Source organism: Pseudomonas sp. 2822-17 (assembly GCF_002742485.1).
In the GTDB taxonomy this organism is placed as follows: Bacteria; Pseudomonadota; Gammaproteobacteria; order Pseudomonadales; family Pseudomonadaceae; genus Aquipseudomonas; species Aquipseudomonas cyclaminis.
This window is the reverse complement of record NZ_LJRZ01000295.1, coordinates 56,855-113,908: the sequence shown is the minus strand read 5'-3', so window position 1 is coordinate 113,908 and position 57,054 is coordinate 56,855. Positions and strand designations below refer to the sequence as shown.

The window sequence follows — 57,054 nt, the reverse complement described above, 5'->3', positions numbered from 1 at the left end:
TGCCACGACCAGCGGGTTTGGGTGCCGGTCGTCCTGCGCTGTGCGACTTTTGTGCAAAAGCCAGCGCGTAACATAGCCGGTTAATATGGCACTTCAGTGGCCAGTTGTTGCCTGATGTGTGTCGTTGCAAGTCGATTGTCCGGGAAAACCGCGTTAGGCAAACCGCCTGCACCGTTCTTATTCATTTCCCGGCCTGCACCAGGATCACGGCATTCGGACGAAGCTATCACGACTATCAAAGTATCGAGCTGGGGTTTATGAGTGTGCCTCATGAGCCCTTGCCGATTTACCCGTCTAGTCCATATTCGCCAGCGCGCTTACTGTTCTGCCAACGTTAAATGTCGGGAGATCGAAATGCACAAGCGCGCGCTCGGAACCAGTTCACTTGAAGTCTGCGCCTTGGGTTTAGGCTGCATGGGCTTGAGCCATGGCTACGGCCCCGCTACGGACACCCAACAAGCTATCTCATTGATGGCGGCAAATCCCCATGGAACCGGCGGATCTGGCCGCGCACAACTGCATTAATCTGCGTCTCCCGACTCATGGGAGCCTCATGCAGTGGGATTTCGAGAAGAACGGTCACGAACTCAAGGCACGCGTAGAAGGGCAATGGACATTCAACAGCAGCGTGCCAATGTTGCGTGCGGCTGTGGCGGGATGTGGTTTGGCGTTTCTTCCAGAAGACATGGTGGCCAACGAACTTGCGGAGGGCAGTCTCGTGCGGGTTCTGGAAGATTGGTGCCAGCCGTTCGCGGGCTACCATCTTTACTATCCGAATCGACGTGAGCATTCATCCGCATTTGGCGTTGTGGTTGACGCATTAGTTTATAAACAATGAGCGATGGGCAGGGGGGGCCTATTGTTGCAGCGCAAGCTTCGGCTCAAAGCCCTGCGTGCGCAACGCCTTGAGTTATGCAGTCTGAGTCAGCATCACGAAATCGCGGACGATGTATTGCGGGAGGCGTTGGCGGAGCTTGATATGAGTGAGGCGAACCTGGGATTGAGAAAGTAGCGTCTTCGCCCTTATCGGGTCTGGGGTAGGTTTTTTTCGCCCAGGCAATGTCCCCCGCACTGAGTGTCGAGCCTCCTGAGTGGTACACGTTGCTAGTGGTCAAGCCGGGGTCGATGGCGTAATGCATGATCGAGTCTGGATCGTAGGGCAAAAAATCGTAGGACTCGCTGCGCGGTAGCGGTAGAAAGTTGGTTTGCTGATCGGGTTGTGGGTAGTTCAGGTCAAGAACAGCGTGATCCCATTGGACATTGGCATCGGGATGTTGATGCGCGTGGTGTGCGCCCAGCATGTGCCCGAACTCATGCAGCACGGTTTGGTTGAATGACGGTAACGTATGATCTCTCGGCAGGCTCATCGTTGGGGCGCCATACAAAGCACGTTGAGCGTCGTTACCTATCCGTGAGGAGCCGCCCGCGTCGCCTACCATGTTCTGCGTAATTTTAGCGTCGCCCTCGTCGCCCGATACGAACTCGAATGTGAGGTTGATATGGGTTGACCACTCGTTGGCGGCGTTTTTGACTGCCCGCACATAGGGGTCATCCATCGGGTAATCGTACATCGCGATCTTGATAGTGCTGTTTTGCGGCCAGTATTTAGCGGGCTCACCCACGTTGCGTCGACTTCTGGAAAGGCGTTCGGGTTGATCGACGCCATCGTTCGAGCGATCAGTGGGGGGAGGGGAGCAGGGGGTAAAAACGGTGGCTGAGATCATGGCTTTTTCCCGTTGGAGTCAGTGACGAATCTGTTGACTGATTTGTCCTGAACGCAGGGGAAGTTCCAGCATGGAGTGTATGTAATGTTTAACTTGGCCCGTGATATCTGTCGGATACCACGGGCCATAGCGTTTATTTTCGGCGGTTAATGAACGCCCGGATCCGCTCAGCCGCTTCCACACACTCCGCCAACGGCGCAACCAGCGCCAGGCGCACACGGCCGGCCCCAGGGTTGAAGCCATCGACTTCCCGCGACAGGTACGAGCCCGGCACCACGGTCACGTGCTCTTGCACGAACAAATCCCGGCAGAACGCGGCATCGTCGCCATTCACATTCGGCCACAGGTAGAAACCACCATCGGGGTGTTGCACATCGAGCACCGGCTTGAGAATCGCCAGCACAGCGTTGAATTTCTCGCGATACAAGTCACGATTGGCCAGCACGTGGGCTTCGTCCTGCCAGGCCGCAATGCTGGCCAGTTGCGTTTGTACCGGCATCGCGCAGCCATGGTAGGTGCGGTACAGCAGGAAGGCCTTGAGGATGTCCGCGTCGCCGGCCACAAAACCGGAGCGCAGGCCCGGCAGGTTGGAGCGCTTGGACAGGCTGTGGAACACCACGCAGCGCTTGAAGTCCTGGCGGCCCAGTTCGACACAGGCGCTCAGCAGCCCCGGCGGCGGGGTTTGTTCGTCGAAGTACAGCTCGCTATAGCACTCGTCGGCGGCGATGACGAAGTCGTATTCGTCGGCCAGGGCGATCAGTTTTTTCAGGGTCTCGACCGGGATCAGCGCGCCGGTCGGGTTACCGGGGGAGCACAGGAACAGGATCTGGCAGCGTTTCCAGATATCCGGCGTCACAGCGTCGAAGTCCGGGTTGAAGCCGTTCTCATCCAGGCATGGCAGGTAATGCGGCTTGGCCCCGGCCAGGAACGCGGCGCCTTCGTAGATTTGGTAGAACGGGTTCGGGCTGACGACCAGGGCATCGTCGCCACGGTTGACCACTGTCTGGGTGAAGGCGAACAGCGCCTCGCGGGTGCCGTTGACCGGCAGGATATTGCGCGCCGGGTCGAGCCAGCCCTTGGGCACGTTGAAGCGACGTTCACACCAGGCGCCGATGGCCTCGCGCAGCGCCGGGATGCCCAGGGTAGTAGGGTACACCGCCATCTGGTCGAGGTTGCTGCTCAGTGCCTCGGCCACGAAGGTCGGGGATTTGTGCTTGGGCTCGCCGATGGACAGCGCAATCGGGCGCTTGTCCGGGTTCGGCGTGACGCTGCCCAGCAGTGCGCGCAGTTTCTCGAACGGGTAGGGTTGCAGCTGGTTCAGGGCGTTGTTCATGGGAATCTCGTGCAAGGCGTTAAAAACTGGAATGAGGTTTAGATCGTCAGGCGCGTCAGCTCGACGCCGGGTTCCTGAGTCACGCTCAACTGCTGCACGATGGCTTCCTGCAATCGCAGGCACAGCTCAGGATCGGACAGTGGCTGGTTGTCGGCGTCGGTAATAAAGAACACGTCTTCCACGCGCTCGCCGAGGGTCGCAATCTTGGCGTTCTGCAATGACAGGTCGAACTCCAGGAAGATCCCGCCGATACGTGCCAGCAGGCCCGGGCGGTCCGGCGCGCTGAGTTCCAGCACGGTGACCGGGCGCTGCGCGTCGTTGGAGATGGTCACCTGGGGCGCAAATGCAAAGTGCTTGAGCTGGCGCGGCACCCGGCGCTGGATGATGGTCGGGTAGTCGTCCGGGTTGCGCAGGGCCTCGGTGAGGCCTTCGCGGATCTTTTTCACCCGTGCCGGGTTGTCGCCGATGGACTCGCCTTCGGTGTCGAGCACGATATAAGTGTCGAGGGTGAACTGGCTGCTGGAAGTGATCACCCGGGCATCGTGGATGTTCAGGTTGAGCTGGTCCATGGCCGCCACGGTCACGGCGAAGAAGTCGTGCTGGTCGGGCGCATAGATGAAAATCTGCGTGCCGCCTTCGAATTCGCGCTGGGTGGTTTCCTTGATCAGTACCAGCGGGCCGCCATCGGCGGGCTGCTGCAGGATCGCGTCAGTGTGCCAGGCTACATCGCCGGCAGTGTGGCGCAGGAAGTAATCATCACCCAATTGCGACCACAGCTGCTCGACGTCGTCCGGGTCGTTGCCGCCGCGCACCAGGATATCCAGCGCCGCGCTTTGGGTGCGGCGGATCTGCTCTTCGCGGTCCACCGGGTTTTCCAGGCCACGGCGCAGCGCACGCTTGGTCTCGGTGTACAGCTGGCGCAACAGGCTGGCGCGCCACGAGTTCCACAGCGTCGGGTTGGTGGCGTTGATGTCGGAGACGGTCAGCACGTACAGGTAGTCGAGGCGGGTTTCATCGCCGACCGCCTGTGCGAAGTCATGGATCACCTGCGGGTCGGACAAGTCCTTGCGCTGGGCCGTGGTCGACATGACCAGATGGTTCTGCACCAACCAGACGATCAGGCGGCTGTCCCATTGCGGCAGTTGGTGGCGCTGGCAGAAGGCCTCCGCGTCGACCGCGCCGACTTCGGAGTGGTCGCCATGCCGGCCCTTGCCGATGTCGTGGTACAGGCCGGCCAGGTAGATCAGTTCCGGCTTGGGCAGCCTGGCCATGAGCTTACTGGCCAGCGGGAATTTCTCCGACACCTGGGTGTACTGCAGCTTACGCAGGTGCTTGATCAGGTTCAGGGTGTGCGCATCCACCGTATAGATGTGGAACAGGTCGTGCTGCATCTGCCCGACGATAAAACCGAACTCCGGCAGATAGCGCCCGAGAATGCCGTAGCGGTTCATGCGACGCAGATTGCGATGGATACCGATCTTGCACTTGAACAGCTCGATAAACAGGCTGGTGTTGCGGATGTCATTGCGGAAATCATCGTCGATCAGGTGACGGTTTTCCCGTAGCAGGCGGATGGTGTCGGCGCGCACACCTTTAATTTCCGGCTGCTGGGCCATCAATACGAAGATTTCCAGCATGGCGAACGGGGTGCGGCGGAACACGTTGTCGTTGCGTGCCTCGATATAGCCGTCGTGCAGTTGGAAGCGCGAATTGATTGGCTGCGGCGGTGCTTCGTCTTCGGGGGCGAGGATCACTTCTTCGAAGTGCTGGATGATCAGGTCGCTGAGCTGGGCAATGCTCATGACCACCCGGTAGTACTGCTGCATGAAGCTTTCAATGCTGGTCTTGGCGTCTTCGCCTTCAAAGCCCAGCAGGGTGGCGATGGAGCGTTGATGGTCGAACAGCAGGCGGTCTTCGGAGCGGCCGGCGAGCATGTGCAGGGCGTAGCGCACTTTCCAGATGAATTCCTGGGATGAGGCCAACAGGGCGTTTTCGCTTTCTACCAGAAAGCCTTCGCCAGCCAGGGCGCGCAGGTTCAGGGTGCCGTACTGGCGACGGGCTACCCACAAAATCGTCTGGATGTCGCGCAGCCCGCCCGGCGAGCCTTTGACGTTGGGTTCCAGGTTGTATTCGGTGTCGTTGTACTTGTGGTGCCGGGTCTTCTGCTCGGCGCGCTTGGCCAGGAAGAACTCCTTGCTCGGCCACATATGCGCGGTGCTGGTGACTTCCAGCATGCGCTGGCGCAGGCGCTCGGGGCCGGCGATGGTGCGGCTTTCCATCAGGTTGGTGATTACGGTGAGGTCGGCGCGGGCCTCTTCGGCGCATTCGTCCACCGAGCGCACGCTCTGGCCGACTTCAAGGCCGATGTCCCACAGTAGCGTCAGAAAACGCTCGATGGAATCGCGAAAGGTCTCATGGTCGGCGCTGTCCAGCAGGATCAGCAGGTCGATGTCGGAGTAGGGGTGCAGTTCGCCACGGCCATAGCCGCCGACGGCCACCAGGGCGATGTCGGCGTCTTCACTCCAGTTGAACTGTTCCCAGGCCTTTTGCAGGATGTTGTCGACGAACCAGGCGCGGTCCTCGATCAGTCGGCGGATGTCCCGGCCGCTGCGAAAGCGCTCATCGAGCACCTCGCGGGCCTGGCGGATCGCTTTCTTGAAAGCGGCGATGGGGCTTGCCTTCAGGGCCAGTTCGGCCTGGAACTGGCCACGGTCGAAGAGTTCGGGATCCACCTGGGGCATCGATCGGCTTTCCTTTCTATCTATAGTCAGTCACAACACGCTGTGGGAAAACCTGGGCAACCTTCAAGCCGAAATGCGAGGGATCGTGTCGTCGGCGCGCAGGGTGAAGATCTCGTAGCCGGTTTCGGTGACCAGCAGGGTGTGTTCCCACTGGGCCGAGAGCTTGCGGTCCTTGGTGATGGCGGTCCAGCCGTCGCCCAGCACCTTGGTGTCGGCCTTGCCCTGGTTGATCATCGGCTCGATGGTAAAGGTCATGCCTGCCTTGAGCTCCATGCCGGTGCCGGCGCGCCCGTAGTGCAGGATCTGCGGTTCTTCATGGAATACGGTGCCGATGCCGTGGCCACAGAAATCACGTACCACCGAGAAACCGTTCTTTTCAGCGTGTTTCTGGATCACTTCACCGATATCGCCCAGGCGGCAGCCGGGCTTGACGATTTCGATTGCCTTGTACATGCATTCCTGGGTGACCTGGGACAGGCGCTCGGCCCAGACCGGCACGTTGCCGACGTGGAACATGCGGCTGGTGTCGCCGAAGTAGCGGTCCTTGATCACGGTGACGTCGATGTTAAGGGTGTCGCCGTCTTTCAGGGGTTTGTCGCACGGGATGCCGTGGCAGACCACGTGGTTGATCGAGGTGCAGATCGACTTGGGGAAGCCCTTGTAGTTCAGCGGCGCAGGAATGGCGCCCTGCACATTGACGATATAGTCATGGCAGATCTGGTTCAGGGTGTCGGTGGTGACGCCTGGCTTGACGTGTTCGGCAATCATTTCCAGTACGTCGGCAGCCAGTTTGCCGGCAATGCGCATGCCGGCGATGTCTTCGGCGGTTTTCAAACTAACAGTCATACAGGCTCTCTCTAGCGCGGCGCGCTGAAATCAATACGGTTTACGGGCGCGCGACAAAAGGTTACAGAATTCGCACAAGCCCCAAAAAACGCGATTCTAACAGACGCGGGCGGCAAATCATGAGCCCCTGACGATCGCTTCTATCTATGAGGTGGGGCTATATCCGCTCTATTCAAAGGGTTGCGTATCACTCGCGCACGCCAAATGTGATTGCGGGTTCCGTTTTCGCCCTTCGTGTGGTATAAAATGCGCCGCTTTCCGGGGATGCCCCGAAGAGCTTAAATCCACACACGTGTCGACACGATGACCTGGGTGCCGGAGGCCTTGATGCCGCTGGTTGGTCATTGGGATACGTGGAGGCCAAACCCGACTTATTAAGGAACTATCATGTCCCAAGTCAACATGCGCGATATGCTGAAGGCCGGTGTGCACTTCGGTCACCAGACCCGTTACTGGAACCCGAAAATGGGTAAATACATTTTCGGCGCGCGTAACAAGATCCACATCATCAACCTTGAAAAAACCCTGCCAATGTTCAACGAAGCTCTGACTTTCGTAGAGCGCCTGGCCCAGGGCAAAAACAAGATTCTGTTCGTCGGCACCAAGCGTTCCGCTGGCAAGATCGTTGCTGAAGAAGCAGCACGTTGCGGTTCGCCGTACGTCGATCACCGCTGGTTGGGCGGCATGCTGACCAACTTCAAAACCATCCGTGCTTCCATCAAGCGTCTGCGTGACCTTGAAGTGCAAGCCGAAGACGGTACTTTCGCCAAGCTGACCAAGAAAGAAGCGCTGATGCGCTCCCGTGACCTGGAAAAGCTCGATCGTTCCCTGGGTGGTATCAAGGACATGGGCGGTCTGCCTGACGCACTGTTCGTTATCGACGTTGATCACGAGCGCATCGCGATCACCGAAGCCAACAAGCTGGGCATCCCTGTTATCGGCGTAGTCGATACCAACAGCAGCCCGGAAGGCGTTGACTACATCATCCCAGGCAACGATGACGCAATCCGCGCTATCCAGCTGTACATGGGTTCGATGGCTGACGCTGTAATCCGTGGTCGTAACCACGTTGCTGGTGGTACCGAGCAGTTCGTTGAAGAAGCTCCGGTAGCCGCAGCTGAGTAATTGACGCCCTGGCGTTGACTCAGTAAGCAAAAAGGGGGCTTGGCCCCCTTTTTGCCACCTCGAAAACCATTTGTGAACGGCGCAGCTACATCATCTGTAACGTGCAGCGGCCTACAAGGGTGGTTCGGGAAGAATTGATCCCCCGTTCGATCGGGTGGAATGGTTGAAAACCTATCCAAGAGGAATTTGAAAATGGCAGCAATTACTGCAGCGTTGGTTAAAGAACTGCGTGAGCGTACCGGCGAAGGCATGATGGATTGCAAGAAAGCCCTGGAAAAGGCTGACGGCGACATCGAAAAAGCCATTGATGACATGCGTGCTTCCGGCGCCATCAAGGCTGCCAAGAAAGCAGGCAACGTAGCTGCTGAAGGCGCTATCGCTCTGAAAGAAGACGGCAAATCTGCCGTTCTGCTGGAAGTGAACTCGCAGACCGACTTCCTGGCTCTGCAGGACGACTTCAAGGCATTTGTTGCTGCCAGCGTTGAAAAAGCGTTCGCCGACAAACTGACTGACGTCGCTCCGCTGATCGAGGCTCAAGAAGCTGCTCGCCTGGTACTGGTCGGCAAGGTTGGCGAAAACGTCAACATCCGTCGCCTGGTACGCGTTGAAGGTGATGTTGTTGGCGGTTACCTGCACGGCAACAAGATCGGTGTTGCAGTTGTCCTGAAAGGCGGCAACGTTGAACTGGCCAAAGACATCGCTATGCACGTAGCGGCCAGCAACCCTGAGTTCCTGCTGCCTTCGGAAGTTTCTGCCGAAGCCATCGAGCGCGAAAAAGCTGTGTTCCTGCAGCTGAACGAAGAAAAAATCAAAGGCAAGCCAGAAAACATTGTTGAGAACATGGTCAAAGGCCGTATCAGCAAGTTCCTGGCTGAAGCAAGCCTGGTTGAGCAGGCGTTCGTCAAGAACCCTGAAATCAAGGTTGGCGAACTGGCTAAGAAAGCCGGTGCTGAAATCGTTTCCTTCACTTACTTCAAAGTAGGCGAAGGCATCGAGAAGCCGGTCGACAACTTCGCTGAAGAAGTTGCTGCCCAGCTGGCTGCCGCCAAGCAATAAGACAGTTTTCAACTGTCGCCCGAAAGAGGCTGCCCGCTCACGCGCGCAGCCTCTTTTCAAATGGGCAGGCCGAATTTATTTGGCTTACCCTCGGAACTGGCTTACAAAGCCGTGTTCCGATGGCGCTGTGACAGCGTCCAGCTAGAGTGAACGCAAGCCGTAAACGGCTCGCCAAGAATTTTTAAAAATACGCCGCAGGAGAGATTCGCAATGGCTCAGCAGGGCAGTGGTTATCAGGCTCGCTATAAACGCATTCTACTCAAGCTCAGCGGCGAGGCCCTGATGGGCTCGGAAGAGTTCGGGATTGATCCCAAGGTGCTCGACCGCATGGCGCTGGAAGTCGGCCAATTGGTCGGCATCGGCGTACAAGTCGGCCTGGTGATCGGTGGCGGTAACCTGTTCCGTGGCGCGGCACTGAGTGCGGCCGGTATGGATCGGGTCACTGGCGACCACATGGGCATGCTGGCCACTGTGATGAACGCCCTGGCGATGCGTGATGCCCTGGAGCGTGCCAATATCTCGGCTATCGTGATGTCGGCTATTTCCATGGTAGGCGTGACCGATCACTATGATCGCCGCAAAGCCATGCGCCATTTGAACTCAAAAGAAGTGGTGATCTTCGCCGCCGGTACCGGTAACCCGTTCTTTACCACTGATTCCGCGGCGTGCTTGCGTGCCATTGAAATCGATGCTGATGTGGTGCTGAAGGCGACCAAGGTAGATGGTGTGTACACCGCAGACCCATTCAAAGACCCGCATGCCGAGAAGTTCGATCATCTGACCTACGATGAAGTGCTGGATCGCAAGCTGGGTGTGATGGATCTGACGGCTATTTGCCTGTGCCGCGACCACAAGATGCCGCTGCGCGTATTTAATATGAACAAGCCCGGCGCCCTGCTGAATATCGTACACGGCGGCGCAGAAGGGACTCTGATCGAGGAAGGCCAACAATGATCAACGAAATCAAGAAAGACGCTCAAGAGCGTATGCAGAAATCCCTGGAATCCCTGGCCCATGCATTTGGCCAGATTCGTACCGGCAAGGCGCACCCGAGCATCCTGGGTAGCGTGATGGTGCCTTACTATGGTTCTGACACCCCGCTGAGCGGTGTGGCCAACGTGACCGTGAAGGATTCGCGTACCCTGCAAGTTGTTGCCTTCGAGCGCAACATGCTCGGTGCTGTCGACAAGGCAATCCAGAGCGCGGGCCTGAACCTCAACCCGACCAACCTGGGTGAGTTGCTGTTGATCTCCATGCCAGCTCTGACTGAGGAAACTCGCAAGGGCTTCACCAAGCAGGCGCGTAGCGCAGCTGAAGATGCACGCGTTGCTGTGCGTAACATCCGTCGCGATGCTTTGGGTGACCTGAAGAAGTTGGTCAAGGACAAGGAAATCAGCGAAGACGAAGAGCGTCGCGCCGTTGCCGATATCGATAAGCTGACCAAGGACGCCGAGGCCCAGATCACCAAGGCTACCGACGATAAAGAAAAGGACCTGATGGCCGTATAAGGGGTCAGGACGCCTTCATGGAAAAGACCAAGCAGACTGTACCCTCTGTGGTGCCGCGCCATGTCGCGATCATCATGGATGGGAATAATCGCTGGGCGAAGAAACGCTTTATGCCCGGTGTCGCCGGGCATAAAGCGGGTGTTGATGCGGTGCGGGCTGTGATTGAGGTGTGTGCCGAGGCCAAGGTCGAGGTGTTGACCTTGTTCGCCTTTTCCAGTGAAAACTGGCAGCGGCCTGCCGAAGAGGTCAGCGCCTTGATGGATCTGTTCTTCAAGGCGTTGCGTCGTGAGGCCAAGCGTCTTAACGACAACAATATCAGCCTGCGCATCATCGGTGATCGCTCGCGCTTCCACCCGGAACTGCAGGCGGCCATGCGCGAAGCCGAGGCCATCACGGCTGGCGCCAACCGTTTTGTGTTGCAGATCGCAGCCAATTACGGCGGCCAGTGGGATATCGCCCAAGCTGCGCAGCGGCTGGCTCGCGAAGTGCAGGCCGGTCATCTGCGGCCGGACGACATCACGCCTGAGCTGTTGCAAACCTGCCTGGTGACCGGCGACCTGCCGTTGCCAGACTTGTGCATCCGTACCGGCGGCGAGCATCGCATCAGCAACTTCCTCTTGTGGCAGTTGGCCTACACCGAGCTGTACTTCTCCGACCTGTTCTGGCCGGACTTCAAACACGATGCCATGCGCACCGCGCTGGCCGATTTCGCTTCCCGCCAACGTCGCTTCGGTAAAACGAGCGAGCAGGTCGAAGCTGGAGCCCGGGTTTAAATGCTTAAACAACGAATCATCACAGCACTGATCCTGTTGCCGATCGCCTTGTGTGGGTTTTTCCTGCTCGACGGTTCCGGTTTTGCCCTGTTTATTGGCCTGGTTGTAACCCTTGGTGCCTGGGAATGGGCGCGATTGGCAGGGTTCAACGCACAGTTGCCCCGCGTGGCGTATGCCGCAGTGGTGGCGGTGTTGCTGTTTCTCATGCATACCCTGTCGAGCATCATCGTCCCTTGGGTGCTGGGCGCTGCGGTGCTGTGGTGGGCGCTTGCGACCTATCTGGTGCTGACGTTCCCGCGCAGCAGTGGGCATTGGTCCAGTGTGGCCAGCAAGTTGGTGATTGGCTTGTTGATTCTGTTGCCTGCCTGGCAAGGGTTGGTGGAGATCAAGAATGCGCCGATGGGCAATTGGCTGATCATGGCGGTGATGGTGCTGGTCTGGGGCGCGGATATCGGCGCCTACTTCTCGGGTCGGGCATTCGGCAAGCGCAAGCTGGCGCCGGCGGTCAGTCCGGGCAAGAGTTGGGAAGGGGTGTACGGCGGTCTGGCATTGACCCTGCTGATCACCTTGGTGGTCGGCGTTGTACGGGATTGGTCGGTCACGGACATCTTCCTCGCCCTGCTGGGCACGGCCATCGTCGTCTTTATTTCGGTTGTGGGCGATCTCACCGAAAGCATGTTCAAGCGCCAGGCCGGGATCAAGGACAGCAGTAACCTGCTGCCGGGCCACGGCGGGGTGCTGGACCGTATCGACAGCCTTACCGCTGCCATCCCGATCTTTGCCGTGCTGTTGTGGATGACTGCTTCGTGAGCCGTCTGCAACAAGTGACCGTGCTCGGTGCAACTGGCTCGGTAGGGTTGAGCACCCTTGACGTGATCGCACGTCACCCTGACCGCTATCAAGTGTTTGCCCTGACCGGATTCACCCGCCTGAGCGAATTGCTGGCGTTGTGTGTACGCCACGTGCCGCGTTTTGCGGTAGTGCCTGAAGCGGCAGCGGCGCGCAGTCTGCAGGATGACTTGCGGGCTGCCGGGCTGGCCACTCAGGTGCTGGTGGGCGAGGAGGGGTTGTGCCAGGTCTCGGCCGATGCGCAAGTCGATACAGTGGTTGCCGCTATCGTCGGTGCCGCGGGCTTGCGCCCAACCTTGGCTGCCGTTGATGCGGGCAAAAAAATCCTGCTGGCCAATAAAGAAGCGCTGGTGATGTCCGGTGCACTCTTTATGCAGGCGGTGCGTAAAAGCGGTGCCGTGCTGCTGCCTCTGGACAGTGAGCACAACGCAATCTTCCAGTGCATGCCCGGTGACTATGCCCGTGGCTTGAGCCAGGTTGGCGTGCGTCGGATTCTGCTCACGGCCTCCGGTGGTCCTTTTCGACAAACTCCGCTGGCAGACCTGGAGCAGGTGTCTCCGGATCAGGCGTGCGCTCATCCGAACTGGTCCATGGGGCGCAAGATCTCCGTGGATTCGGCCAGCATGATGAACAAGGGTCTGGAGTTGATCGAGGCCTGCTGGTTGTTCGACGCACGGCCGGACCAGGTTGAGGTGGTCATCCACCCGCAAAGCGTGATTCATTCGCTGGTCGACTACGTGGACGGTTCGGTATTGGCCCAGTTGGGTAATCCCGATATGCGCACGCCGATCGCCAACGCCCTGGCCTGGCCGGAGCGGATTGATTCCGGTGTGGCGCCTCTGGACCTGTTTGCAGTCGCTCGCCTGGACTTTGAAGCACCGGACGAGCAGCGCTTTCCTTGTCTGCGCTTGGCGCGACACGCGGCAGAGGCGGGTAACAGTGCGCCGGCGATGCTCAATGCAGCTAACGAGGTGGCCGTGGCGGCGTTTCTCGAACGGCGCATCCGCTTTCCGCAGATCGCGAGTATTATCGAGGACGTCCTGAGTCTTGAGCCTGTGGTGGCTGTGAATGACCTTGGGGCAGTATTTGAGGCGGACTCCAAGGCGCGGACCTTGGCCGAGCAATGGTTGAGCCGCAACACGCGTTAGTCTGTGGGCGCGTTTGAGCCTTCAGGCACTGGATTGGAATGCGGAGAAATTAGATGAGTGCGCTTTACATGATTGTCGGCACCCTGGTTGCTCTGGGTGTGCTGGTCACCTTCCACGAATTCGGCCACTTCTGGGTGGCGCGTCGTTGCGGCGTCAAGGTACTGCGTTTTTCCGTCGGTTTCGGCATGCCGCTGGTTCGCTGGCACGACCGTCATGGTACGGAGTTCGTGATTGCGGCCATCCCGTTGGGTGGCTACGTCAAGATGCTCGATGAGCGCGAAGGCGAAGTGCCGGCTGACCAATTGGATCAATCCTTCAATCGCAAGACCGTTCGTCAGCGTATCGCTATCGTTGCTGCTGGCCCGATCGCCAACTTCCTGTTGGCAATGTTCTTCTTCTGGGTCTTGGCCATGCTCGGCAGCGAGCAGGTGCGTCCAGTCATCGGCGCGGTCGAGGCAGACAGTATCGCGGCCAAGGCAGGTCTGGTTGCCGGCCAGGAAATTGTTTCTATAGATGGCGAGCCGACCACCGGGTGGGGCGCGGTCAATCTGCAACTGGTGCGCCGCTTGGGTGAAAGCGGCACCGTCAATGTCGTGGTGCGTGAGCAGGATTCCAATGCTGAAACCCCGCGTTCGTTGGCCTTGGACCAGTGGCTCAAAGGCGCTGATGAGCCTGATCCGATCAAATCCCTGGGTATCCGTCCGTGGCGTCCTGCGCTGCCTCCGGTGCTTGCCGAGCTGGATCCGAAGGGCCCGGCCCAGGCCGCAGGCCTGAAAACCGGTGATCGCCTGCTGGCCCTCGATGGCCAGGCGCTGGGGGAATGGCAACAAGTGGTCGATCTGGTACGTGTACGCCCTGATACCAAAATTGTGCTGAAAGTTGAGCGCGATGGTGCTCAAATCGACGTCCCCGTGACCCTGGCGGTACGTGGCGAAGCCAAGGCGGCCGGGGGTTACCTGGGTGCTGGCGTCAAGAGCCCCGAGTGGCCGCCATCGATGGTGCGTGAGGTCAGTTTCGGGCCGTTGGCGGCAATTGGCGAGGGTGCAAAACGCACCTGGACCATGAGTGTGCTGACCCTCGAATCCCTCAAGAAAATGTTGTTCGGCGAGCTCTCGGTAAAAAACTTGAGTGGACCGATAACCATTGCTAAAGTGGCGGGCGCTTCTGCCCAGTCGGGTGTCGCGGATTTCCTGAATTTCCTGGCTTATCTGAGTATTAGCCTGGGTGTTCTGAATTTGCTGCCCATTCCTGTATTGGATGGGGGGCATCTGTTGTTTTATCTGGTCGAGTGGGTGCGTGGTCGCCCCTTGTCGGATCGGGTGCAGGGTTGGGGGATACAGATCGGTATCAGTTTGGTGGTCGGGGTGATGTTGTTAGCCCTTGTCAACGATCTGGGTCGACTGTAACGCTTCGCTGAATTGCGAATCTGCCGCATTTTGCGGCAGTTTGTTTATTGCCAGTTGGAATAAGAAAGGACTTCATGAAACGTCTGCTGCTAACTGCGGTTCTCACCGTATTGATGATCGCCGAAGTTCACGCCGAGTCCTTCACCATCTCCGATATTCGCGTCAACGGCCTCCAGCGGGTTTCCGCGGGTAGCGTCTTTGGTGCGTTACCGTTGAACGTCGGTGAACAGGCTGATGACCGTCGCCTGGTGGAATCCACTCGTGCGCTGTTCAAAACCGGTTTCTTTCAAGACATCCAGCTGGGGCGCGAAGGTAACGTCCTGGTCATCACTGTTGTCGAGCGACCTTCCGTCGCCAGTATCGAGATCGAGGGTAACAAGGCGATCTCTACTGAAGACCTCATGAAGGGCCTCAAGCAATCCGGCCTGGCCGAGGGCGAGATCTTCCAGCGTGCCACCCTTGAAGGTGTACGTAACGAACTGCAGCGTCAGTACGTTGCCCAGGGTCGCTACTCCGCGACCGTGGAAACGGAAGTGGTCCCGCAGCCTCGTAACCGTGTCGGCCTGAAGGTCAATATCAACGAAGGCACCGTGGCGGCCATTCAGCACATCAACGTGGTGGGCAACACCAAGTTTGCTGATGAAGACCTGATCGACCTGTTCGAGCTCAAGACCACCAACTGGCTGTCGTTCTTCAAGAACGATGACAAGTACGCCCGTGAGAAACTCTCCGGTGACCTGGAGCGTCTGCGTTCGTACTACCTGGACCGTGGCTATATCAACATGGATATCGCTTCGACCCAGGTGTCCATCACCCCGGACAAGAAGCACGTCTACATCACCGTCAACGTCAACGAAGGCGAGAAGTACAAGGTTCGTGACGTCAAGCTGAGCGGCGACTTGAAAGTGCCTGAAGACCAGGTCAAGGCCCTGCTGCTGGTTCAGAAAGACCAAGTGTTCTCGCGCAAGCTGATGACCACCACGTCCGAACTGATCACCCGTCGCCTGGGTAACGAAGGCTATACCTTCGCCAACGTCAACGGCGTACCGACCCCGCACGATGATGACCACACTGTGGACATCACCTTCGTGGTTGACCCAGGCAAGCGTGCCTACGTGAACCGCATCAACTTCCGTGGCAACACCAAGTCTGCGGACGAAGTGCTGCGCCGTGAAATGCGCCAGATGGAAGGTGGCTGGGCGTCGACGTACCTGATCGACCAGTCCAAGACCCGTCTTGAACGCCTGGGCTTCTTCAAGGAAGTCAACGTCGAAACCCCGGCTGTACCGGGCGTGGATGACCAGGTTGACGTGAATTACGCCGTAGAGGAACAAGCGTCGGGTTCCATCACCGCCAGCGTCGGTTTTGCGCAGAGCGCGGGCCTGATCCTGGGTGGGTCCATCACCCAGAACAACTTCCTCGGTACCGGTAACCGTGTCTCCATCGGCCTGACCCGCAGCGAATACCAGAGCCGCTATAACTTCGGTTATACCGACCCCTACTGGACTGCTGACGGTGTGAGCCTGGGCTACAACGCCTTCTACCGCACCACCGACTACAAAGACCTCGATGTTGACGTTGCAAGCTATGCGATCGACAGCCTCGGCGCGGGTGTCAACGTTGGCTACCCGATCAGCGAAACCTCGCGTCTGACCTTCGGCCTGACCGCGCAGCAGGATGAGATCAAGACCGGTGTCTACACCGTGGACGAAATCTTCGACTTCACCCGTCGTGAAGGTGACAAGTTCCTGAACTTCAAGGCGTCTGCCGGCTGGTCCGAGTCGACCCTGAACAAAGGTGTACTGGCGACCCGTGGTCACTCCCAGAGCCTGACCTTGGAAACCACCACGCCGGGCAGCGACCTGTCGTTCTTCAAACTCGACTACCGTGGCCAGTTGTTCCAGCCGCTGAGCGATAACTACACCATGCGCCTGCACACTGAGCTGGGTTATGGCGATGGTTATGGTTCGACCAACGGCTTGCCGTTCTATGAGAACTACTACGCCGGTGGTTTCAACTCGGTACGTGGCTTCAAGGACAGCACCTTGGGCCCGCGTGGTACGCCGAGCCGTGGTGCAGGTGTGACCGGTAACTCGGGCACTGTCGTCGACTCGGACGATGACCCGCTGCCATTCGGTGGTAACGTGTTGATCCAGGGTGGTGCGGAAATTCTGTTCCCGCTGCCGTTCGTCAAAGATCAGCGATCCCTGCGTACTTCGGTCTTCTGGGACGTGGGTAACGTGTTCGACTCCAAGTGTGAGCAGATCACCAACCCAAGCGGCGTGAAGTCCAAGACTCAATGCAACGACGTGAGCCTCAGCAACCTGGCGAGCTCCGTGGGTGTTGGCGTGACATGGGTGACTGCGCTTGGCCCGTTGAGCTTTGCTCTGGCCATGCCGATCAAGAAACCGGATAACGCTGAAACCCAGATTTTCCAATTCTCCCTCGGCCAGACGTTCTAAGCGTCTGACCCAAGATAACGACAACGGATTCTGTAGGAGTACATCGTGCGTAAGTTGACTCAATTGGTTCTGCTGGCCACCGTGCTGGTAACCACCCCGGCCTTCGCCGAAATGAAAATCGCCGTCCTGAACTATCAGATGGCATTGCTGGAGTCCGACGCGGCCAAGAAATACGCCGTGGATGCCGAGAAGAAATTCGGTCCGCAACTGACCAAGCTCAAGACACTGGAAAGCAGCGCCAAGGGCATCCAGGATCGTCTGGTAGCCGGTGGCGATAAAATGCAGCAAGGCGAGCGCGAGCGCCTGGAGCTTGAATTCAAGCAAAAGGCCCGCGACTACCAGTTCCAATCCAAGGAACTGAACGAAGCCAAGGCTGTTGCCGACCGTGAAATGCTCAAGCAGCTCAAGCCGAAACTCGACAGTGCTGTGGAAGAAGTCATCAAGAAAGGTGCCTTTGACCTGGTGTTCGAGCGTGGCGCAGTGATCGACGTCAAGCCTCAATACGACATCACCCGTCAGGTGATCGAGCGCATGAACCAGCTGAAGTAAGCCATGACCGCGACTATCAAGCTCGGCGAGTTGGCCGAGTTCCTGGGGGCCACCTTGCGTGGCTCCCAGGAGAAGGAAATCACTGGGCTAGCCACCTTGCAGGAGGCTGGCCCAGCTCAGTTGAGCTTCCTCGCAAACCCTCAATACCGTAAATACCTCGTCGACAGCCAAGCCGCAGCCGTATTGCTCAAGGCTGCTGACGCCGAAGGGTTTGCCGGGGATGCGCTGGTGGTAGCTGATCCGTACCTGGCCTATGCGCAGGTGTCGCACCTGTTCGATCCGAAACCCAAGGCAGCCAGCGGTATTCACCCGTCGGCGGTGATCGCCGATGATGCCCAGGTTGATCCTGGCGCGAGCGTTGGCGCCTTTGCGGTGATCGAGAGTGGTGCGCGCATTGCGGCCGGTGTAACCGTTGGTGCGCATTGCTTTATTGGTGCGCGCTGTGAAATCGGAGCCGATGGCTGGCTGGCACCCCGCGTGACCCTGTACCACGATGTGCGTATCGGTGAGCGTGTGGTCATTCAGTCAGGTGCTGTGATCGGCGGGGAGGGCTTCGGTTTTGCCAACTCCAAAGGTATCTGGAACAAGATTGCCCAGGTCGGCGGCGTTTTGATCGGCGACGACGTGGAAATCGGTGTCAACACAGCTGTCGATCGCGGGGCCTTGGCCGATACCGTGATCGGCAACGGTGTGAAGCTCGACAACCAGATCCAGATTGCCCACAACGTGCAGATTGGCGATCACACCGCCATGGCGGCGTGCGTGGGTATTTCCGGCAGCACCAGGATCGGTAAGCATTGCATGCTTGCCGGTGGCGTCGGGCTGGTGGGGCATATCGATATTTGCGACAACGTTTTCATCACCGGCATGACCATGGTGACCCACTCGATTACCGAGCCGGGGGCCTATTCATCCGGTACCGCCATGCAGCCTGCGGCTGAATGGCGCAAGAGTGCAGCACGGTTGAGGCAGCTCGACGACATGGCTCGACGTCTCAAACAGCTGGAAAAGCGTGTTGGGGACGTGACCCCTGGCGGTAATGCTTCATCAGAAGGCTGATACCATTTCCATATCAAGTGTGCACAGCCGCTAGACTTGCCTCCTTGATTTGCTAGCGGGGCGTGCGTTTAGTCGCCCGCCCCCAATCTTTATTACAGGCTTCCCCCCGAAATGATGGACATCAACGAGATTCGCGAATACCTGCCTCACCGTTACCCGTTCCTGCTGGTGGACCGCGTAGTGGACCTCAATGTTGAGGAAAAGCGCATTCGTGCCTACAAGAATGTCAGCATCAACGAACCGTTCTTCAATGGTCACTTTCCCGCGCATCCCATCATGCCGGGCGTGTTGATCATCGAAGCGATGGCCCAGGCTGCCGGTATCCTTGGTTTCAAAATGCTTGACCTCAAGCCTGCCGACGGCACGCTTTACTATTTCGTGGGCTCCGACAAGTTGCGTTTCCGCAATCCTGTCACCCCGGGTGACCAGTTGATCCTGGAAGCCAAGTTCATCAGCTGCAAGCGCCAGATCTGGAAGTTCGAATGCCAGGCCTCGGTGGACGGCAAGCCGGTGTGCTCTGCCGAGATCATCTGTGCGGAACGCAAACTATGAGTTTGATTGACCCTCGCGCAATCATCGATCCGTCGGCCGTTCTGGCCGCCGACGTTGAGGTCGGCCCTTGGTCGATCATCGGCGCAGGTGTGGAAATCGGCGAGGGGACTGTCATCGGGCCGCACGTGATCCTCAAAGGTCCGACCCGCATTGGCAAACACAATCGCATCTACCAGTTTTCCTCGGTAGGCGAAGACACCCCGGACATGAAGTACAAGGGTGAAGAGACACGCTTGGTAATCGGTGATCACAACATCATCCGTGAAGGCGTGACCATTCACCGTGGCACCGTGCAGGATCGTGCTGAGACCACTCTGGGTGATCACAACCTGGTCATGGCTTATGCCCATATCGGCCACGACAGCGTGATCGGCAACCACTGCATCCTGGTCAACAATACGGCGTTGGCTGGCCATGTGCACGTTGACGACTGGGCGATCCTGTCTGGTTTCACCCTGGTGCATCAGTATTGCCATATCGGCGCCCACAGTTTTTCTGGCATGGGCACCGCCATTGGCAAGGATGTCCCTGCGTTCGTCACGGTGTTCGGCAACCCCGCCGAAGCCCGCAGCATGAACTTCGAAGGCATGCGCCGTCGTGGCTTCAGCGAAGAGGCCATCCATGCCCTGCGCCGTGCCTACAAGGTGGTTTACCGCCAGGGGCTGACGGTTGACCAGGCGTTGGCCCAACTGACCGAGCCGGCAGCGTTGTTCCCGGAAGTCGCGGTGTTCCGTGATTCGATCCAGGCATCGACCCGCGGCATCACCCGCTGATCATGGCCAATCTGCGTATTGCGCTGGTGGCCGGAGAAGCTTCCGGCGATATTCTCGGCGCAGGTCTGATGCGGGCCCTCAAGGTCCAGCATCCGGCGGTGGAGTTTATTGGCGTCGGTGGTCCGCTGATGCAGGCTGAAGGCCTTGTGTCCTACTTTCCCATGGAGCGCCTGTCGGTCATGGGGTTGGTGGAAGTGCTGGGTCGCCTGCGTGAGCTGTTGGCGCGCCGCAAGCTGCTGATTCAGACCCTGATCGAAGAAAAGCCCGACGTCTTCATCGGAATCGACGCGCCGGACTTCACCCTCAATATCGAACTCAAGTTGCGTCAGGCCGGGATCAAGACCGTGCATTACGTCAGCCCCTCCGTGTGGGCATGGCGACAGAAACGTGTGCTGAAGATCCGTGAAGGCTGTGACCTGATGTTGACCCTGCTGCCGTTCGAGGCCAGGTTCTACGAAGAACAGGGCGTGCCGGTGCGGTTTGTCGGGCATACCCTGGCGGACGACATCCCGTTACAGGCGGACCGTGCAGCGGCCCGCGCGCAGTTGGGCTTGCCCGATGGCCCGCTTGTCGCGTTGATGCCGGGCAGTCGGGGTGGCGAAGTCGGCCGGCTGGCCAGCGTGTTCTTCGATGCCGCCGAACGCCTGCAAGCCTTGAAGCCGGGTGTGCGTTTCGTATTGCCCTGTGCCAGCCCGCAGCGCCGTGCGCAGATCGAAACGCTGCTGGAAGGTCGCAACCTGCCGTTGACCCTGCTCGATGGCCAATCGCACCTGGCCCTGGCGGCCTGCGATGCGGTGCTGATTGCCTCAGGCACGGCCACCCTGGAGGCCTTGCTCTACAAGCGTCCGATGGTCGTGGCGTATCGCCTGGCGGCGCTGACGTTCTGGATTCTCAAGCGCATGGTCAAAAGTCCCTACATCTCTTTGCCCAACTTGCTGGCCCAACGCCTGTTGGTGCCGGAGTTGTTGCAGGACGATGCAACGCCCGAGGCCTTGGCACAGACACTGCTGCCATTGATCGATGGCGGCGAAGAACAGACCCGAGGGTTTGATGAGATTCATCGCACCCTGCGCCGTGACGCATCGAACCAGGCGGCGGATGCCGTATTGACCTTGATCGGCCACAAACAGGAAGCTTTATGAGTACGCAAATGGGCCTGGATTTCAGCCTCGTTGCCCAGGCCGACGAACTGGTGGCCGGTGTTGACGAAGTAGGGCGCGGCCCCCTGTGCGGCGCTGTGGTCACGGCAGCGGTGATTCTTGACCCGAACCGTCCGATCCTCGGCCTGAATGATTCGAAGAAGCTCACCGAAGCGCGCCGCGAAAAGCTCTACGACGAGATCTGTGAGAAAGCCCTGAGCTGGCATATTGCCCGGGCCGAAGTCGAGGAAATCGACGAGTTGAACATCCTTCACGCCACCATGCTCGCCATGCAGCGTGCCGTTGAAGGCCTGCACATCACGCCCAAGCTCGCGATGATCGACGGCAACCGCTGCCCTAAACTCGCGATGGCGGCCGAGGCGGTGGTCAAGGGTGACAGCAAGGTCCCGGCCATCGCCGCGGCTTCGATCCTGGCCAAGGTCAGCCGTGACCGGGAAATGGCGGCGTTCGAGTTGATCTACCCTGGCTACGGCATCGGTGGGCATAAGGGCTATCCGACGCCCGTTCATCTGGAAGCCCTGGCCCGGCTCGGCCCCACGCCGATCCACCGCCGCTCGTTTGCCCCGGTACGCCTGGCTTACGAGGCGCGGGAGAGTCTCAGCGAGGTGTAGTCGCGAGGCTGATGTTTTTGCCAAGGCCCGGTACAATCCGGGCCTTGTTGTTTCCACGTATAAGACAGGATCACTATGCCGGCTTCATTCGTTCACCTGCGCCTGCACACTGAGTACTCCCTGGTCGACGGCCTGGTACGGATCAAACCCCTGGTCAAAACCCTGGTGGGCATGAACATGCCAGCGGTGGCGGTGACCGATCAGAACAACATGTGCTCCCTGGTCAAGTTCTACAAGAACGCGATGGGCGCCGGCATCAAGCCCATCTGCGGCGCCGACCTGTGGTTGTCCAATAAAGATCCGGATAATGCGCTGAGCCGCATCAGCCTGCTGGCGATGAACGGCGTCGGTTATCGCAACCTCACGGAACTGATCTCCCGCGGCTTTATCGATGGCCAGCGCAACGGTTCGATCATTATCGAGCGTGAATGGGTCGCCGAGGCCAACGAAGGCCTGATCATGCTGTCGGCCGCTAAAGAGGGTGAGATTGGCCTTGCGCTGCTGGGCGGCAACCCCCAGGAAGCCGAAGTGCTGGCCAAGGAGTGGATGCAGGTCTTCCCCGACCGTTTCTACCTGGAAGTGCAGCGCACCAATCGCCCCAATGATGAAGAGCACCTGCACGCCGCGGTAGCCCTGGCCGATAAGCTGGGCGCGCCACTGGTTGCTACCAACGATGTGCGCTTTATCAAGAAGGAAGATTTCGAAGCCCACGAAACGCGGGTGTGTATCGGCGAAGGCCGGGCCCTGGATGACCCGCGTCGCTCGAAAAACTACAGCGAAGAGCAATACCTCAAAAGCGCCGACGAGATGGCCGAGCTGTTCAGCGATCTGCCCGAGGCCCTGGAAAACTCCGTCGAGATTGCCAAGCGCTGCAACATTGAAGTGAAGCTGGGCAAGCACTTCCTGCCCAACTTTCCGATCCCCGATGGCATGACCATCGATGAGTATTTCCGCAAGGTGTCGTTCGATGGCCTGGAAGAGCGGCTCACCGTGCTGCTGCCCAAGGACACCACCGAGGACTATGAAGCCAAGCGCCAGGTGTATGTCGACCGGCTCAATTTCGAGCTGGATATCATCATCCAGATGGGGTTCCCCGGTTACTTCCTGATCGTAATGGACTTTATCCAGTGGGCTAAAAGCAACGGCGTGCCCGTCGGCCCTGGCCGTGGGTCGGGCGCCGGCTCGCTGGTGGCCTATGTACAGAAGATCACCGACCTCGACCCCCTGGAATATGACCTGCTGTTCGAACGGTTCCTCAACCCGGAACGGGTTTCCATGCCCGACTTCGACGTCGACTTCTGCATGGACGGTCGTGACCGTGTGATCGAATACGTGGCCGAGAAATATGGCCGCAATGCCGTCAGCCAGATCATTACCTTCGGTTCCATGGCCGCCAAAGCGGTTATCCGCGACGTGGCGCGAGTGCAGGGCAAGTCCTACGGCCTGGCCGACCGCCTGTCGAAGATGATCCCGTTCGAAGTCGGCATGACCCTGGAAAAGGCCTACGAGCAGGAAGAAATCCTGCGTGACTTCATCAAGATCGATGAAGAAGCCGCTGAAATCTGGGACATGGCCCGCAAGCTCGAAGGCGTGGTGCGTAACGTTGGTAAACACGCGGGTGGCGTGGTAATTGCGCCGACCAAGCTCACTGACTTTTCGCCGATCTATTGCGACGAAGAGGGCGGCGGCCTGGTTACCCAGTTCGACAAGGACGACGTGGAGGCGGCTGGCCTGGTGAAGTTCGACTTCCTCGGCCTGCGGACGCTGACCATCATCGACTGGGCGCTCAAGACCATCAACCGCGAGCGCGCCAAGGTCGACGAAGAGCCGCTGGATATTGCGTTCATCCCACTGGACGACAAGCCGACGTACCAGTTGCTGCAAAAAGCTGAAACGACCGCAGTGTTCCAGCTTGAGTCGCGGGGCATGAAAGAGCTGATCAAAAAGCTCAAGCCCGACTGCCTGGAAGACTTGATCGCACTGGTGGCCCTGTTCCGTCCGGGCCCACTGCAATCGGGCATGGTTGACGACTTCATCAACCGTAAGCACGGCCGCGCCGAATTGGCGTACCCGCACTCCGACTATCAGTACGAAGGCCTCAAGCCCGTACTGGCGCCGACCTACGGCATCATCCTGTACCAGGAACAGGTGATGCAGATCGCCCAGGTCATGGCGGGCTACACCCTTGGCGGCGCGGACATGCTGCGTCGAGCCATGGGTAAAAAGAAACCCGAGGAAATGGCCAAGCAGCGCGGCGGTTTCATTGAAGGTTGCGCCACCAACAATATCGATGCCGACCTGGCCGGTAACATTTTCGACCTGGTGGAAAAATTCGCCGGTTATGGCTTCAACAAATCCCACTCCGCCGCCTACGGCCTGGTGTCGTACCAGACCGCGTGGCTGAAAGCCCACTACCCGGCGCCGTTCATGGCGGCGGTACTCTCGGCGGATATGCACAACACCGACAAGGTCGTGACCTTGATCGAGGAAGTGCGCACCATGAAGCTGCGCCTCGATGCTCCGGACGTGAACGCCTCGGAGTTCAAGTTCACGGTTAACGACGAGGGCCGCATCATTTATGGCCTGGGCGCGATCAAGGGCGTGGGCGAAGGCCCGGTGGAGGCGATCACCGAAGCGCGTCAGGACGGGCCGTTCAAGGACCTGTTCGACTTCTGCGCACGGGTTGACCTCAAGCGCATCAACAAGCGAACCCTTGATGGCTTGATCCGCAGCGGCGCGCTGGACCGTCTTGGCCCGTACTTCCACGACGAGCCGAAAGCCTACCAGGCGAATATCGACCGCAACCGCGCGGTGCTGCTGACCGCCATGGAGGAAGCGATCAAGGCTGCCGAACAGACTGCCCGCACCCATGACAGCGGCCATGCCGACCTGTTTGGCGGGTTGTTCGTCGAAGAAGACGCGGACGTGTACGGCAACCACCGCAAGGCCAAGGAATTGACCCTCAAGGAACGTCTCAAGGGTGAAAAAGACACCTTGGGCCTGTACCTCACCGGTCACCCGATTGACGAATACGAAGGCGAGATCCGCCGTTTCGCCCGCCAGCGCATCATCGACCTGAAACCGGCGCGGGACACCCAAACCGTCGCGGGCATGATCATCGCCCTGCGGGTGATGAAAAATAAGAAGGGCGACAAGATGGGTTTCATCACCCTCGACGACCGTTCGGGGCGCATCGAGGCGTCGCTGTTTGCCGACGCCTTCCATTCGGCGCAATCGCTGCTGCAGACCGATGCCATGGTGGTGGTGGAGGGGGAGGTCAGCAACGATGACTTCTCCGGTGGCCTGCGCCTGCGTATCAAGCGGGTAATGAGCATGGAAGATGCACGTACCAACCTGGCTGAAAGCCTGCGTTTGAAGGTCCAGACCGAGGCGCTCAAGGGCGATCAGCTACGCTGGTTGGGCGACCTGCTCAAGCGCCACCGTGGCGCATGCCCGGTGACCATGGAGTACACCGGCAATGACGCCAAGGCCATGTTGCAGTTCGGCGAGACCTGGCGAATTGATCCTGCTGATGGCTTGATTCAAGCTTTGCGTGACCAGTTCGGCCGAGACAACGTCTTCCTCCAATACCGCTGACGGTCAGCACGTCTGACCTCGGCTGAACATTTAATCTCGACCTGAACGCGCCTCTCCCTTAAGGTAGGGCGCGAACAGACAACCGGCTGGCCAGGCACGCCCTGGCCGTCGACCCAAGACGGACGCTTATGAACCCGAATTTTCTTGATTTCGAACAGCCGATCGCTGACCTGCAAGCCAAGATCGAAGAGCTGCGCCTGGTCGGCAATGACAATTCGCTGAATATCGGCGATGAGATCGCCCGCCTGCAAGACAAGAGCAGCACCCTTACCGAAGACATCTTCGGCAAGCTGACCAGCTGGCAGATCGCGCGCCTGGCCCGCCACCCGCGCCGTCCATACACCCTGGACTACATTCAGCACATCTTCACCGAGTTCGACGAGCTGCATGGCGACCGCCACTTCTCCGACGACGCGGCCATCGTGGGCGGTATCGCTCGCCTGGACGACCAGCCGGTGATGGTGATCGGTCACCAGAAAGGCCGTGAAGTGCGCGAGAAAGTCCGCCGCAACTTTGGCATGCCGCGTCCGGAAGGCTACCGCAAGGCATGCCGCCTGATGGAAATGGCCGAGCGTTTCAAAATGCCGATCCTGACCTTCATTGACACGCCGGGTGCCTACCCAGGTATCGACGCTGAAGAGCGCAACCAGAGCGAAGCGATTGCCTGGAACCTGCGTGTCATGTCCCGCCTGAAGACCCCGATCATCGCCACCGTGATTGGTGAAGGTGGTTCCGGCGGTGCACTGGCCATTGGCGTGTGCGACCAACTGAACATGTTGCAGTATTCGACCTACGCGGTGATCTCCCCCGAAGGTTGTGCCTCGATCCTGTGGAAAACCGCGGAAAAGGCGCCGGACGCTGCTGAAGCCATGGGCATCACCGCCGATCGCCTCAAAGGCCTTGGCATCGTGGACAAAGTGATCGCCGAGCCACTGGGCGGCGCCCACCGCGACCCGGCCGCTGCCGCTGCGACCATCCGTGCCGAGTTGGGCTCGCAACTGGCGATGCTCAAGAAGCTGGATAACGAAGCACTGCTGGCCCGTCGTTACGAGCGCCTGATGAGCTACGGTCTCTAAAGTCGCAGCAAGACCAAGTGTGGGAGGGGGCTTGCCCCGATAGCTGGGTGTCAGTCAACCAATCGGGTGGCTGACCCACTGTTATCGGGGGCAAACCCCCTCCCACATTTGCTTTGTGTATGCTGGGTTATCGCATTACAGATCGATGGCGGTACTTTCCATGAAGCCCTGCTTAACCGCCAGACTACGGCACGCCTTGGCCCCCTGGCGCAACGCCCCCGCCTTGCATGTCGCTTTCTCCGGCGGTCTTGATTCCACTGTCCTGCTCCACCTCCTCGCCAGCACCGAACACCTCCCGCCGCTCAGCGCCGTTCATGTCCACCATGGCCTGCAGGCTGCTGCTGATGCCTGGCCAAGTCATTGCCAGTCAGTTTGTGACAGCCTGGGCGTGCCCTTGCGCGTCATGCACGTACAGGTCCAGCCAGGCGCGAGTCTTGAGCGTGCCGCCCGTGAGGCGCGTTACCAGGCGTTGGCCGAGGTGGTCGGGGCAGGGGAGGTCTTGCTCACGGGCCAGCATCGCGACGATCAGGCTGAGACTCTGCTGTTTCGCCTCTTGCGCGGGGCCGGGGTGCGCGGGTTGGCAGCGATACCGGTGCAGCGTCCATTGGCGGGGGGGCATCTGCTGCGCCCGTTACTGGATGCCTCCCGTGCGGAACTGGAGGCTTACGCCCACGAGCATCAATTGGAGTGGATCGAGGATCCATCCAATGCCGATCCACGGTTCTCCCGTAATTACCTGCGCCACCGAGTGTTCCCTGTCCTCACGGAACGCTGGCCCCAGGCTGTCTCAAGCCTGGCCCGTACCGCCGAGCACCTGAGCGACGCGCAGGGACTGCTTGATGAGCTGGCCCGCATGGACTTGCAGTTCGCGGATCGACCTTCGCCGTTGCCCTGGCTTCAGTTGCCATCCCTGGATTTGGCAGCACTGCGCAAGCTTTCCGATGCCCGCCAGCGCAACGCCCTGCGTCACTGGCTGGCTCCGCTCACCCGGTTGCCCGACAGTGATCACTGGGCCAGTTGGTATTCCTTACGTGATGCCAAGGCCGACGCACAGCCGCTATGGCGCTTGGCTGACGGCGAGTTGCACCGCTGTGGCGAGCGCATCTGGTGGTTGCCTGCGATCTGGTCGGAATTTTCCGACGCAACGGTGAGCTGGCCCGATCCGCAAAACCCACTAGAGTTACCCGGCAATGGCCTGCTGAGCATTATCGGCGAGGCGCCCGAAGGCCCGCTGGAGGTGCGTTATCGCCAGGGCGGTGAAATCGTCGAGGTGCCCGGCCGAGGTCGGCGTGACTTGAAGCGCCTGCTTAACGAAAGTGGCGTGCCGGGTTTCGTCCGTGGCAGATTGCCGCTGCTGTATCGGGGCGAGCAATTGCTGGGCGTGCCCAGCCTCATTGGGCATTGGGCGGCACCCAGTCGAGGCTGGCAATTACATTGGATGCCACAGACCTGCGATCAAGGTTTGAGCTGATAGCGCCTTTCCGGTAGACTACGCTCCCTTCTTGATACAACTTCTGTGGATTCGCCTGAATCGCAGCAGTTGCCGATTACCAAGCAGTCTTTGCTGGGCGATTCCAAAAAATGTGTAGCGATCAACGTACTGGCAGTTTCACTGCTGGTCTGTCACAACGCGGCGGTTTTTTTGAAAGGTGCACTGTGATTAATGCAGGTGATCGGGGGCTTCGGCCTCTCTTCGCTTTCCCCGGCGGCTCGGACCGCTTTAACGCAGACTTCTAGGGTTTTTCATGACGCGCTACATATTCGTCACGGGCGGTGTTGTTTCTTCATTGGGGAAAGGCATTGCCTCCGCTTCATTGGCGGCCATCCTGGAGGCGCGGGGGCTTAAAGTCACCATGCTCAAGCTGGACCCGTACATCAACGTCGACCCGGGCACCATGAGCCCGTTCCAGCACGGTGAAGTGTTCGTCACACACGACGGCGCCGAGACTGACCTGGACCTGGGCCACTACGAGCGGTTCATCCGCACGACCATGACCCAGAACAACAACTTCACCACCGGCCGTGTCTACGAGCACGTGCTGCGCAAGGAGCGCCGTGGTGACTACCTGGGTGCAACCATCCAGGTGATCCCGCACATCACCGACGAAATCAAGCGCCGCATCATCAAGGGTGCAGGCGATGCCGACGTGGCGATGGTCGAGATCGGTGGCACCGTGGGTGACATCGAATCCCAACCGTTCCTCGAAGCCATCCGCCAGTTGCGTTTCGAAGTCGGCGCCAAGCGCGCGATGCTGATGCACCTGACCTTGGTGCCTTACATCGCCACCGCCGGCGAAACCAAGACCAAGCCAACCCAGCACTCGGTCAAGGAACTGCGTTCCATCGGCCTGCAGCCGGACGTGCTGGTGTGCCGTTCCGATCACCCGATCGATATTTCCTCGCGTCGCAAGATCGCGCAGTTCACCAACGTCGAAGAACGTGCGGTGATTGCCCTGGAAGACGCCGACACCATCTACAAGATCCCGGGCATCCTGCACTCGCAAGGCCTGGACGATTTTGTGGTCGAGCGTTTCGGCCTGCAGTGCAATGGCGCGGACCTGTCCGAATGGGAAGCCGTGGTCGACGCCAAGCTCAATCCTGAGCATGAAGTCACCATCGCCATGGTCGGCAAGTACATGGAGCTGCTGGACGCGTACAAATCGCTGATCGAAGCGATGAGCCACGCCGGTATCAGCAACCGTACCAAGGTCAACCTGCGCTACATCGACTCCGAAGACATCGAGAACCAGGGCACTGCGCTGCTCGAAGGTGTTGACGCGATTCTTGTTCCCGGCGGTTTCGGCCTGCGTGGCGTGGAAGGCAAGATCACCGCCGTGCAGTACGCTCGTGAGAACAAGGTGCCGTACCTGGGTATCTGCCTGGGTATGCAAGTGGCCGTTATCGAGTTCGCCCGTAACGTGCTGGGCTGGAAAGACGCCAACTCCACCGAGTTCGACAGCAAGAGCGGTCACCCGGTCGTGGGCCTGATCACCGAGTGGGAAGACGCCACTGGCGCTGTTGAAACCCGTACCGAAAGCTCCGACCTGGGCGGCACCATGCGCCTTGGCGCGCAGGATTGCCTGCTGGAGCCGGGCTCGCTGGTTCACGATTGCTACGGCAAGGACGTGATCGTCGAGCGTCACCGTCACCGCTACGAGGTGAACAACAACCTGCTGCCACAGATCAAGGAAGCCGGCCTGAAAATCTCCGGTCGCTCCGGTGATGGCGCGCTGGTTGAAGTGGTCGAGGCACCGGATCATCCATGGTTCGTCGCTTGCCAGTTCCACCCAGAGTTCACCTCGACTCCACGCGACGGTCACCCGTTGTTCAGCGGTTTCGTCAAAGCTGCACTGACGCAACATCAGAAGAAGGCGTAAACCTGATGGCCCAGAAGATCATTCGCGTAGGCGACATCGAGATTGCCAACGACAAGCCCATGGTGCTGTTCGGCGGCATGAACGTGCTGGAAAGCCGTGACATGGCGATGCAGGTCTGTGAAGAGTACGTAAAGGTTACCCAGAAACTGGGTATCCCTTACGTGTTCAAGGCCAGCTTCGACAAGGCCAACCGTTCGTCCGTGACCTCCTATCGCGGCCCAGGCCTTGAAGAAGGCATGCGGATCTTCCAGGACATCAAGCAAGCCTTCGGTGTGCCGATCATCACCGACGTCCACGAGCCTGAACAGGCCGCCGTGGTCGCCGAAGTATGCGACATCATCCAGTTGCCGGCCTTCCTGTCGCGCCAGACCGATCTGGTCGTCGCGATGGCCAAGACCGGCGCAGTGATCAATATCAAGAAAGCCCAGTTCCTCGCGCCCCAGGAGATGAAACACATCCTGAACAAGTGCGTGGAAGCGGGTAACGACCAGTTGATCCTCTGCGAGCGCGGTTCGAGCTTCGGCTACAACAACCTCGTGGTGGACATGCTCGGTTTCGGCATCATGAAACAGTTCGAATACCCGGTGTTCTTCGACGTGACCCACGCGCTGCAAATGCCCGGTGGTCGCGCCGACTCCGCCGGTGGGCGTCGTGCCCAGGTACTGGACCTGGCCAAGGCCGGCATCAGCCAGTCCCTGGCTGGCCTGTTCCTGGAAGCCCACCCGGATCCGGACAACGCCAAATGCGACGGTCCATGTGCCTTGCGCCTGGACAAGCTGGAGCCATTCCTGGCCCAGCTCAAGCAGTTGGACGAACTGGTCAAGAGTTTTCCGACGGTAGAGACCGCGTAAGCGTCGTTTCTCCGGTAGACTTTCCCACGTTTTCTGTTCAGGCCCTCGGGCCTGAGCCTTGTCGCCTGCAAGCCTGCCCCGTTGTTCCACCCTTGCGGTCGGTCAAAAGTTTCCCTTCAGCTGCGTCGTTTTCGTCAACTTTGGAGTGTTTACAACAATGGCAAAAATCGTCGACATCAAAGGTCGTGAAGTTCTCGACTCCCGTGGCAACCCCACCGTCGAAGCCGACGTGCTTCTCGATAACGGCATCATCGGCAGCGCCTGCGCGCCGTCCGGTGCTTCCACCGGTTCGCGCGAAGCGCTGGAACTGCGTGATGGCGACAAGAGCCGTTACCTGGGCAAGGGTGTACTCAAGGCTGTAGCCAACATCAACGGCCCGATCCGTGACCTGTTGCTGGGCAAGGATCCGCTGGACCAGAAAGCCCTGGACCACGCGATGATCAAGCTCGACGGCACCGAAAACAAAGGTAGCCTGGGCGCCAACGCCATCCTCGCCGTGTCCCTGGCCGCTGCCAAGGCTGCTGCTCAGGACCAGGACCTGCCGCTGTACGCTCACATCGCCAACCTGAACGGTACGCCGGGTGTCTATTCGATGCCGGTGCCGATGATGAACATCATCAACGGTGGCGAGCACGCTGATAACAACGTCGACATCCAGGAATTCATGGTGCAGCCGGTTGGCGCCAAGACCTTCTCCGAAGGCCTGCGCATGGGCACCGAGATCTTCCATCACCTGAAAGCTGTCCTGAAGGCCCGTGGCCTGAGCACTGCCGTAGGCGACGAAGGTGGTTTCGCACCCAACCTGGCGTCCAACGAAGATGCACTGAAAGTAATCTCCGAAGCCGTGGCCAACGCTGGCTACACGCTGGGCACCGACGTGACCCTGGCCCTGGACTGCGCCGCCAGCGAATTCTATGAAGACGGCAAATACAACCTGTCCGGCGAAGGCCAGGTGTTCAACTCCGAAGGTTTCGCTGAGTACCTGAAGGGCCTGACCCAGCGCTATCCGATCATCTCGATCGAAGACGGCCTGGACGAGTCCGATTGGGACGGCTGGAAAATCCTCACCGACAAGATCGGCGAGAAAGTCCAACTGGTGGGCGACGACCTGTTCGTGACCAACACCAAGATCCTGAAGGAAGGCATCGATAAAAAGATCGCCAACTCGATCCTGATCAAGTTCAACCAGATCGGCACCCTGACCGAAACCCTGGAAGCCATCCAGATGGCCAAGGCTGCGGGCTACACCGCCGTAATCTCCCATCGCTCCGGCGAAACCGAAGATTCGACCATTGCCGACCTGGCCGTGGGTACCTCGGCGGGCCAGATCAAGACCGGTTCCCTGTGCCGTTCCGATCGCGTTTCCAAGTACAACCAATTGCTGCGTATCGAAGAGCAACTGGCGGGCAAAGCCAAGTACAACGGTCGCGGTGAGTTTCGCGGCTGATCTGTAAATGCTAAAAAGTCGGCGGATTGCGTCGGAAAGTTCACGGAAGTGAACATTTCGACGCTAATCTGATGGCTATCAAGCACAAGCCTGGTTCTTCCAGGCTTCGTGCTATCAGTTGCTTCAAAAGTTAGGCATGGCTGTCTTTTTTCACTGGATACCCGATATTCGATGCGCAGTCCCAATTGGTTGTTCCTCGTCTTGCTCTTGTTGCTGGCTGGCCTGCAGTACCGCCTGTGGGTGGGTAATGGCAGCTTTGCGCAGGTAAAAGACCTGACTGAGCAAATTGCGGCACAGCACGCCGAAAACGAGATCTTGCTGGAGCGCAACCGCGTCCTGGATGCTGAAGTGCTTGAGCTGAAAAAAGGCACGGAGACCGTTGAAGAGCGGGCTCGTCATGAACTGGGCATGGTCAAGGAGGGCGAAACCCTCTACCAGTTGGCCCAATGAGTAACAGTTTGCCGGCCTTCTGGGCCGTGATTCCTGCCGCGGGCGTCGGTGCCCGTATGGCTGCGGACCGTCCCAAGCAATATTTGCAACTGGGCGGGCGCACTATTCTTGAACACAGCCTTGGCTGTTTTCTCGACCACCCGGCGCTCAAGGGCCTGGTGGTCAGTCTTGCTTGTGATGACCCCTATTGGCCAAACCTGGCATGTGCCACTGACCCGCGTATCCAGCGTGCGGACGGTGGCGCCGAGCGCTCGGGTTCTGTGCTTAACGCGTTGCTGCAGCTCAATGCCCTGGGCGCCAGCGATGAGGATTGGGTGTTGGTGCATGATGCTGCCCGGCCTAATCTGAGTCGTGAGGACCTCGACAATTTATTGAGCGAACTGGCTGACGATCCCGTCGGCGGCCTTTTGGCTGTGCCGGCGCGCGATACCCTGAAGCGTGCCGACAAGCAGGGTCGGGTGGTGGAAACCGTGGATCGCAGTCTCATCTGGCAAGCCTACACGCCGCAGATGTTTCGCCTCGGCGCCTTGCACCGCGCATTGGCTGACAGCCTGGTGGCCGATGCGCTTATCACCGACGAAGCCTCGGCCATGGAGTGGTCCGGTCAGGCGCCGCGCCTGATAGAAGGGCGTACGGACAATATCAAGGTGACCCGGCCGGAGGATCTTGAGTGGTTGCGGTTGCGGTGGGCGAATCGGCGGTAATCAGCGGAACCGCTATAGGGGGCTTGCCCCCCGATGAGGCCCGCCCAAGCAACATCCAATCAACGACTGTACTCCGGCCTCCCGGCCAACCCCTCCTTCAAGAAATCCACCAGCTTCCTGACCTTCGGCGACAAATGCCGCTGTTGCGGATATAGCGCCCACACCGCCGTATTCGGCGGCTGGTGCGCCTCAAGCAGCGACACCAGCGCGCCGCTGTGCAAGTGCTCCAGCACGTAATAGTCCGGCAACTGACACAACCCAACCCCCTGCAACGCCGCGTCCAGCACCGCCTGCCCACTGTTGCAGCGCCAGTTTCCCTGCACCCGCTGGGAGAATTCGCGCCCGTCCTGGGCCAGTTGCCAAATATCCGAACTGCCGATCAGGCAGTTGTGCCGGCTCAATTCCGACAAGCTATGTGGCCGACCGTACCGTGCCAAGTAGGACGGCGAGGCGCACAAGTACATGCGGCGCGGCGCGAGGCGGCTGGCGACCATTCGCGAATCCTGCAGGCGCCCCAGGCGAATCGCCAGGTCCAGGCCCTCATGCACGAGATCCAACTGGCGGTTGCTCAATTCGATATCCACCCGCAACTGAGGGTAAAGCCCCATGAATCGCGTCACCAACGGCACAATAAAACGTTCGCCGTAAGCCACGGCGCAGGTCATGCGCAGCATGCCTTTGGGTTCGCTGGCGAGGTCGCCTACCGCACGCAGGGCTTCTTCGCGACCGTCCTGCAAGCGTTGGCAGTGTTGCAGGAAAGTCTGGCCGGCTTCGGTCAGCGTCACCTTGCGCGTACTGCGATACAACAATCGTGTTTGCAGTCGCTCTTCCAGACGGGCCACCTGCCGGCTGATATGGGATGAGGACACGCCCAGGCGCTCGGCCGCCGCCGTGAATTGGCTGCACTCGGCCACGGCGACAAATTCATCGATGCCTTCCCAGCGGTTTTCCAACATGGTGATTGTCCCTGTACAGCAATAAAGTTTTGCTTTTGCCTGGATTATTAATCAGTGGGGCATGTTTTACACTCGCCGTCTCAGTTTTAAACTCCCTGGAGAAACACCGGATGATCAAGTCCCGCGCCGCCGTCGCCTTCGAAGCCAAGAAACCCCTTGAGATTGTTGAGGTGGATGTCGCCATGCCCAAGGCTGGCGAAGTCCTGTTGCGCGTGGTGGCTTCCGGCGTATGCCACACCGACGCCTACACCCTGTCGGGCGCCGACCCGGAAGGTATCTTCCCGTCGATCCTCGGCCACGAAGGCGGTGCGGTGGTTGAAGCCATCGGCGAGGGCGTTACCTCGGTCGCCGTTGGTGACCATGTGATCCCGCTGTACACCCCGGAATGCGGCAAGTGCAAATTCTGCCTGTCGGGCAAGACCAACCTGTGCCAGGCCATCCGTTCTACCCAGGGCAAAGGCTTGATGCCGGATGGCACCACGCGCTTTTCCTACAAGGGCCAGCCGATTTTCCACTACATGGGCACCTCGACCTTCTCCGAGTACACCGTGTTGCCGGAAATCTCCGTGGCCAAGATTGCTAAAGACGCGCCGCTGGAAAAAGTCTGCCTGCTTGGTTGCGGCGTCACCACAGGCATCGGTGCGGTGCTCAACACTGCCAAGGTCAAACCGGGCGATACCGTGGCTATCTTCGGGCTGGGCGGCATCGGCCTGTCAGCGGTGATCGGCGCGGTCAAGGCCAAGGCCGGTCGCATCATTGCCATCGACATCAACCCGGCCAAGTTCGAAATTGCCAAGCAATTGGGCGCAACCGACTGCATCAACCCGAAAGACTACGACCGCCCGATCCAGGACGTGATTGTTGATTTGACCGACGGCGGCGTGGACTTTTCCTTCGAATGCATCGGCAACGTGCAACTGATGCGTGCCGCACTTGAGTGCTGCCATAAAGGCTGGGGCGAGTCGGTGATCATCGGTGTAGCCGGTGCTGGCCAGGAAATCGCTACCCGTCCGTTCCAGTTGGTGACCGGTCGCGTCTGGCGTGGTTCGGCGTTCGGTGGTGTGCGCGGTCGTACTGAATTGCCAAGCTACGTGGAAATGGCCCAGACCGGCGAGATCCCGCTGGACACCTTCATCACCCACACCATGGGCCTGGAAGACATCAACAAAGCGTTTGACCTGATGCATGAAGGCAAAAGCATTCGTACCGTCATCCACTTCTGAGGTCGGCCATGAGTCTGGAAAACCTGTCCTGCCAGAAGAGCTTCGGCGGCTGGCATAAACGCTACAAGCATCATTCCGACGTGCTCGATTGCGACATGACCTTCGCCGTTTACCTGCCGCCGCAAGCGGAGCAGGGCGGCAAGCTGCCGGTGCTGTATTGGCTGTCCGGGTTGACCTGCACCGACGAGAACTTCATGCAGAAGGCTGGCGCACAGCGCATGGCCGCCGAGCTGGGGTTGATCATCGTTGCGCCGGACACCAGCCCTCGCGGTCCCGGTGTGCCGGGTGATCCGGATAACGCCTGGGACTTCGGTCTGGGGGCCGGTTTCTATCTGAATGCCACGCAGGAACCGTGGGCCAGGCATTATCGGATGCATGACTACGTGGTGCAGGAATTGCCGGCGTTGGTTGAAGCGCATTTCCCTGCTTCGGATAAACGCGGTATCAGCGGCCACTCCATGGGCGGACACGGTGCGCTGGTGTGCGCGCTGCGCAACCCGGGGCGTTACCAGTCGGTGTCGGCGTTCTCGCCGATCAACAACCCGATGGATTGCCCGTGGGGCCAGAAAGCCTTCTCCCGTTACCTGGGCGAAGAGCGCTCGAAGTGGCGTGAATGGGATGCCTGCGTATTGATCAGCGAAGCCTCGCAAAAGCTGCCCTTGCTGGTGGACCAGGGCGATCGCGACGATTTCCTCGCGGTGCAGCTCAAGCCTGAAGCCCTGCGGCAAGCAGCCAAGGCGGCCAAGCATCCGCTGGAACTGCGCCTGCAACCTGGCTATGACCATAGCTATTTCTTCATCGCCAGCTTCATCGAAGACCATTTGCGACACCATGGTCGTGCTTTGCTCGGTTAATGTGAGGCAAAAGTAGGTAGAATCACGCCCTGAATTAAATCGGGGCGTTTTTTTATGCGTATTGGCCACGGCTACGATGTGCACCGTTTCGCTGAAGGCGATTTCATCACCCTGGGCGGCGTGCGCATTGCGCACCACCATGGGCTGCTGGCTCATTCCGACGGCGACGTGGTGTTGCATGCCTTGAGCGATGCCTTGCTCGGCGCTGCGGCGTTGGGTGATATCGGCAAGCACTTTCCGGACACCGACCCCACCTTCAAGGGCGCGGACAGCCGGGTATTGCTGCGCCACGTGGTCGGCCTGATCCACGCCAAGGGCTGGAAGGTCGGTAACGTCGACAACACCATCGTCGCCCAGGCACCGAAGATGGCGCCCCATATCGAATCGATGCGCGCACTGATTGCCGCAGACCTGCAAATTGAATTGGATCAAGTCAACGTGAAAGCCACCACCACCGAAAAGCTCGGGTTTACCGGTCGTGAAGAGGGCATTGCGGTGCACTCCGTCGCCTTGTTGCTGCGCGCATGAATGATCTGGAATTGCTGGGCCCGCGTGCCTACGGCGAGGCTTTGGGCAGTGCGGTCCTGAAGGCCACGGCTGAAGATTTCCAGGTCGACGAAGTGCTGGATATCCCGCTGACCGGCGAGGGCGAGCACTTGTGGCTGTGGGTGGAAAAACGTGGCCTCAATACTGAGGAAGCTGCGCGCCGTATCGCCAAGGCTGCCGGCGTGCCGTTGCGCACCGTCAGCTATGCCGGGCTCAAGGACCGCCAGGCGCTGACCCGCCAGTGGTTCAGCGTGCAACTGCCGGGCAAGGCCGACCCCGACATGAGCGCTGCAGAAAACGACACCCTCAAGATTCTCAAAACCGCCCGCCACAAGCGCAAACTGCAACGCGGCGCGCACGCGGCCAACGGGTTCACCTTGCGCCTGACCCAGCTGGCCGGCGATACCGCCGCCATCGATGCGCGTTTGCAGCTGATTGCGCAGCACGGCATTCCCAATTATTTCGGCACCCAGCGTTTTGGCCACAACGGTGGCAATGTGGTCGACGCCCGTGAGTGGGCCGCGCGCAAGGCCCTGCCAGAGCAGCGCAACGTGCGTTCGCGGTTGTTGTCTACGGCGCGCAGTTTCCTGTTCAACAAGGTCCTGGCAGCACGGGTCGCCGACGGTTCCTGGCAGCGTGCGCAAGTGGGTGATCTGCTGGCGTTTACTGACAGTCGCAGTTTTTTCCCGGCGGGAGAGGCTGAGTGCAGTGACCCGCGCCTGGCGATCCTTGATCTGCACCCCACTGGCCCGCAGTGGGGCGAAGGCGATTCGCCCGCGACCGGTGCCACCCATGAACTGGAGCAGGCGATCGCCGCCAGTGAAGCCGACCTGCGCGATTGGCTGGTGAATGCCGGCATGAGCCAGGAACGTCGCATTCTGCGACTGCCCATTGGCGGGTTGACGTGGCATTATCCCGGGCCTGACATTCTGCAATTGGAATTCGTCCTGCCGGCCGGATGCTTCGCCACTGTCTTGGTGCGCGAGCTTGTTGATCTGGTGCCGGTGGGGCAGACGGACAGCCCATGCGTATTCTGATATCAAACGATGACGGTGCCACCGCACCCGGCCTTGCCGCGCTCTATGCTGCGCTGCAGGATTACGCCGAGTGCGTGGTGGTTGCCCCCGACCAGGACAAGAGTGGTGCCAGCAGTTCGCTGACGCTCGACCGTCCCCTGCACCCGCAGGTTCTGGCCAATGGCTTTATCAGCGTCAACGGTACGCCCACCGACTGCGTGCACCTGGCCATCAACAGCCTGTTGGATCAAGAGCCGGACCTTGTGGTGTCGGGCATCAACCTCGGCGCCAACCTGGGCGACGACGTGCTGTATTCCGGCACCGTGGCGGCAGCGCTCGAAGGGCGCTTCCTGGGCCGTACCTCGTTCGCTTTTTCGTTTGCCTCGCGGCAACTGGACAACCTGCCCACCGCCGCCTATTTCGCACGCAAGCTGGTGGAGGCGCATGCCTCCCTGGACCTGCCGCCGCGTACAGTGCTCAACGTCAATATTCCCAATTTGCCCCTCGACCATATCCGTGGCATCCAACTGACGCGCCTGGGCCATCGCGCCCGTGCAGCAGCGCCGTTGAAAGTGGTCGACCCGCGCGGCAAGGAAGGCTATTGGATTGCAGCAGCCGGTGATGCCGAAGACGGGGGCGAGGGCACGGACTTTCATGCGGTGATGCAAGGTTATGTGTCGATTACCCCGTTGCAATTCGACCGAACCTTCAGCGATGCCTTCAGTGGTCTCGAAGGCTGGCTGGAGGGATTGCGCTGATGGCTCGTGAACAAGACGACCTGCTGCGTCGGGGCATCGGGATGACCTCCCAGCGCACCCGTGAGCGTTTGATCCAGCGCCTGTACGAAGAAGGGTTGTCCAACGCCCAGGTGTTGGAAGTGATCCGCCGTACGCCTCGCCATCTGTTTGTCGATGAGGCCCTGGCCCATCGCGCCTATGAAGATACGGCCTTGCCCATCGGGCATAACCAGACCATCTCCCAGCCCTACATGGTGGCGCGCATGAGCGAGCTGCTGCTGGCCGCAGGGCCGCTGGACAAGGTGCTGGAGATCGGCACCGGTTCCGGGTACCAGACCGCCGTGCTGTCGCAGCTGGTGGAGCGTGTGTTCTCGGTGGAGCGCATCAAGGTGCTTCAGGATCGTGCCAAGGAACGCCTGGTGGAACTGAACCTGCGCAACGTGGTGTTTCGCTGGGGGGATGGCTGGGAAGGCTGGCCGGCGCTGGCGCCTTACAACGGCATCATCGTCACCGCCGTGGCCACCGATGTTCCGCAAGCGCTGCTCGACCAGTTGGCCCCGGGCGGGCGCCTGGTCATCCCGGTGGGCTCCGGCGAAGTGCAACAATTGATGCTTATTGTCCGTGAGGACGACGGTTTTTCCCGGCATGTATTGGGCGCCGTGCGCTTTGTTCCGTTACTCAACGGCCCGCTGGCTTGATGAATTTTCGCCGTCAGTGAATTCTGCGGATGGGGATGTGTCTTACGGCGGGGTCCATCAAGTCAACATGATGGCTTCATCGATTCAACACGTTGAATGATTCGTTTCAGTCGCGTGCCGGTAAAACTTCAATGCCCAGTTATACTTGCGACATATTTCAAGCCTGATACAGGCGTTCATGTTCAGCCACCATAAAGGGAGCGGCGGGTGAGTCTCACAGGTCTTGCGCAGCGTATGGGTAAAACAAGTTTTCAGCGACTGGTGCTTGGCCTTGTCTTCGGTTCCTTGTTGGTGGGCTGTTCCAGCTCGCCAAGCAGCGGTGCACGGGTCGTTGACCGTAATAATGCCGCACCGCAAAAGCCGACGGTAACTACCGGGCAATATGTGGTGCGCAAGGGCGACACGATGTTCTCGATCGCCTTCCGTTATGGCTGGGACTACAAAGCGCTTGCAGCCCGTAACAATATTCCTGTGCCCTACACGATACATCCGGGTCAGACGATTCGCTTCGATGGTCGCACCGGTTCCGCGCCTACGGCGGTTGTGACAAACACCGGATCTTCACCGTCGTCTTCGAGCAAAACCACCATCATTACTCGGCCTGCCGGCACTGCTGCGCCGACGGCTGCGAACAAGCCGACAGCCGCGCCGTTGCCGCCTGCCGGACCTGCGCCGACCGGTTGGGGATGGCCCTCAAACGGAGTGTTGATTGGAAAATTCTCTTCAAACGGTAGTTTGAATAAAGGCATTGATATCGCCGGGGATTTGGGACAGCCTGTTTTAGCTGCGTCTGATGGGACAGTGGTGTACGCCGGGAGTGGTTTACGGGGCTACGGCGAGCTGGTCATCATCAAGCACAGTGATACCTACGTCAGTGCTTACGGTCATAACCGCAGGCTGTTGGTTCGGGAGGGGCAGCAAGTCAAAGTCGGACAGACAATTGCCGAAATGGGTTCAACGGGTACAGACCGGGTGAAACTGCACTTTGAGATTCGCCGTCAAGGGAAGCCTGTAGATCCGCTGCAATTCTTACCCCGTCGTTGATGTGTTGCCAGCCTGTTCCCTCACGTAGAAGGAACAGGCTCCAGCGTTGCCAAGGATAAAGGCGTCGCTTGAGCTTGAGGTCGAACTCACCAAAGGACTATAACAATGGCTCTCAGTAAAGAAGCGCCGGAGTTTGACATCGACGATGAGGTTCTCCTTATGGAGACCGGTATCGCTATGGAATCGATGTCGAATGAGGGACCTGCAACACCTTCAGTTCGCACCAAATCCAAAAACTCCTCCGCGTTAAAGCAACATAAATACATTGATTACACACGGGCGCTCGACGCGACCCAGCTGTACCTCAATGAAATCGGCTTTTCCCCCCTGCTGACCCCCGAAGAGGAAGTCCATTTTGCGCGGTTGTCGCAAAAGGGTGATCCGGCTGGGCGCAAGCGCATGATTGAAAGCAACCTGCGCCTGGTGGTGAAAATCGCCCGGCGCTACGTCAATCGTGGGCTGTCCCTGTTGGACCTGATCGAGGAGGGCAACCTGGGCCTGATCCGGGCAGTGGAGAAGTTCGACCCTGAGCGGGGCTTCCGCTTTTCAACCTATGCCACCTGGTGGATTCGCCAGACCATCGAACGGGCGATCATGAATCAGACCCGCACGATCCGGTTGCCGATCCATGTGGTCAAGGAGCTCAACGTCTACCTGCGGGCAGCGCGTGAGCTCACTCAAAAACTCGATCATGAACCCTCGCCCGAAGAAATCGCCAACCTGCTGGAAAAACCGGTAGGGGAGGTCAAGCGCATGCTGGGCCTTAACGAGCGCGTGTCTTCGGTCGATGTCTCGCTGGGTCCGGATTCGGATAAAACCCTGCTGGACACCCTGACGGATGATCGCCCTACAGATCCTTGCGAGCTGTTGCAGGACGTTGATCTGTCCCAAAGCATTGACCAGTGGTTGTCGGAGCTTACAGACAAGCAGCGTGAAGTGGTGATTCGCCGCTTCGGCCTGCGTGGTCATGAGAGCAGCACCCTGGAGGACGTAGGCCTGGAGATCGGCCTGACCCGTGAGCGGGTGCGGCAGATCCAGGTGGAAGGGCTCAAGCGCTTGCGTGAGATCCTGGAGAAGAATGGCTTGTCGAGTGAATCGCTGTTCCAATAAGCGGCGCAGCTTGATTACTTGAATGTGGGAGGGGGCTTGCCCCCGATAGCAGTGTCACAGTCGCCAGCTATATCGACTGATACAACGCAATCGGGGCAAGCTCCCTCCCACATTTTTTGTGCCAGGCATAAAAAAACCCCGCTTTTAAGGGCGGGGTTTTTTCGACTAAGTCAGTACAAGTTAGATAACTTGAACTTCTTCAGCTTGCATGCCTTTCTGACCGCGGGTAGCGATGAAAGAAACCTGTTGGCCTTCTTTCAGGCTTTTGAAGCCGTCGGATTGGATAGCTTTGAAGTGAACGAACAGGTCGTCACCGGATTGTGGAGTGATGAAGCCGAAGCCTTTTTCATCGTTGAACCACTTAACGGTACCAGTTTGGCGATTAGACATGGTGTATCTCCTTGGACAAAGTTAACTGCGACTCAGGAAAAGCCCTGGCCGAGACTGAGTGCAAAGAGCAGGAAAAATTCTTGGAGATGGTTGGATCGAAATTCAACATATCGTGTAGAGATTCTCAGTGACACAAGCAGCACAGTGGCGCCACCTTAACCCTTTTTCCGGAACGTGCCAATGGTATTTCCGAAGGTTTCTCTATTTTCGTGACTGGCGGTGGTATTTACCGGTACCGCTGGCGGCAATACGGCCCCCGGCCCTGCTGGCTGCGCCTTACAGCCGGCGGGGCATTCATCAAGAAAAGCCCGACGCCCTTTGAACCCCAACGCCGGCACCGGTAAGATGCCACACAGAATTTTTCCACCTCGCTATTCAGGACACCCGCCATGAGCATCAAATCGGACAAGTGGATTCGCCGCATGGCGCAAGAGCACGGCATGATCGAACCGTTCGTCGAGCGCCAGATTCGTGGTGAAGGCGACGACCGAGTGATCTCCTATGGCGTTTCCAGCTACGGCTACGATGTGCGCTGCGCCGATGAGTTCAAGGTGTTCACCAACATCAACTCGGCGATCGTCGACCCGAAGAACTTCGACGAAAAGAGCTTCGTCGACGTCAAGAGCGACGTGTGCATCATTCCGCCAAACTCTTTCGCCCTGGCGCGCACCGTGGAATTCTTCCGTATTCCCCGCGACGTGCTGACCATCTGCCTGGGTAAAAGCACCTACGCGCGCTGCGGCATTATCGTTAACGTGACGCCGCTTGAGCCTGAGTGGGAAGGTCACGTCACCCTGGAGTTCTCCAACACCACCACCCTGCCAGCCAAGATCTACGCCAATGAAGGCGTGGCGCAGATGCTGTTCTTGCAGTCCGACGAGGCCTGTGAAGTGTCCTACAAAGACCGCGCAGGCAAGTACCAAGGCCAGCGCGGCGTCACCTTGCCACGCGCTTGATCGAAAGGTCCTACGCGTAAAGGGAATTAGTCCGCAGAAAGTGACTCTATTGGGTGTACTGCCTCGGCGCGTGCAAAACGCGCCGGGCCACGCTTGAGGAGTGCCTTATGAAGATCGACCCGCGAATCAGCGCAGAACTTGCCCGGCTTGAACCCAACCAGATTGGCGTTCTGGCCTGGTCCCTGATGGCCGATCCCGCTTATGCGGGCGGCATCCCCGGCCAACCCGAGCCGGATTACCCACAGCCTACCGAACCCGGTGAGCCGACCCTTCCCGATGAGCCGCCACCCGCACCGGTTGCCTGATACCTGCAAGCCCAGTCGGTGTTTCAGCCAACTGGCCAGACCTGGTGATCGCCAATCACAAAGAGTTGGTGATCATCGCCCTGATCTACTGCGTATCCGCCCGTAAATGCGCCAAACGCTGGCAACAGGCTGACGTGCCTGCCCAGCAGGAAGCACGGCAGGCGCAGGCTCTGCCGGCCCTTGCCGCGCAATCGATACACCGGGTGCACATGCCCCGCCAGCACCAGGTGGCTGGCATGGGGATCCGGTTCGTGTTGCAGGGCGAAAGGTCCCATCAGCAGCGGCTCAGGCACCACCTCGATCCTCAAGTCAGCAGGTGGATCGCCCGCGCGTTTGTCGTGATTGCCGCGAATCAACGTCATCGCCAGGTCGCAATGCCGTGCTCGCCAGGCCCGCAGTGCGCTCAGTGTGCCGCTGGCGTGTGAGCCGGGACCGTGCAGGAAGTCGCCCAGAAAGATCACCTGCGCGCACGGCAGGGCGCTTAACACGTGATCCAGACGCTGCAGATTGTCGGTAGTAGTGCCCTGCGGCACTGGCTGCCCCAGGCTGCGATAGGCAGATGCCTTGCCAAAGTGCGCATCGGCAATCAACAAACACTGGCGCGCAGGCCAGTACACGGCTTTCTCCGCCAGCAACCACAGTTCTTCGCCGCCAAGCGTCACCGAGCAGTGCGTCATCGTTTCTCCGCTACTTTTTCCAAATCCTTGACCATCCGTGCAATGCGCTCCGAGAGTTTTTCCGAACTCATGCTTTCGCGCATCCGCTCCACCAGCAGCGGGAAGGCGAGGGGCGTAGGACGTTCGATCACATGCATGTCCAGTTGCAGTGCCGACAAGCGAAGCAAGGTCTCTTCCAGGCGGCGAATATCCAACTCGTCACGCAGGACTTCTTCCCCGGCCTGGGCCAGCAACAGGTTCTGCGGGTCATATTGCTTGAACACTTCAAAGAACAATCCGCTGGACGCCTGCACTTGGCGCGTACTTTTCGGCGCGCCGGGGTAGCCGGCAAACACCAGCCCGGCGATACGGGCGATTTCACGAAAGCGCCGCAAGGCCAGTTCCCCGGCATTCAGGCTGGCGGCGACGTCGCTCAGCAAATTGGCCGGGCTCAGCAGCGCTTCGCTCAGCCATACAGACCAATCCACCGGCGTGGCGCTCAGTAACTCCAGGCCATAGTCATTGACGGCAATGGAGAAGGTCACTGCCTGTCCTTGGCTGACCCGCCAGGCGAGCAGGCTCGCCAACCCCAGATGCACCTGGCGCCCGGCAAACGGGTACAGAAACAGGTGCCAACCTTCCCGCGACTTCAGCACTTCGGCCAACAGCTGTTCCCGCGTCGGCAGGCCGGACCAGCGCAACTGCGTCTGTAGCAATGGTTGCACCGCCTGCATTTCAGGGCCTTCGAAGCGACCCTGCGCCGCCGCGTCAAAGCGCTCCACCACGGCCTGGGCCAGCTCATTGGAAAGGGGCATGCGCCCGCCATTCCAGCGCGGTACGGCGGCCTTTTTGGCGGTGCTGCGCCGCACGTAGGCGGTCATGTTTTCTACCCGCACCAGTTCCAGCAGGCGTCCGGCAAACAGAAACCCATCCCCAGGCTTGAGCCGTGCGATGAAACCTTCCTCGACGCTGCCCAGATTCTTGCCGCCGCCGCCCTTGCTCCAGAATTTCAACTGAATACTCGCGTCGCTGACAATGGTGCCCACACTCATGCGATGGCGTCGCGCCAAGCGGGCGTCGGGCACGCGCCAGATGCCCTGCTCGTCGGGCTCCACCCGGCGGTAATCCGGATAAGCGGTGAGCGACAGCCCGCCATGGCGCACAAACCCCAGCGCCCAGGCCCAATCCGCGTCCGTAAGATCGCGATACGCCCAGGCGCCACGCACTTCCGCCAGCAATGCATCCGGCGTGAAGCCACCGCCCAGGGCCATGCTCACCACGTGTTGTACGAGTACATCCAGCGGTTTGCAGGGTGATTCGCGGGCCTCGATGCGCCGCCCTGCAATTGCATCCTGGGCCGCCGCTGCCTCGACCAGTTCAAGGCTATGGGTCGGCACCAGCGTCACCCTCGATGGCCGCCCCGGCGCATGGCCGGAGCGCCCGGCACGTTGCATCAGACGGGCGATGCCCTTGGCTGAGCCGATCTGCAACACCCGCTCCACCGGCAAAAAATCCACCCCCAGGTCCAGGCTGGAGGTGCAGACCACCGCCTTGAGCTGCCCGTCTTTCAGGGCGCGTTCTACCCAATCGCGGGTTTCCCGAGACAACGAACCATGGTGCAGGGCAATGACCCCGGCCCACTCCGGCCGCGCTTCCAGTAAGGCCTGGTACCAGATTTCCGACTGCGCCCGCGTATTGGTAAACACCAGGCAGCTGCTGCTGGCCCCCACCTCGGCGACCACCTGCGGCAACATCTTCAAGCCGATATGCCCGGCCCACGGGAAACGCTCGGTAACCAGTGGCAACAAGGTGTCGACTTTCAGCTGTTTGGCCGTTTGCCCTTGCACATTGATTCCGCCGCCTTGTGGGACCAATACCTCCAGCGCGTGGGGCTGATTACCCAAGGTCGCCGAAATGCCCCACACCATCAGGTCAGGGTGCCAGCGCCGCAGCCGCGCCAACGCCAATTGCAACTGTACGCCGCGCTTGTTGCCGATCAGCTCATGCCATTCATCCACCACCACCATGCGCAGGTGCGCGAGGCTCGCCTCACTGTCGGCGCGGGCGAGCATCAGGGTCAGGCTTTCCGGGGTAGTGATCAGTACGGTGGGTTGGCGCCGGGTTTGCCGGGCGCGCTCGCTGCTGCTGGTGTCGCCCGTGCGCAGGCCGACGCTCCACGGAATCTGCAAGGTCGCCAGCGGCGCTTCGAGGGCGCGAGCCGTGTCGGCGGCCAGCGCACGCATCGGCGTGATCCACAGCACCGTCAGCGGTTCGGCAGGCGGTTTGCGTTTGCCCGTAGCAGGCGGTCGGGTGGTGGCGAAGCGATTGAGGGCGGCAAACCACAGTGCGTAGGTTTTACCCGCGCCAGTGCTGGCGTGCAGCAGCCCTGACCGGCCTTGCTTGACCGCTTGCCAAACCGCTTTCTGGAAGTCGAACGGCTTCCAGCCCTTGGCGGCGAACCATGTCTTGGCGAAGTCGTGGGGTTTTGCCATGCGGCGGCTGACGCTCTGGAAGGTCTATTCCCACAGACCCTCCAGGCACCGCAAAGGTTTACTTCAAATTGCCACTGAGGAATTGCTGCAAACGCTCGCTCTTCGGATTGCCCAACACATCCTCAGGCGCGCCTTGCTCTTCGACCAGGCCCTTGTGCAGGAACAGCACCTGGCTCGACACCTTGCGCGCAAAGCTCATCTCATGGGTGACCATGATCATGGTGCGGCCTTCCTCGGCCAGGCCCTGGATCACCTTCAACACTTCGCCCACCAGCTCCGGGTCGAGCGCCGAGGTGGGTTCGTCAAACAACATCACCTCCGGTTCCATGGCCAGCGCGCGCGCGATGGCCACCCGTTGCTGCTGGCCACCGGAGAGAAACGCCGGGTACTGGTCGGCCACTCGCGCTGGCAGGCCGACCTTGTCCAGATAGCGACGGGCACGGTCCTCGGCGTCCTTTTTACTGCAACCCAGCACCCGGCGTGGCGCCATGGTGATGTTTTCCAGCACGCTCATGTGGCTCCACAGGTTGAAGTGCTGGAACACCATCGCCAGCCGCGTGCGCAGGCGCTGCAATTCGGCGTCGTCGGCCACGCGCATGCCGTGGCGGTCGCTGACCATGCGGATCGGCTTACCGTCGAGGGTCATGGCGCCGTCGTTCGGGGTTTCCAGGAAGTTGATGCAGCGCAGAAAGGTGCTTTTGCCCGAGCCGCTGGCGCCGATCAGGCTGATCACGTCACCGGTCCTGGCCTTCAGCGAGACACCTTTGAGCACCTCATTGTCGCCATAGCTTTTATGCAGGCCTTCAACGGTCAATTTGTACATGGGGCGTGCATCCTCAAGGCGAAAGTAGGTAGCCGCTGCGGTAGGCCTCTGAGCCGGCGACATGGGCGATGACCATCCCGGCAGTGGCCATGCGGCGCAGCGAACGGGCGTAAAGCAGGCCTGCGTGATGGCAGTGCACAGGCGTTACGCGGTCGGTAATGGGGTCGATGATTTCAGCAATCAGTTGCCCGGCTTCCAAGTACTCACCGGGCAGGGCGCTGAACACCAGCAGGCCGCCCACAGGTGTTGCAACGGGCTCGACGCCGGCCAGTGGGGTGGCCGGGTAGGGCAGGTCGGGCAAGGGCGCCGCTTCGCCGCTGATCGCGCCGAAGTGAATCAGGTAGTCGATGATCGCTTGGCAATCGAGGCCCGCCAGGCCGTGGTTGACGTCGCCCTGGCCGCGCAGTTCGACCGTCACCGAAAAACTGCCCATGAGGATCGGGAAGCGTTCGGCAAACCGTTGCTGCAACTGCCACCAGACCAGGGTGAAACACTCATCGAACGACTGCCCGCCAGAGTCGGTGGCCAGTAAATTGGCTTCCGAGCCTAGATAACGCGCCAACGGCTCCACCTGCGGCCAGGCCTCAGGCGTGGTGTACAGGTGCGCCACGGCTTCGAAGTCGCAATGCAGGTCCAGCACCATGTCGGCGTCGCACGCCAGGCGTTGCAGCACCAGCCGTTGAGACTGCAATTGGGTGGCGGCGGTTTGCCCGGCGAGGGCGCTGCTCAATGCGGCGCGAATCAGTTCGACATTGCGTTGCGGATCATCCCCCAGCAGCGCCTCGACCCGGTTGCCCACCTCGTCACTGAGGTCGACAAACAGGCGATTGAAGTTCTGCCCGCTTTCCAGCTCGTAGCGGCCCAGGGGGATATCCATCAACACCTGTTCCAGGCCCACCGGGTTGGCGATGGGCACCACTACGATCTCGCTCAACAGCCGTCCGGCCGCCGCCAATTCGGCGAGGCGCACCTTCAGGTGCCAGGCGACCAACATGCCGGGCAGCTCATCGGCATGCAGCGACGCCTGGATGTAGACCTTGCCTGCGGCCTGCTGCGGGCCGAAGTGGAAACTGTGGATCTGCCGCGCCGTGCCTGGCACCGGCGCAATCAGTTCATGTCGCTGATGACGCATGAAGGCTCCTTAATGGCTTGGCCCGAGAAAGGCCAGCCAGCGACGTTCCGCCAGCCGAAACAGGCCGACCAGGGCAAAGGTCACGGCGAGGTAGATCAGCGCGGCAATGCCGAACGATTGAAAGGTCATGAAGGTCGCCGAGTTGGCATCCCGCGCGACTTTGAGAATGTCCGGGATCGTCGCGGTAAACGCCACGGTGGTCGAGTGCAGCATCAGGATCACTTCGTTGCTGTAGTACGGCAACGAGCGGCGCAGTGCGGACGGCATGATCACATAGGCGTAGAGTTTCCAGCCGCTGAGGCCGTAGGCCTTGGCCGCCTCGACTTCACCGTGGGCCATGCTGCGGATCGAGCCGGCGAAAATCTCCGTGGTGTAGGCGCAGGTGTTGAGGGCGAAGGCGAGGATGGTGCAGTTCATTGCATCGCGGAAAAACGCATCCAGCACCGGTTGGGCGCGTACGGCGGCGATGCTGTAGATGCCGGTGTAACAGATCAGCAACTGAATATAGAGCGGTGTACCGCGAAACAGGTAGGTGTAGAACTGCACCGGCCAGCGCACCCAGCGCTTGCGCGATACGCGGGCGATGGAGAGTGGGATCGACACCAGAAACCCGATCACCAAGGCGGCGCTGAGCAACCACATCGTCATGGCCAGGCCGGTGATGTGCTGGCCGTCGCTGTAGAGGAACGGGCGCCAGTATTCCTGCAAGAGTTCGATCATCGCACTGCCTCCCGGGAGCCTGCGGAGTAGCGACGTTCAAGACGGCGCAGGACAAAGTTGGAGACGCTGGTGATCACCAGGTAGATCAGCGCGGCCAGCACCAGGAAATAGAACAGCTGGTAAGTGCTTTTGCCCGCGTCCTGGGCCGCTTTGACCAAGTCTGCCAAGCCGATGATCGACACCAGCGCGGTGGCCTTGAGCATCACCATCCAGTTATTGCCGATGCCGGGCAGGGCAAAACGCATCATTTGCGGGAAGGTCACGTAGCGAAACCGCTGGCCGCGCTTGAGCCCATAGGCGGTGGCAGCTTCCAACTGGCCACGGGGCACGGCGAGAATCGCGCCGCGAAAGGTCTCGGTGAAGTAGGCACCGTAGATAAAGCCCAGGGTGATCACCCCGGCGCTGAATGGGTCGATCTCGATGTACTCCCATTCCATAAAGTCGGTCAGGCCGGTAAGCCAGGTTTGCAGGCTGTAGAAAATCAGCAGCATCAGCACCAGGTCAGGCACGCCACGGATCAGGGTGGTGTAGAGCTGGGCGGGAATGCGCAGGAAGGGCAGGCTGGAGAGTTTGGCGCTGGCGCCGAGCAGGCCGAGCAACACGCTGACGGCCAGGGACAGCACCGACAACTTGAGGGTCATCCAGGTGCCCTGCAGCAACAGCGGGCCGAAACCCTTCAAGCTGAACGCGCTCAGCCCGAGGGTTTGCAACAGATCTTCGAACATAAATCAGGACCTATGGCGATAAAAAAGCGCCCCTCCAGTGGAGGGGCGCCCCGGGCATTACTTGCCGCTGTACAGGTTCAGATCGCCAAAGTGTTTCTTCTGGATAGTGGCGTAGGTGCCATCATCGTGTAACGCTTTGATACCTTTATCCAAAAGTGCCTTGAGCTCAGTGTTACCTTTTTTGATACCGATCGCGGTTTTCGACGGCAGCAATGGGTCGTCAATGGCCGCGCTGACTTCGTAGCCGGCACCGGCTGGCGACTTCAAGAAGCCCAGTTCGGCTTGCAGCATGTCCTGCACGGACGCATCGAGACGGCCGGACGTCAGGTCAGCATAAACCTGGTCCTGGTTGGCGTAGGCCTTGGTGGTCACACCGGCCTTGTCCAGCACAGCCTTGGCGTAGGCTTCCTGGATGGTGCCTTGCTCGTAGCCCACGGACTTGCCCTTGAGCGACTCAGGGGTAGAGAACCCAGCGCCTTTCTTGAACACCAGCGAGGTCGGGCCGGAGAACAGTTCGTTGGAGAAGTCGATGGCCTTTTCACGCACCGGGGTCACCGTCATGGACGAGATCACGCCGTCGAACTTGTTGGCTTTCAGGCCTGGGATCATGCCGTCGAAGTCACTTTCGACCCATTTGCACTTGACCTTCAGCTCCGCACAGATGGCATTGCCCAGGTCGATATCGAAGCCCACCAGGCTGCCGTCGGCAGCTTTGGATTCGAATGGCGCGTAGGACGGATCGACACCAAAACGCAATTCCTTGTATTCCTTGGCCAGCGCGGTACCGGCGGCCATGCACAGAGCCAGTGCAGAAAGGGTCAGCAATGCTTTTTTCATTATGTAATCCCTGGAAACCAAGATAAGCGCTTGTGGCGCGTTTAGGACTGTTACTGAACGGTGTCAGACGGATCACAAGTAGCAATTTCTGCACCATAGTTCCGAATGAGCGTTTTAAAAGGTGGGATAAGGGAAATCTGAGTGTAGGAGATGCCCGAAAGTGGGCGCGGGAAAATGAGCGCACCATTTCAGGTCACACGGAAATTCAACGCGGGGATTTATGTCAGGCCAGGAGGTCCTGCAGGGTGGCAAGGTTGTCGGCCTCATCGACTGTCTTGTCCTGCCGCCAACGCAACATCCTGGGAAAGCGCACGGCAATCCCGCTCTTGTGGCGCTTGGACAGGGCAATCCCTTCAAACCCCAATTCGAACACCATGCTCGGCGTCACGCTGCTGACCGGGCCGAATTTTTCCACCGTGGTCTTGCGCACAATCGCGTCGACCTTGCGCATTTCCTCGTCGGTCAGCCCGGAATAGGCCTTGGCAAACGGCACGAGCGTGCGCTCGCTGCCGGGCGGGCCGTCCCACACGGCAAAGGTGTAGTCGCTGTATAAGCTGGCGCGTCGGCCATGCCCGCGCTGGGCGTAGATCAACACGGCGTCGACGCTGAACGGGTCGACTTTCCACTTCCACCACAGGCCCATATCCTTGGTGCGGCCCACGCCATACAGGCCCTGGCGATTCTTGAGCATCATGCCTTCGACGCCGAGGCTGCGGGAGGCTTCGCGTTGTTGGGCAAGGTCTTGCCAGGTTGCACCCGTCAGCAGCGGTGAGGGCTGCAACACCGGTTGGTTGCACTGGGCAATCACCTGCTCCAGTTGTGCGCGGCGTTTGGCCTGGGTGTGGTTGCGCCAGTCGTCGCCCTGATGTTCCAGCAGGTCGTAGGCCAGGACTGCCACCGGCGCATCCTCCAGCACTTTTTTGCTCAGGGTCTTGCGGCCGATACGTTGTTGGAGCAGGGCGAAGGGTTGCACCGAGTCTTTCCACACGACGATTTCGCCGTCGATCACCGTGCCATCGGGCAGGCCACTCGCCAGGCTGTGGAGTTCGGGAAATCGTTCAGTCACCAACTCTTCGCCTCGGGACCAGATCCACAGGCGCCCGTCACGCTTGACCAACTGCGCACGAATGCCGTCCCACTTCCACTCCACCTGCCAGTCCGCTGGAGAGCCGAGCAGGGCATCGAATTGCTCCACTGGCTGCGACAACCCGTGAGCGAGAAAAAACGGATACGGCTGTCCGCCTCGTTGTGCATGTTCGTCGGACGATTCGGCGGCGATCAGCTTGAGGTAGCCCTCAGGTGTAGGGCGATTGGACAGATCGGTGTAGCCCACCAGCCGCTGGGCCACGCGTTTACTGTCCAGTCCGGCCATGGCCGCGAGGGCGCGGGTGACCAGCAGCTTGGACACGCCAACGCGGAAGCTGCCGGTAATCAATTTGATGCACACCATCAGGCTTGGTTGATCCAGTTGTGTCCATAACGCTGGCAGGCGTTCAGCCAAGTCCAGGGGCGAGAGCCCGCGCAGGGGCAGGAGTTTGTCTTCCAGCCACACGGCCAGGCCGTCTTCTGAGGTGTAGGTCGATTCCGGTAACAGCAGGGAAATCGTCTCGGCCAAGTCACCCACCGACTGGTAGCTCTCTTCGAACAGCCACGGCTCGATGCCGGACGCTTCGGTGGCCATGTCTCGCAGCAGGCGCGTCGGCACCAGTTGCCGAGGGCGTCCGCCGGACAGGAAATACACCGCCCATGCCGCATCCTCGGGCGGTGCTTGCAGGAAGTAGGCTTGCAGGGCCGCGAGCTTGGCGTTGCTGGAGGTGGTGGCGTCGAGGTTGGTGTACAGCTCGGCGAAGGCCCTCATGCGCTGGCCTCTTCTTCGTCATCACCGTATTCGGTGGTGAAGCCCTGGGCGTCCAGGCCTTTTTCCCGCAGGTGGCGCACCAATACGCCGACAGAACCGTGGGTCACCATCACCCGTTCTGCGCCGGTCTGTTCGATGGCCCACAACAGGCCCGGCCAATCGGCGTGGTCCGACAGTACAAAACCTCGGTCCACTCCGCGCCGCCGCCGTGTGCCGCGCAGGCGCATCCAGCCGCTGGCGAACGCGTCGCTGTAGTCGCCGAAACGCTTGATCCAACTGCTGCCGCCGGCGGAGGGCGGGGCGATGATCAAGGCTTGGCGCAGCAGTGGGTCGGTCTTGGTGAAGTCCCCGGCGTAGAGCGTGTCGGGGATATAGATGCCGGCCTCGCGGTACACCCGGTTCAGCGGTTCGACCGCGCCGTGGCTGAGGATCGGGCCGATGCTGGCGTCAATGCCATGCAGGATGCGCTGGGCTTTGCCGAAGGAATAGCAGTACAGCACGCTGGCTTTGCCAGCGGCGATATTGGCCTGCCACCAATCGTTGATCCCGGCAAAAATCTGCGCCTGGGGCTGCCAGCGGTAGATCGGCAGGCCAAAGGTGGATTCGGTGATAAAGGTGTGGCAACGCACCGGCTCGAAGGGCGCACAGGTGCCATCGGGCTCGACTTTGTAATCGCCGGACGCCACCCAGACTTCACCTTGGTATTCGAGGCGCACCTGGGCCGAACCGAGCACATGCCCGGCGGGATGGAAACTCAAGGTCACACCGTGGTGCAGCAGTTGCTCGCCATAGGCCAGGGTTTGCAGGTTGATGTCCTGGCCCAGACGCGAGCGCAGGATACCTTCGCCGGGTGCGGCGGCCAGATAATGCTGATTGCCGGTGCGTGCATGGTCGCCGTGGGCGTGGGTGATGACGGCGCGTTCCACCGGGCGCCAGGGGTCGATGTAGAAATCGCCAAAGGGGCAGTAGAGACCTTCGGGGCGGGCGATGACAAGATCCATGGACGCGTGCCGGGGGCGATGGGCTTATCAGGTAGGAGGAGAATGAGCCTGGAGAAGTTCTATCTAAATGTAGAGAGCTAAAAATGTGGGAGGGGGCAAGCCCCCTCCCACATTTGGACCACATACATTCAGTTACTTGCCTGGCGTCAGGGTCAGCCGAGCTTTCCCATAGACCTTCTCGAAGTTCTGCGGCTGCATCGGGAAGCTCAGGTATTGCGCCTTGAGCGACGGGTCGATGCCATTGGCGTAGTTCGGGCTGGCCGGGTTGCCGGATTGGCCGATACCGCCCTGGCCCATCATCGGCTCCGCCTGGCCGAAGTCGACGATCATGCGCAGCGCAGGGACTTGGGTGGTATTGAAATCCTGGCCCCAGCTGTAGGGCGCGGGATTCAGGGTGTTGTGGTCGCCGCCGGACGCCAGCGGGCCACGGATGACTTGGCCTGCGGTGTTCTTCCAGGTGGTGCTGTGCAGTTTGCCCCACTGCCAGGCCTTGTGATCGGCGCCCAATTGGCTGTCGCCAGCGCTGATCGCGGCCGCGAGGCTGCGGGCGAGGATCGCCGGTTTGTCTTCTTTTTGCGGTGTGCGCACGTCGTCCCAGAACGGGCTGTCTTCGCGGCTCAGCAAGTGATCCGCCTGGGCGGCGTAGGACAGGCTGGCGTTGCTGACGAAGGCCTTCCAGCTGGCGCTGTCTTGCGGGCCGAGTTCGTCGAGGAAGATCTGCTTGGTGCTTTCCTGCAGGAACAGCTCATAGAGCGCCGCGTCGGCAGACGTCGCAACGAGGCGACCGTCAAAGGCCATCAGGCGTTTCAGCGCTTCGCGCGCCTTGACCTGTTCGGCTGCGGGCAATCCATCAATCGCCTGCTTCAGCGGCTGGGCCATGCCTGGTGCCTGGAACATGCCCTTGAGCTTGGCGGCGAAGGTGGTGGTCTGGTCGTACTGCATGGCGATCATGCTGCGGCTGTCATGTTTGCCGGCATTGGCCAGTTGCGCCAGGCGCTCGCTGCGCTCCGGGGCATCCCAGGAGTTGGACAACTGCATGCCATAGCCACGCGGCGCGGTGCGCTGGTTGGCGGTACCGATCCAGCCTTGGGCCGGGTCCTGGTCATAGGGGTGCAGCATTGCGTCGGCGTAACCGTCCCAATCAAAGCGCGCATCCCAGCCCGGCGACGGCAGCAAACCTTCACCTTCGCGGCGGTTAGGGAAGCGGCCAGTAACCTGCCAGCCGATATTGGTGGCGTCGGCAAACACCATGTTCAACGCGATGGCGCGAATCTCGCGGGTTGCGTCCGAGGCCTTGCCGACGTTTTGCGCACGGGACAGGTCGAAAAACGCATCCAGGCTCTTGTCGTCTTTAAAGTCGGCTGTTTGCAACGCCAGGCCCAGACCGCTGGTGAGTGCCTGGCTGCTGTTGAGCAGGGCGCCGTGACGGGTTTCGTAGACAACTTCGCGAATTGAGCGCTGGCCCTTGACGAAGAAGGTCTCGTTGCGCACGCCGGCCGGCAGCCATTTGCCATTGTTCTCGTAGTACAACGCGTTGCCCTGGCGTCTGACTTTTTCCAGGAACAGGTCCTGTGTGTCGCCCTTGACCGTGCTCAGGCTCCACGCGACTTTGCCGTTGAACCCGGACAGCAGCGTCGGCAAGCCGGCAATCGAGGCGCCGACGGCCTGGTATTTCGGGGCGCGGATCTGCACGTAGCTCCAGGGCGACGGCGCTTGCGGTTGGGCGGCCAGGTCGTTGGCCAGCAGGCTTTTGCCACTGCGGCTGCGCTGCGGGCCGATGGCCCAGTTGCTCGACGTGGTCACGCCCAGGGCATTGAGGCTGCTCAGTTGCTGGGTCACGGTATCAAGCCCGGCCAGACCGGTGATCTGGCTGAAGTTCACGCCCTTGAGTTTCTCGGCCTCGGCCACTGGGATCGGCTCATCCGGCGCGCTTGGAGTGAGCCAGGCGAGTTTGTCGACGCCGACTTTTTGCGCCAGCACCAGGGAGGCGATTTCTTCCTGCAGGTTGGCCGACTCGCTGAAATTCAGCAGGCAGAACAACAGTGCCGAATCTTCCGGCTTCCAGTACTCGGGCTTGTAGCCGGTCTGGGCCAGGTCCGGCGGCAGCTTGTCGCGGTAGCGGAACAGGTAGGCGTTGACGCCACGGGCATACACTTCGAAGAACCGCTTGAGGCGCGGCGACGAGGCGCTGTACAGCTCGCCGGCGCTTTTTTTCAGGTTGACCGCACGCATGAAACGGTCGACATCCAACACCTCAGGGCCGGACATTTCCGCCAGGCGGCCCTGGGCCAGCAGGCGCAAGGTGACCATCTGGGTGATGCGGTCACTGGCGTGCACATAGCCGAGACTGAACAGCGCGTCGTGGAAGGTGTTGCTTTCAATCAGCGGCATGCCCTGGGCATTGCGACGCACCGACACGTTTTGTGCCAGGCCTTTGATCGGTTGCACGCCCGCAACGGGCGGCAGGGTGTCCTGGGTGCTCTGGAGCTGGCAACCGGCCAGGCTTAATGCACTGGCCACTGCCGCGGCAACGCCGAACCGGGGAAGAAAATGTGAGAGGGCTGGCGAGGCCATGGCAAAGCTCCTGCGGGGGGGTAGCGTCAGTAAAGGCGCTACGTTAGTGAGCGCGGCGAAGCGACGCAAGCAGGAGTTTTGGGTTAAGCGTTAGATCTTGAGACTGGCTCGGGCCATGTGGGGCGTGGTTGCTCCCACATGGAGATTTTCAGTGTGGCTCAGGCCCCGTGGCACTTCTTGAATTTCTTCTCGCTGCCGCATGGGCAAGGATCGTTGCGGCCAACATCCTTCAACGCGTTGCGCACGGGTTCCTGGTGAGCGTGGCCGCAGTTCGGGCCGTGGACATGGCCGTGATCGTGGTCATGGTGACTGTGATCGTGGTCGTGATCGTGGTTGCAGTCAGGACCATGGACATGGGGTTGCTGAGTCATCGATGTCGCTCCGGAATAAAATCGCCGGGGATTATCACGCCATTGTGGGCGACCTGCACGTCATAACCGATGAATAATCCGGTTTTGAGCTCGCCTTCCAGGCGATAGGGCACGGGCTGGTCGGGTTTTTTCAACAATTGCACCACATCGCGTATCTGCGGCCAGAGGTTGGTGCGCACCGAGACTTTGAAAAAAGCGTGGCCTCGGGGAGGCACGGTGAGCCACTCGTTGGACTCGCCTTCGGTCAGCACAAAGTCGTCCAGGGTGACCTTGTAGACCAGGCCGCGCACGGTCAGGTCGGCGTCGTCGCGGTTGTCCACGCGAAAGTACAGTTTGAATTTCTGCTCCAGCAACTTGGCCCGCACCACTTCGACCTTTACCAGGGAGATGTGGGGCGGCGGCGAGTCGTCCTCGAACCACGACGCACAGCCGCTCAGGCCGAAGGTTAACGCCAGCATCAAGCTGTAGATCCGGAGCATGGCGTGGGTCCTTGTAGGATTATAAGTAGCTGGAACAGCACTTCTTGAATTTTTGCCTGCTGCCGCACAGGCACGGGTCGTTGCGTCCGGCCTTCACCTCAACTGTGGGGTCGATGAAGTACCAGCGCCCGTCATTCTGTACGAAAGAAGACTGTTCGCGGTGGCTATGTTCGCCGGTGCTGTCGTGCCAGCGCGCAGTAAAGGTCACGAAGGCATGTTCGGGCTGGCCGCCGAACACTTCCGAGCTTTCCACCTCAAGGCCGAGCCAGGTGCTCTGGGCGCTCCAGGCGCTGATGGCGTTGCGGTCCAGACCTGCTTGTTGCGCGGGCAACGTGGTCGCTACCAGATAGTCCACCAGGCCCAGCACATAGGCG

General features: G+C 60.0%; 51 protein-coding genes and 3 pseudogenes (1 of these 54 running past the window's edge). 35 read left to right on the top strand and 19 right to left on the bottom strand.

Annotation, left to right across the window (positions count from 1 at the left end; all coding sequences use genetic code 11):
* Positions 1 to 354: 354 nt before the first annotated feature.
* Positions 355 to 474 (top strand): annotated as a pseudogene (locus AOA60_RS04515) (aldo/keto reductase); the annotation flags it as partial.
* A 1-nt stretch (position 475) separates the two neighbouring features.
* Positions 476 to 838 (top strand): annotated as a pseudogene (locus AOA60_RS04510) (LysR substrate-binding domain-containing protein); the annotation flags it as partial.
* 301 nt (positions 839 to 1,139) lie between these two features.
* Here AOA60_RS04510 and AOA60_RS04505 read toward each other — a convergent pair.
* The 4 genes and pseudogenes from AOA60_RS04505 to map all read right to left on the bottom strand — a co-directional run.
* Positions 1,140 to 1,724, bottom strand: a pseudogene (locus tag AOA60_RS04505) (M12 family metallopeptidase); the annotation flags it as partial.
* 133 nt (positions 1,725 to 1,857) lie between these two features.
* Positions 1,858 to 3,057 carry a succinyldiaminopimelate transaminase gene (dapC, locus tag AOA60_RS04500; RefSeq protein ID WP_099583361.1) on the bottom strand — a complete coding sequence of 400 codons (1,200 nt, stop codon included), beginning with the start codon at positions 3,055 to 3,057 and terminating at the stop codon, positions 1,858 to 1,860.
* Positions 3,058 to 3,095: 38 nt separating this feature from the next.
* Positions 3,096 to 5,798, bottom strand: coding sequence for a [protein-PII] uridylyltransferase (locus tag AOA60_RS04495; protein WP_099583360.1), 2,703 nt, complete (start codon positions 5,796 to 5,798; stop codon positions 3,096 to 3,098).
* Between the two features lie 63 nt (positions 5,799 to 5,861).
* Entirely contained in the window at positions 5,862 to 6,644 is a 783-nt protein-coding gene (gene map, locus AOA60_RS04490) for a type I methionyl aminopeptidase (RefSeq protein ID WP_099583359.1), read from the bottom strand.
* A 387-nt stretch (positions 6,645 to 7,031) separates the two neighbouring features.
* Here map and rpsB point away from each other — a divergent pair, with 387 nt between their 5' ends.
* From rpsB to ispD, 23 genes are all read left to right on the top strand, one after another.
* Positions 7,032 to 7,769, top strand: coding sequence for a 30S ribosomal protein S2 (rpsB, locus tag AOA60_RS04485; RefSeq protein WP_003189158.1), 738 nt, complete (start codon positions 7,032 to 7,034; stop codon positions 7,767 to 7,769).
* A 192-nt stretch (positions 7,770 to 7,961) separates the two neighbouring features.
* Positions 7,962 to 8,825: a translation elongation factor Ts gene (gene tsf / locus AOA60_RS04480; RefSeq protein WP_099583358.1), complete on the top strand. Its 864-nt coding sequence runs from the start codon at positions 7,962 to 7,964 to the stop codon at positions 8,823 to 8,825.
* 210 nt (positions 8,826 to 9,035) lie between these two features.
* Complete coding sequence (gene pyrH / locus AOA60_RS04475; RefSeq protein ID WP_003189161.1) at positions 9,036 to 9,779, top strand: UMP kinase; 744 nt, start codon at positions 9,036 to 9,038, stop codon at positions 9,777 to 9,779.
* On the top strand, positions 9,776 to 10,333 hold the full coding sequence (gene frr / locus AOA60_RS04470; RefSeq protein WP_099583357.1) for a ribosome recycling factor: 558 nt from the start codon (positions 9,776 to 9,778) through the stop codon (positions 10,331 to 10,333). The genes pyrH and frr overlap by 4 nt, the downstream gene beginning before the upstream one ends.
* Before the next feature lie 17 nt (positions 10,334 to 10,350).
* The gene (gene uppS, locus AOA60_RS04465; RefSeq protein WP_099583356.1) at positions 10,351 to 11,106 is read left to right on the top strand and encodes a polyprenyl diphosphate synthase; all 756 of its coding nucleotides are present in this window, start codon (positions 10,351 to 10,353) and stop codon (positions 11,104 to 11,106) included.
* Positions 11,107 to 11,916, top strand: a complete 810-nt coding sequence (locus AOA60_RS04460; protein ID WP_099583355.1) for a phosphatidate cytidylyltransferase — start codon at positions 11,107 to 11,109, stop codon at positions 11,914 to 11,916.
* Positions 11,913 to 13,103, top strand: a complete 1,191-nt coding sequence (gene ispC / locus AOA60_RS04455) for a 1-deoxy-D-xylulose-5-phosphate reductoisomerase (protein WP_099583354.1) — start codon at positions 11,913 to 11,915, stop codon at positions 13,101 to 13,103. Before AOA60_RS04460 ends, ispC begins: the two co-directional genes overlap by 4 nt.
* Before the next feature lie 53 nt (positions 13,104 to 13,156).
* Positions 13,157 to 14,509 (top strand): sigma E protease regulator RseP, encoded by a 1,353-nt coding sequence (gene rseP / locus AOA60_RS04450; RefSeq protein WP_099583353.1) that lies wholly within the window; start codon positions 13,157 to 13,159, stop codon positions 14,507 to 14,509.
* A gap of 74 nt (positions 14,510 to 14,583) precedes the next feature.
* The gene (gene bamA / locus AOA60_RS04445) at positions 14,584 to 16,971 is read left to right on the top strand and encodes an outer membrane protein assembly factor BamA (RefSeq protein WP_099583352.1); all 2,388 of its coding nucleotides are present in this window, start codon (positions 14,584 to 14,586) and stop codon (positions 16,969 to 16,971) included.
* A 45-nt stretch (positions 16,972 to 17,016) separates the two neighbouring features.
* Entirely contained in the window at positions 17,017 to 17,520 is a 504-nt protein-coding gene (locus AOA60_RS04440) for an OmpH family outer membrane protein (protein WP_003172279.1), read from the top strand.
* Between the two features lie 3 nt (positions 17,521 to 17,523).
* Positions 17,524 to 18,579 carry a UDP-3-O-(3-hydroxymyristoyl)glucosamine N-acyltransferase gene (gene lpxD, locus AOA60_RS04435; protein ID WP_099583351.1) on the top strand — a complete coding sequence of 352 codons (1,056 nt, stop codon included), beginning with the start codon at positions 17,524 to 17,526 and terminating at the stop codon, positions 18,577 to 18,579.
* 111 nt (positions 18,580 to 18,690) lie between these two features.
* Entirely contained in the window at positions 18,691 to 19,131 is a 441-nt protein-coding gene (gene fabZ, locus AOA60_RS04430; RefSeq protein WP_003172281.1) for a 3-hydroxyacyl-ACP dehydratase FabZ, read from the top strand.
* Positions 19,128 to 19,904 (top strand): acyl-ACP--UDP-N-acetylglucosamine O-acyltransferase, encoded by a 777-nt coding sequence (gene lpxA / locus AOA60_RS04425; protein ID WP_099583350.1) that lies wholly within the window; start codon positions 19,128 to 19,130, stop codon positions 19,902 to 19,904. Before fabZ ends, lpxA begins: the two co-directional genes overlap by 4 nt.
* A 2-nt stretch (positions 19,905 to 19,906) precedes the next feature.
* Positions 19,907 to 21,046 carry a lipid-A-disaccharide synthase gene (lpxB, locus tag AOA60_RS04420; RefSeq protein WP_099583349.1) on the top strand — a complete coding sequence of 380 codons (1,140 nt, stop codon included), beginning with the start codon at positions 19,907 to 19,909 and terminating at the stop codon, positions 21,044 to 21,046.
* Positions 21,043 to 21,675 carry a ribonuclease HII gene (gene rnhB / locus AOA60_RS04415; protein ID WP_099583348.1) on the top strand — a complete coding sequence of 211 codons (633 nt, stop codon included), beginning with the start codon at positions 21,043 to 21,045 and terminating at the stop codon, positions 21,673 to 21,675. Before lpxB ends, rnhB begins: the two co-directional genes overlap by 4 nt.
* A gap of 75 nt (positions 21,676 to 21,750) precedes the next feature.
* Entirely contained in the window at positions 21,751 to 25,272 is a 3,522-nt protein-coding gene (gene dnaE / locus AOA60_RS04410) for a DNA polymerase III subunit alpha (RefSeq protein ID WP_099583347.1), read from the top strand.
* Positions 25,273 to 25,400: 128 nt separating this feature from the next.
* Positions 25,401 to 26,348, top strand: a complete 948-nt coding sequence (locus tag AOA60_RS04405) for an acetyl-CoA carboxylase carboxyltransferase subunit alpha (RefSeq protein ID WP_003172288.1) — start codon at positions 25,401 to 25,403, stop codon at positions 26,346 to 26,348.
* A gap of 160 nt (positions 26,349 to 26,508) precedes the next feature.
* Positions 26,509 to 27,819 carry a tRNA lysidine(34) synthetase TilS gene (gene tilS, locus AOA60_RS04400; protein ID WP_099583346.1) on the top strand — a complete coding sequence of 437 codons (1,311 nt, stop codon included), beginning with the start codon at positions 26,509 to 26,511 and terminating at the stop codon, positions 27,817 to 27,819.
* Between the two features lie 274 nt (positions 27,820 to 28,093).
* A complete protein-coding gene (locus AOA60_RS04395) occupies positions 28,094 to 29,725 on the top strand; it encodes a CTP synthase (protein ID WP_032891641.1) in 1,632 nt (543 codons plus the stop codon).
* 5 nt (positions 29,726 to 29,730) lie between these two features.
* Positions 29,731 to 30,576: a 3-deoxy-8-phosphooctulonate synthase gene (kdsA, locus tag AOA60_RS04390; RefSeq protein ID WP_010563535.1), complete on the top strand. Its 846-nt coding sequence runs from the start codon at positions 29,731 to 29,733 to the stop codon at positions 30,574 to 30,576.
* Positions 30,577 to 30,733: 157 nt separating this feature from the next.
* A complete protein-coding gene (eno, locus tag AOA60_RS04385) occupies positions 30,734 to 32,023 on the top strand; it encodes a phosphopyruvate hydratase (RefSeq protein WP_053137218.1) in 1,290 nt (429 codons plus the stop codon).
* 171 nt (positions 32,024 to 32,194) lie between these two features.
* Positions 32,195 to 32,473 carry a cell division protein FtsB gene (ftsB, locus tag AOA60_RS04380; RefSeq protein WP_003231201.1) on the top strand — a complete coding sequence of 93 codons (279 nt, stop codon included), beginning with the start codon at positions 32,195 to 32,197 and terminating at the stop codon, positions 32,471 to 32,473.
* Entirely contained in the window at positions 32,470 to 33,177 is a 708-nt protein-coding gene (gene ispD, locus AOA60_RS04375; protein ID WP_099583345.1) for a 2-C-methyl-D-erythritol 4-phosphate cytidylyltransferase, read from the top strand. Before ftsB ends, ispD begins: the two co-directional genes overlap by 4 nt.
* A gap of 59 nt (positions 33,178 to 33,236) precedes the next feature.
* On the opposite strand, the gene AOA60_RS04370 is transcribed toward ispD, so the two are convergent.
* Positions 33,237 to 34,133, bottom strand: a complete 897-nt coding sequence (locus AOA60_RS04370; RefSeq protein ID WP_099583344.1) for a LysR substrate-binding domain-containing protein — start codon at positions 34,131 to 34,133, stop codon at positions 33,237 to 33,239.
* Positions 34,134 to 34,243: 110 nt separating this feature from the next.
* Between AOA60_RS04370 and AOA60_RS04365 the strand changes: the two genes are divergently transcribed.
* The 8 genes from AOA60_RS04365 to rpoS all read left to right on the top strand — a co-directional run bounded on the left by AOA60_RS04365 (position 34,244) and on the right by rpoS (position 41,361).
* Positions 34,244 to 35,356, top strand: a complete 1,113-nt coding sequence (locus tag AOA60_RS04365; RefSeq protein WP_057701300.1) for an S-(hydroxymethyl)glutathione dehydrogenase/class III alcohol dehydrogenase — start codon at positions 34,244 to 34,246, stop codon at positions 35,354 to 35,356.
* A gap of 8 nt (positions 35,357 to 35,364) precedes the next feature.
* Positions 35,365 to 36,210, top strand: coding sequence for an S-formylglutathione hydrolase (fghA, locus tag AOA60_RS04360; protein WP_099583343.1), 846 nt, complete (start codon positions 35,365 to 35,367; stop codon positions 36,208 to 36,210).
* A 54-nt stretch (positions 36,211 to 36,264) separates the two neighbouring features.
* The gene (ispF, locus tag AOA60_RS04355) at positions 36,265 to 36,738 is read left to right on the top strand and encodes a 2-C-methyl-D-erythritol 2,4-cyclodiphosphate synthase (protein WP_012722614.1); all 474 of its coding nucleotides are present in this window, start codon (positions 36,265 to 36,267) and stop codon (positions 36,736 to 36,738) included.
* The gene (truD, locus tag AOA60_RS04350; protein ID WP_099583342.1) at positions 36,735 to 37,793 is read left to right on the top strand and encodes a tRNA pseudouridine(13) synthase TruD; all 1,059 of its coding nucleotides are present in this window, start codon (positions 36,735 to 36,737) and stop codon (positions 37,791 to 37,793) included. Before ispF ends, truD begins: the two co-directional genes overlap by 4 nt.
* Positions 37,781 to 38,530, top strand: a complete 750-nt coding sequence (gene surE, locus AOA60_RS04345) for a 5'/3'-nucleotidase SurE (RefSeq protein ID WP_099583341.1) — start codon at positions 37,781 to 37,783, stop codon at positions 38,528 to 38,530. The genes truD and surE overlap by 13 nt, the downstream gene beginning before the upstream one ends.
* 41 nt (positions 38,531 to 38,571) lie before the next feature.
* Entirely contained in the window at positions 38,572 to 39,207 is a 636-nt protein-coding gene (locus AOA60_RS04340; protein WP_169899534.1) for a protein-L-isoaspartate(D-aspartate) O-methyltransferase, read from the top strand.
* A 207-nt stretch (positions 39,208 to 39,414) separates the two neighbouring features.
* The gene (locus AOA60_RS04335; RefSeq protein ID WP_099583340.1) at positions 39,415 to 40,251 is read left to right on the top strand and encodes a peptidoglycan DD-metalloendopeptidase family protein; all 837 of its coding nucleotides are present in this window, start codon (positions 39,415 to 39,417) and stop codon (positions 40,249 to 40,251) included.
* A 105-nt stretch (positions 40,252 to 40,356) separates the two neighbouring features.
* Positions 40,357 to 41,361 (top strand): RNA polymerase sigma factor RpoS, encoded by a 1,005-nt coding sequence (gene rpoS / locus AOA60_RS04330; RefSeq protein ID WP_099583339.1) that lies wholly within the window; start codon positions 40,357 to 40,359, stop codon positions 41,359 to 41,361.
* 180 nt (positions 41,362 to 41,541) lie between these two features.
* Here rpoS and AOA60_RS04325 read toward each other — a convergent pair whose 3' ends face one another.
* A complete protein-coding gene (locus tag AOA60_RS04325) occupies positions 41,542 to 41,751 on the bottom strand; it encodes a cold-shock protein (RefSeq protein ID WP_002554837.1) in 210 nt (69 codons plus the stop codon).
* Positions 41,752 to 42,140: 389 nt separating this feature from the next.
* On the opposite strand from AOA60_RS04325, the gene dcd reads away from it, so the two are divergent.
* Together dcd and AOA60_RS04315 are read left to right on the top strand one after the other, a co-directional pair.
* On the top strand, positions 42,141 to 42,707 hold the full coding sequence (dcd, locus tag AOA60_RS04320; RefSeq protein WP_003172320.1) for a dCTP deaminase: 567 nt from the start codon (positions 42,141 to 42,143) through the stop codon (positions 42,705 to 42,707).
* A gap of 107 nt (positions 42,708 to 42,814) precedes the next feature.
* A complete protein-coding gene (locus tag AOA60_RS04315) occupies positions 42,815 to 43,012 on the top strand; it encodes a hypothetical protein (protein WP_010212420.1) in 198 nt (65 codons plus the stop codon).
* 23 nt (positions 43,013 to 43,035) lie between these two features.
* On the opposite strand, the gene pdeM is transcribed toward AOA60_RS04315, so the two are convergent.
* The 13 genes from pdeM to AOA60_RS04250 form a co-directional block, all read right to left on the bottom strand.
* A complete protein-coding gene (gene pdeM, locus AOA60_RS04310) occupies positions 43,036 to 43,689 on the bottom strand; it encodes a ligase-associated DNA damage response endonuclease PdeM (RefSeq protein ID WP_099583338.1) in 654 nt (217 codons plus the stop codon).
* Positions 43,686 to 46,160, bottom strand: a complete 2,475-nt coding sequence (locus AOA60_RS04305; protein ID WP_099583337.1) for a ligase-associated DNA damage response DEXH box helicase — start codon at positions 46,158 to 46,160, stop codon at positions 43,686 to 43,688. Before AOA60_RS04305 ends, pdeM begins: the two co-directional genes overlap by 4 nt.
* 58 nt (positions 46,161 to 46,218) lie before the next feature.
* Positions 46,219 to 46,983, bottom strand: a complete 765-nt coding sequence (locus tag AOA60_RS04300) for an ABC transporter ATP-binding protein (protein WP_099583336.1) — start codon at positions 46,981 to 46,983, stop codon at positions 46,219 to 46,221.
* Between the two features lie 13 nt (positions 46,984 to 46,996).
* Positions 46,997 to 48,115 carry a succinylglutamate desuccinylase/aspartoacylase family protein gene (locus AOA60_RS04295; protein ID WP_099583335.1) on the bottom strand — a complete coding sequence of 373 codons (1,119 nt, stop codon included), beginning with the start codon at positions 48,113 to 48,115 and terminating at the stop codon, positions 46,997 to 46,999.
* A gap of 9 nt (positions 48,116 to 48,124) precedes the next feature.
* Positions 48,125 to 48,835 (bottom strand): ABC transporter permease, encoded by a 711-nt coding sequence (locus AOA60_RS04290; RefSeq protein ID WP_099583334.1) that lies wholly within the window; start codon positions 48,833 to 48,835, stop codon positions 48,125 to 48,127.
* Complete coding sequence (locus AOA60_RS04285; protein WP_032891617.1) at positions 48,832 to 49,560, bottom strand: ABC transporter permease; 729 nt, start codon at positions 49,558 to 49,560, stop codon at positions 48,832 to 48,834. Before AOA60_RS04285 ends, AOA60_RS04290 begins: the two co-directional genes overlap by 4 nt.
* A gap of 57 nt (positions 49,561 to 49,617) precedes the next feature.
* Positions 49,618 to 50,397, bottom strand: a complete 780-nt coding sequence (locus AOA60_RS04280; RefSeq protein WP_032891615.1) for a transporter substrate-binding domain-containing protein — start codon at positions 50,395 to 50,397, stop codon at positions 49,618 to 49,620.
* Between the two features lie 223 nt (positions 50,398 to 50,620).
* Positions 50,621 to 52,255, bottom strand: coding sequence for an ATP-dependent DNA ligase (locus tag AOA60_RS04275; RefSeq protein ID WP_099583333.1), 1,635 nt, complete (start codon positions 52,253 to 52,255; stop codon positions 50,621 to 50,623).
* Complete coding sequence (locus AOA60_RS04270; protein WP_099583332.1) at positions 52,252 to 53,256, bottom strand: ligase-associated DNA damage response exonuclease; 1,005 nt, start codon at positions 53,254 to 53,256, stop codon at positions 52,252 to 52,254. The genes AOA60_RS04275 and AOA60_RS04270 overlap by 4 nt, the downstream gene beginning before the upstream one ends.
* 132 nt (positions 53,257 to 53,388) lie before the next feature.
* Entirely contained in the window at positions 53,389 to 55,830 is a 2,442-nt protein-coding gene (locus AOA60_RS04265) for a penicillin acylase family protein (protein WP_099583331.1), read from the bottom strand.
* Positions 55,831 to 55,988: 158 nt separating this feature from the next.
* Positions 55,989 to 56,201: an SEC-C metal-binding domain-containing protein gene (locus AOA60_RS04260; RefSeq protein WP_099583330.1), complete on the bottom strand. Its 213-nt coding sequence runs from the start codon at positions 56,199 to 56,201 to the stop codon at positions 55,989 to 55,991.
* Positions 56,198 to 56,680, bottom strand: coding sequence for an LEA type 2 family protein (locus tag AOA60_RS04255; RefSeq protein ID WP_099583329.1), 483 nt, complete (start codon positions 56,678 to 56,680; stop codon positions 56,198 to 56,200). The genes AOA60_RS04260 and AOA60_RS04255 overlap by 4 nt, the downstream gene beginning before the upstream one ends.
* Before the next feature lie 19 nt (positions 56,681 to 56,699).
* Positions 56,700 to 57,054: the 3' portion of a YchJ family protein gene (locus AOA60_RS04250; RefSeq protein WP_099583328.1), read on the bottom strand. 116 nt of this gene lie beyond the right edge of the window; the window shows 355 of its 471 coding nt (coding positions 117–471); its start codon lies off the right edge, out of view; the stop codon is at positions 56,700 to 56,702.

Bases quoted from the DNA above. Each gene is read 5' to 3' on its own strand.
- dapC (WP_099583361.1), bottom strand. From the start codon at position 3,057: ATGAACAACGCCCTGAACCAGCTGCAACCCTACCCGTTCGAGAAACTG.
- AOA60_RS04495 (WP_099583360.1), bottom strand. From the start codon at position 5,798: ATGCCCCAGGTGGATCCCGAACTCTTCGACCGTGGCCAGTTCCAGGCC.
- map (WP_099583359.1), bottom strand. From the start codon at position 6,644: ATGACTGTTAGTTTGAAAACCGCCGAAGACATCGCCGGCATGCGCATT.
- rpsB (WP_003189158.1), top strand. From the start codon at position 7,032: ATGTCCCAAGTCAACATGCGCGATATGCTGAAGGCCGGTGTGCACTTC.
- tsf (WP_099583358.1), top strand. From the start codon at position 7,962: ATGGCAGCAATTACTGCAGCGTTGGTTAAAGAACTGCGTGAGCGTACC.
- pyrH (WP_003189161.1), top strand. From the start codon at position 9,036: ATGGCTCAGCAGGGCAGTGGTTATCAGGCTCGCTATAAACGCATTCTA.
- frr (WP_099583357.1), top strand. From the start codon at position 9,776: ATGATCAACGAAATCAAGAAAGACGCTCAAGAGCGTATGCAGAAATCC.
- uppS (WP_099583356.1), top strand. From the start codon at position 10,351: ATGGAAAAGACCAAGCAGACTGTACCCTCTGTGGTGCCGCGCCATGTC.
- AOA60_RS04460 (WP_099583355.1), top strand. From the start codon at position 11,107: ATGCTTAAACAACGAATCATCACAGCACTGATCCTGTTGCCGATCGCC.
- rseP (WP_099583353.1), top strand. From the start codon at position 13,157: ATGAGTGCGCTTTACATGATTGTCGGCACCCTGGTTGCTCTGGGTGTG.
- bamA (WP_099583352.1), top strand. From the start codon at position 14,584: ATGAAACGTCTGCTGCTAACTGCGGTTCTCACCGTATTGATGATCGCC.
- lpxD (WP_099583351.1), top strand. From the start codon at position 17,524: ATGACCGCGACTATCAAGCTCGGCGAGTTGGCCGAGTTCCTGGGGGCC.
- fabZ (WP_003172281.1), top strand. From the start codon at position 18,691: ATGATGGACATCAACGAGATTCGCGAATACCTGCCTCACCGTTACCCG.
- lpxA (WP_099583350.1), top strand. From the start codon at position 19,128: ATGAGTTTGATTGACCCTCGCGCAATCATCGATCCGTCGGCCGTTCTG.
- lpxB (WP_099583349.1), top strand. From the start codon at position 19,907: ATGGCCAATCTGCGTATTGCGCTGGTGGCCGGAGAAGCTTCCGGCGAT.
- rnhB (WP_099583348.1), top strand. From the start codon at position 21,043: ATGAGTACGCAAATGGGCCTGGATTTCAGCCTCGTTGCCCAGGCCGAC.
- dnaE (WP_099583347.1), top strand. From the start codon at position 21,751: ATGCCGGCTTCATTCGTTCACCTGCGCCTGCACACTGAGTACTCCCTG.
- AOA60_RS04405 (WP_003172288.1), top strand. From the start codon at position 25,401: ATGAACCCGAATTTTCTTGATTTCGAACAGCCGATCGCTGACCTGCAA.
- tilS (WP_099583346.1), top strand. From the start codon at position 26,509: ATGAAGCCCTGCTTAACCGCCAGACTACGGCACGCCTTGGCCCCCTGG.
- AOA60_RS04395 (WP_032891641.1), top strand. From the start codon at position 28,094: ATGACGCGCTACATATTCGTCACGGGCGGTGTTGTTTCTTCATTGGGG.
- kdsA (WP_010563535.1), top strand. From the start codon at position 29,731: ATGGCCCAGAAGATCATTCGCGTAGGCGACATCGAGATTGCCAACGAC.
- eno (WP_053137218.1), top strand. From the start codon at position 30,734: ATGGCAAAAATCGTCGACATCAAAGGTCGTGAAGTTCTCGACTCCCGT.
- ftsB (WP_003231201.1), top strand. From the start codon at position 32,195: ATGCGCAGTCCCAATTGGTTGTTCCTCGTCTTGCTCTTGTTGCTGGCT.
- ispD (WP_099583345.1), top strand. From the start codon at position 32,470: ATGAGTAACAGTTTGCCGGCCTTCTGGGCCGTGATTCCTGCCGCGGGC.
- AOA60_RS04370 (WP_099583344.1), bottom strand. From the start codon at position 34,133: ATGTTGGAAAACCGCTGGGAAGGCATCGATGAATTTGTCGCCGTGGCC.
- AOA60_RS04365 (WP_057701300.1), top strand. From the start codon at position 34,244: ATGATCAAGTCCCGCGCCGCCGTCGCCTTCGAAGCCAAGAAACCCCTT.
- fghA (WP_099583343.1), top strand. From the start codon at position 35,365: ATGAGTCTGGAAAACCTGTCCTGCCAGAAGAGCTTCGGCGGCTGGCAT.
- ispF (WP_012722614.1), top strand. From the start codon at position 36,265: ATGCGTATTGGCCACGGCTACGATGTGCACCGTTTCGCTGAAGGCGAT.
- truD (WP_099583342.1), top strand. From the start codon at position 36,735: ATGAATGATCTGGAATTGCTGGGCCCGCGTGCCTACGGCGAGGCTTTG.
- surE (WP_099583341.1), top strand. From the start codon at position 37,781: ATGCGTATTCTGATATCAAACGATGACGGTGCCACCGCACCCGGCCTT.
- AOA60_RS04340 (WP_169899534.1), top strand. From the start codon at position 38,572: ATGACCTCCCAGCGCACCCGTGAGCGTTTGATCCAGCGCCTGTACGAA.
- rpoS (WP_099583339.1), top strand. From the start codon at position 40,357: ATGGCTCTCAGTAAAGAAGCGCCGGAGTTTGACATCGACGATGAGGTT.
- AOA60_RS04325 (WP_002554837.1), bottom strand. From the start codon at position 41,751: ATGTCTAATCGCCAAACTGGTACCGTTAAGTGGTTCAACGATGAAAAA.
- dcd (WP_003172320.1), top strand. From the start codon at position 42,141: ATGAGCATCAAATCGGACAAGTGGATTCGCCGCATGGCGCAAGAGCAC.
- AOA60_RS04315 (WP_010212420.1), top strand. From the start codon at position 42,815: ATGAAGATCGACCCGCGAATCAGCGCAGAACTTGCCCGGCTTGAACCC.
- pdeM (WP_099583338.1), bottom strand. From the start codon at position 43,689: ATGACGCACTGCTCGGTGACGCTTGGCGGCGAAGAACTGTGGTTGCTG.
- AOA60_RS04305 (WP_099583337.1), bottom strand. From the start codon at position 46,160: ATGGCAAAACCCCACGACTTCGCCAAGACATGGTTCGCCGCCAAGGGC.
- AOA60_RS04300 (WP_099583336.1), bottom strand. From the start codon at position 46,983: ATGTACAAATTGACCGTTGAAGGCCTGCATAAAAGCTATGGCGACAAT.
- AOA60_RS04295 (WP_099583335.1), bottom strand. From the start codon at position 48,115: ATGCGTCATCAGCGACATGAACTGATTGCGCCGGTGCCAGGCACGGCG.
- AOA60_RS04290 (WP_099583334.1), bottom strand. From the start codon at position 48,835: ATGATCGAACTCTTGCAGGAATACTGGCGCCCGTTCCTCTACAGCGAC.
- AOA60_RS04285 (WP_032891617.1), bottom strand. From the start codon at position 49,560: ATGTTCGAAGATCTGTTGCAAACCCTCGGGCTGAGCGCGTTCAGCTTG.
- AOA60_RS04280 (WP_032891615.1), bottom strand. From the start codon at position 50,397: ATGAAAAAAGCATTGCTGACCCTTTCTGCACTGGCTCTGTGCATGGCC.
- AOA60_RS04275 (WP_099583333.1), bottom strand. From the start codon at position 52,255: ATGAGGGCCTTCGCCGAGCTGTACACCAACCTCGACGCCACCACCTCC.
- AOA60_RS04270 (WP_099583332.1), bottom strand. From the start codon at position 53,256: ATGGATCTTGTCATCGCCCGCCCCGAAGGTCTCTACTGCCCCTTTGGC.
- AOA60_RS04265 (WP_099583331.1), bottom strand. From the start codon at position 55,830: ATGGCCTCGCCAGCCCTCTCACATTTTCTTCCCCGGTTCGGCGTTGCC.
- AOA60_RS04260 (WP_099583330.1), bottom strand. From the start codon at position 56,201: ATGACTCAGCAACCCCATGTCCATGGTCCTGACTGCAACCACGATCAC.
- AOA60_RS04255 (WP_099583329.1), bottom strand. From the start codon at position 56,680: ATGCTCCGGATCTACAGCTTGATGCTGGCGTTAACCTTCGGCCTGAGC.